This window comes from Micromonospora aridisoli, assembly GCF_056150025.1.
In genome coordinates this window covers 4,575-62,245 of the sequence record NZ_JAXCFK010000011.1, presented here as the reverse complement: position 1 = coordinate 62,245, position 57,671 = coordinate 4,575, and the positions used below count along the sequence as shown (strand labels likewise).

Below are 57,671 nucleotides of genomic sequence, written 5' to 3'. Positions count from 1 at the left end.
ATCACCGCCGGCACACCGCCCGCGTAGGCGAAGTCCTCCATCAGGTACGTCCCGGACGGCATCAGGTTGACGAGCATGGGCACGTCGGCGGCGAGCGTGTCGAAATCCTCCAGCGACAGGGGGACACCGACGCGTCCGGCAATCGCGAGCAGATGGACGACGGCATTGGTGGAGCCACCGATCGCGGCGTTGACCCGGATGGCGTTCTCGAACGCGTGGCGAGTCAGCACGGTGGACAGTCGCTGGTCCTGTTCGACCATGGCGACGATCCGGCGTCCGGCGGCGTGCGCGAGGGCGTACCGCCGCGAGTCGACCGCCGGCACGGCGGCGGCACCCGGCAGTTGGGCGCCCAACGCCTCGGTCACGCAGGCCATCGTGGAGGCGGTACCCATGGTCATGCAGTGACCCCTGCTGCGGGACATGCAGACTTCCGCCTCCGAGCAGTCCAGCGCGGTCATCCGGCCGGCGCGCAGTTCCTCGGTGAAGCGCCAGACGTCGGTGCCCGACCCGATGTCCCGGCCGCGGAACTTGCCGTTGAGCATCGGGCCGCCGGTGATCATCAGGGTCGGGAGGTCGACGCTGGCCGCACCCATCAGCAGGCCGGGGGTGGTCTTGTCGCAGCCGGAGAGCAGCACCACGCCGTCGAGCGGGTTGGCCCGGATCAGCTCCTCCGCCTCCATCGCCAGCAGGTTGCGGTAGAGCATGGTGGTCGGCCGCATGAGCGGTTCGCCGAGGCTCATCGCCGGGAACTCCAGGGGCAGGCCACCGCTCTCCCACACCCCCCGCTTCACCGACTCGGCAAGTTCGCTCAGGTGGGCGTTGCACGGGGTGAGTTCCGACCAGGTCGTGGCGATGCCGATCACCGGTCGCCCGTCGAAGACATCGTCGGCGAATCCCTGGTTGCGCATCCAGGACCGATGGATGAACCCGTTGCGCCCGTCGGCACCGAACCACTGCCCGCTGCGCAGCGGCCGATTCGTCATCGACATCAGCACACCCTCCTGTCAATCGTGGCTATCCGGCCCCCGGTGCCAGCCGCCCGTCGATGCGTCGGGGAATGGCGGTGTACCCGTCCCGCAGCTCCTCGGGGAGGAGCCATTCCGGGGCGTTCTGCCAGGCCAGCGGACGAAGGAACCGTCGGATCGAGGTGGCGCCCACCGAGGTGTGCAGGGCGTTCGTCGACGGCCAGGGGCCACCGTGGTGCTGGGCCCACGACACCCGGACACCGGTGGGATAGCCGTCGAAGACGATGCGACCCGAGCGGTTGGCGAGCACGTCGACCAGCTTGCGTACGACGTCGGTGTCGTCTCCCGGTGCGCTGTGGATGGACCCGGTCAGCGACGGCGGTACGGTCGCCAGCGCGGCGTCGAGGTCGGCGACGTCGCGGTACCGGACCACGACCATCAGCGGGCCGAAGCATTCGTCGGTGATCTCGGCGGTCAGGCCCGGCAGCTCGACTTCCAGCAGCGTCGGCGCGACCGTGAAGCCGGCACCCGCGTCGATCCGGGGGCGCGCCGAAAGACGGGCACCGGCCCGTTCGAACGCCTTGGCCTGGTTCTCGTACCCGTCGCGGATGCGCTGGTTCAGCAGGACCATGCCGCCGCCGGCGGCAACCTGTTCCCGGAGCGTGTCGACCAGCTGGTCGCCGCCGGGATCCGCCGGGACGAACGCCAGCCCGGGTTTGGTGCACAACTGACCACCCGAACCCGTGAAGGAGGCGAACAACCCTTCGGCGATCTGGTCTGGTCGGCCGGCCGCCGCCCCCGGTAGGACGACGATCGGGTTCACGCTGCTCAACTCGGCGTAGAGCGGAACGGGATCGGGTCGTTCATCGATGGCCGCCTGGATGGCGCGGGCGGCGCCGACGGAGCCCGTCAGGGCGACCGCCCGGATCGCCGGGTGGCGGACCAGCCAACGGCCGGCCTGCTCCCCGTAGACGGCCGCGATCACACCGTCGGGCCCGCCGAGGTCGCGGATGGCCGACTCGATCGCGTCGGCGGAGGCGCGCGACGTCAGCGGATGGGACGGGTGTGCCTTCACGACCGTGGGACAGCCGGCGGCGAGGGCCGAGGCGGTGTCGCCGCCGGCGACGGAGAAGGCGAACGGGAAGTTGCTGGCGCCGAAGACGGCCACCGGTCCGAGGGGTACGAGCATCCGCCGCAGGTCCGGGCCGCGCCCGAGCGGTGTGTCGGCGGCGTGGTCGATGGCCGCCTCCAGGTATCCACCGTCGCGCAGCACCTCCCCGAACAGCCGGAACTGGACCGCCGCGCGGGTGAGTTCGGTGTCGAGTCGGGCGTGGCCCAGTCCGGTCTCCGACTCCGCGACCGCGACGAGGTCCGCGCGACGGGACTCCAGCGAGGTGGCGATCGCGTCGAGCAGCTCCGCCCGGCCGAGCCTGCCCAGGTCCGACAGCCACTGTGCCGCCCGGGACGCCTGGCCGGCGACCGTCGCCACGCCGGACTCGTCGGTCTCGGTGAGATCCGTCGTACGGTGTCGGCCGTCGCGCGGATCGGTTGTGGTGACCTTCAAAGCAGTCCTCTCCTAGCCAGGTTGCCCATGAGCTCGCGGACGCCGAACTGCCAGGGCTCGCACCGCTCCGCGTGCCGCACCCGGTTGACCAGGGTGCCGAGCGCCGGACAGCTGATCCGCACCACGTCGTCGATCTTGTGGGTGAAGCCCTCACCGGGGTGATCCCGGTCCTCGGTGGGCGCGAACATGGTGCCGAGCATCAGGGCGGCACCGTCGGGATAGTGGTGGTGCGGGCCGATCAACTGCCGTACCAGCGTCTCCGGGTCGCGGGACATCCGGGCCATCTCCGAGGTCGCCTCCAGGCGGAAGCCGTCCACCCCGTCGACCCGCAGTCCCACCTCCAGTTCGCGCACCCGGGCGAGGGTGAACCGCTGGTCGAACAGCCGGATCAGCGGACCGAGGGCGCAGGAGGCGTTGTTGTCCTTCGCCAGGGGAAGCAGCAGCGCCGACCGACCTTCGACGTCCCGCAGGTTCACGTCGTTGCCCAGGGTGGCGCCGACGATCCGGCCGGTGGACTGGACGATGAGCGCGACCTCGGGCTCCGGGTTGTTCCATGTCGACGCGGCGAGCACGCCGACCGGGACGGCGGTGCCGACGGCGGAGAGGATCTGACCCTTGGTGAATATCTCGGCGTCCGGTCCGATCCCCACCTCCAGGTACTGACTCCAGATGCCCTCCGCGAGCAGCAGTGTCTTGAGCCGCTCCGCCTCCGCCGAACCGGGCACCAGGCAGTGCAGGTCGGCACCGATGTCGGCGAGCATCCGGCTACGGATGTCCGCCGCGAGCGTCTGGTCTCCCCGGGCCCGCTCCTCGATGACGCGCTCGATCATCGAGACGGGAAAGGTCACCCCGGCGGCCTTGAGGGCCTGCAGGTCGACCGGGGCGAGCAGCCAGGGCCGGGTCCGGTCACGGCTCGCGGTGCCCGTGTTGGCCAGGATCTCGCCGAAGTCGCCGACCCGCGGTCCGTCCAGCCCGGCCACCGTCGCGGCGGGTTCGGGCAACTCGCAGATGTCCCGGACGGTGGGGAACCGGTGGCTGACGTCGATGACGTCGCCGTCGCGGATGATCACGGGCGAGGGGCCGTCGACGGACGGGTCCCAGATCCGGCCGATGAGGACGCTGTGCTCGACGTCGTCCGGCAACGCCTCGGTGGCGGTGCCGAACCAGGGCTCCTTGCTCATCGTCGCTCCCTGAGGGGTAGGAGTCGTCGAGCCGGAATCTGCAACGATCGTAGCGCTATGTGCAACGGTGTCAAGCGGCGGTTGCACTTCGGGCGCAAGGCATTGCATATGATGCAATCGGCGACCGTCGGGGTTGCCGCGTAGAGGGAGACACCCGCCTTGTCGCAATCGATTCGTCGCGCGGTCGACCTGATCCGTCGTGCTGCCGAGCACCCGCTGTCACTCACCGAGGCGGCGGAGGTCCTGGGCGTCCACAAGTCCACCGCCCTGCGGATCCTCCAGACGCTCGAATCGGCCCGCTTCGTCCGCCGGACCGGTGCCGGAAGCTACGTGCTCGGCAGCGGCATCATCGAGCTGTCGGAACTGGCACTCGGCTCGATGGACCTGCGCCAGTTCGCCGCCGCGCCGCTGCGTTCGCTTCAGCGGGAGACCGGGCACACCGTCCACCTGGCGCAGTTGACCGGTGACGAGATCGTCTATATCGACAAGGTCGACAGCCCGGCCTTCGACGCCGTCAAGCTGCCGTCGCGGATCGGGCGGGCGGTCTCGATCCACGCGAGCGCCGTCGGCAAGGTCATTCTGGCGTACCTGCCCGCCGAGGAACGTGACCGTCTCCTCTCCCACGTCGTCTTCGAGCGGTTCACCCCCACCACGTACGCCGACCGGGAGTCCCTCGAAGCCGAACTCGACCGCATCCGGGCACAGGGCTGGGCGGTCGACAACGGCGAGCACGACACGTACGTGATGTGCGTGGCGGCGCCGATCAGGGACTCACGGGGGCGGGTCATCGCCGCCGTCTCGATCACGGCGATCGAGGTCATCGCAAGCCTCGACGAGCTGAAGGGCAGCCTGCCACTCCTGCTCGAAACCGCGAATCAGATCTCCCGCGAGCTCGGCCACACCGCCGACACCGGTTGACCGGACCCGCCGTACCCTCAGCCGGGCGGGAGCGGGTCGAGCCGGACGAAGACGGTCTCGGGGTGGCCGTACTTCTCCAGGAAGCGCTGCCGCACGGACGCCAGATCCGGGTCGCCGTCGGTGACCACCTCCACCCGGTGCACGGTCCCCGGGCACTGGCGGAGTTCCACCGTGACCGAGCCGTTCTGCGCGCGGGCAAGATGGGCGACCACCCGCGCGTCGGTCAGGTAGTGCCGGTCGCCCAGGTCGAGGAACCGGCAGGAGTACCGCCGTCGACCCTCGTCGTCGGTCACGGTGACACCGGTGTGCCAGTAATCGGCGAGCGGCGTACCCCCGTCCCACAGTTCGTCGGCGCGCTCGGTGACGAAGCTCCCGAGCGGCGACACCGTGGAAACCTCCAGTTGCGAGTGATCGCCGGAGAGCTTGCCCAACGGTAGGAACGACGCCAGCAACCTGTCGTCCCACTGGTACATCTGCACCGAGGCGGAAGCGGTGTAGAGCCGGATCTCGAAGCGTGCGCGGGAGGTCTCGTCCAGGCCCTGCCGGAAGGCTTCGAGGGTCTGGAGATTGCGGCGCGCCTCCTGGCTCACGTCACGGCGCCCGGCCAGCTCGGTGGTCCGCAGCGCCGCCGCCACCGAGTCGGGGTGCATCAGCAGGACCTCCACCCGGCCGCCACGGCGGATCAGGCCCGCCGCCGCCGTGAAGAAGCGCTGGCTGTACGGAGGGGAGAACAACCGGGAGAACGTGTGCAGGATGCGCGCCGACGCGGTGGCGGTCATCACCCGGTCGGTGTACCAGGAAAAATCGAGATGGCGGTGTTCGCGGACGCGGCCCTGCTGGGACCGCCGGACGATCGGCGTGAGCGCGAAGATCACGACCAATGCCCCGACGAACTCGGCGCCCAGCTCCATCGCCAAGGTCCGGCCGTACTCGGCGGCGCCGCGCGCCAGCAGGAGCATCACCCCCGACAGCGCGGCAAAGACCAGGATGACCGGCAGCGTCCGCGTCCGCATGCCATGCGCCAGGCGCACCCAGGCCGACCGCACCAGTCGCTCCATCGACGATCGCCGTGCCATGCCCGAAGCGTACGAGGCGGGGTCACCTATCGGGAGCGGGCCGGCACCCAGTCGGTGAACCGCCGGTGCAGGTCGGTGGGCGGCTGTCCGCCGTCCGGCCCGGCGAGCTGCTCGGCGGCCTCCTCACGCAAGGTCACGAGATAGACCATCAGGCCGGGCATGTTGTCGCGGTACTCGGCGAGCAGACGCAGCTTCGCCGGGGAACAGGGCCAGGCGACTCCGCAGGCCCGGCAGCGCCAGGTGGGACGGGACGCGACGTGCTCGACCGTCCCGCCGTTCACCCGGGCCCCCGCGCGGAGCAGGGTGGGCACCGCCGCGCGGCGTAGGGGACCGGTGCCACGTTCACCGGGCGTACGCCTCGCGGCATCACGAACAACTGCCGCTTCTCCGTCGCGTCGCCGTGCCGGTCGAGCTGATAACAGTCCACCCAGGTCCAGCCGCACGGCGGGTGCCGGTCGGTCAGCTCGCGGATCACCCGCACCAGGATCGGCCTGCGGAACTGCGGAGAGGCCTCCCGGTCCAGCAGGTACACGCCGGGGGAGAGCCGAGGCGTACCGTCCTGCCGCGTCATCGGACATGGGGACGGTCGCGCCGGGCCGACCAGCGGGACGCGGACACGGCGTTCGTGGGCTTCGCGTTAGTGGGCTTCGGAACAGGCACGGCGGGGCCTCCTCAGTCGACACGGAGTGTGGGAGGGCCGCCCGAGAGTGCTCGCCCGTCGGGCGGCCCGTGCTGGTCCCGCCGACGGGTCGTGCCACGCCCGCGGTTCCGCTGGTGACACTCTGCTATGGAGGTCGCTACTCTCGGAAGGTGCTTCCGGCGTCCGGGCTGAGCTGGCGAAACGGCCGCTGATTCGGCGGCGACGTGGGTAGTCGATCTTAGATTTGAGGAGCCCTGAATGCCTGACGTACCGAACGCGCTAGGCACGTTCATCGCTGGCGAGATCCGTCGAGCCCGTGGGGCGGCCGGCATGACGCAAGAGGCGTTCGGTCGCGGCGCCGGTTTCAGCGCGTCCCACGTCAGCGCAGTAGAGGGCGGCACCCGGGCGCTGACGTTGGACTTCATCCGCGGTGCTGACCGTGTGCTGAGTACCGGCGGGCTGTTCGAGCGCCTGGCCGTCGAGTTGGGTACGCCATCCTGGTTCCTGCCCTGGCTCGACGCTGAGCGCAATGCGACGCAGCTCAGATGCTTTCAGCCCTGCCTTGTACCCGGCTTGCTGCAGACGGAGGACTACGCTCGGGCCGTCATCCGGTGCGATGACACGCTCAGTGAAGATGAGGTCGACAAGCGGCTCGCCGGTCGGATCGAGCGGCAGACAGTCATCACCCAGGAGCACGCCCCGCAGTTCGTCGCAGTCGTCGCCGAGGCCGTGCTTCGTCGAGCGGCCGAGGAGTTTCGCGACGTCATGGCAGGGCAGGTGAAGCACCTGATCGCGCTTGCCGAGGTTCCCAATATCGGCGTGCACATCCTGCCGGACGAGATCAGCATGCATGTGGGGCTGACCGGGCCGTTCAGTCTCGCACGCTGTCCCGATCACCGGTGGGTGGGCGAGATGGAGAACCAGCTTGGCGGGGTAGTGGTCGACAGTGACGATGATGTGGATACTCTGCTTGAGAGGTGGGAGACGGTTCGTAGCGACGCGCTTCCCCGCCGCCAGTCGATCGCGCTAATGAAGGAAGTTGTGGACTCGTGGATCTGATGGGCGCCACGTGGCGCAAGTCAACCCGCAGCGGCTCCGGCGGCGGCAACTGCGTCGAGGTCGCGGACAACCTTCCTGGCGTTGTCGGCGTCCGCGACTCGAAGAACCCGACCGGCCCGGCGCTGACCTTCGCTCCGTCCGCGTGGCGTGCCTTCGTCGCCCGGGTCGCCGATCGGGCCTGACCCGCACACACGAAAGCGCCCGCCCAGCACTGAGCAGACGCTTTCTGTTGTCCTGGCCGTCCGGCGTACGCGTTTGCGATGCCGGAATCCGCAAGCTGTGCTCCGTAAATGGGTGAATTGGGCTATCCACCGTAGGGATAGATCAACTGCACTGACTGGCACAGTCATTGACTGACGCATAATGACAAGGACGGAGCGCAACGGCTGGTAGGCCAGGCGTGACGTATCCGCGGCGAAGCCCCGTCGCGGAAGAAGTCCCTGAAGCTGATCGGGAAGCGGCGAACCAATGGACCTGCACGACGCGCGGTGGCGCAAGGCCACCCGTAGTGGCACCAGCGGCGGAAACTGCGTCGAGGTCGCCGACAACCTTCCCGGCGTCGTCGGCGTCCGTGACAGCAAAGACCCGACCGGCGCGGTGCTGACCTTCGCCCCGTCCGCGTGGCGCGCGTTCGTCGCCCAGGTCGCCGATCGAGGCTAGAGCTGATCAAGGAAGTGGGGATGTCATGGACCTTAGTAACGCCCGGTGGCGCAGAAGCACCCACAGCGGCGCCAGCGGCGGTAACTGCGTCGAGGTCGCCGACAACATGCCCAGCGTTGTCGGCGTACGCGACTCGAAGAACCGGACCGGCCCGGCGCTGACCTTCGCTCCATCCGCGTGGCGTGCCTTCGTCGCCCACGTCGCCGATCGGGCCTGAGCCGCACAGACGAAAGCGCCCGCTCAGTACTGGGCAGGTGTCGGCGACGTGCCAGTAGCGGCCAGGCGCTATCTGCTGTCGGTGGCCGTCCGGCGCACAGCTTCTAGGATGCCGAATCCGCACATCGCGCTCGGTGAAAGGGCGTGTCTGCTCACTGTCCGGGCTTCATCACGAGCCTGAGCGGTCTCCCCGTCGCGGTGACCGGCCTTGTCGTCGCGCTGGGGATCAACGAGAGCGTCGGTCCAGCGTCAGTACGCGTACCCCGGAGTCCAGAACCGAGGTGTCAACGTGGGTGAACAGCGTGGGCTGGAACGGACCGGCGAACATCGGGATCCATGAGCCGATCACGGACGGGTGCTGCTTGATGATGAGCCCCGATCGATCTCGGGCAGCAGGCTGTGGGCCAACGTGCCGCCGCCCACCAGCCAGATGTCCAACTCGCTGCCGTCCTGCTTGAGCCTGCGGACCCGATTGAGGGCGTCGGTGCTGACCACTTCGACGGTGTTGTCCGGAGTCTCCCGCAGGGTGGTGGAGAAGACCAGGTGGCGAAGACGCGGGTAGGCGTCGTCCAGCCCGGCGTCCAGGCCGACCTGCTAGGACGCCCGACGCGCCCTTTCCTGCCGTGCACCACGGCGTTGCGATTCTTGCAAACCGACGGAACACGCCCCGATGAGCCGATTAGAACAGCCGACCTGCCCCACCCGATCAAGTCAACGTCCACGATACGAGGCGAGTGGCACATCGGTTCCCCGGGTTGATGCCTGGCGCCTGTAGTGAAGCAGGATCTTTCCGGCTTATCGCCGATATGCTGTCGGAGTGCCGTCCTCGCCTCCCGAGAAGGGGGTCATCTGGGAAGAACTCTTCTTCGACCTGGCCTTCGTGTTCGCGCTGATCCAGTTCTCCCACATGCTGCACGAGGACCACAGTTGGGCAGGAATTGGCCAGGTGATGCTCCTGTTCGTAATCACTTTCTGGGCCTGGGTTGGCACCACGATCTATACCGACCAACGTGATGTCGGCAACGCGCTGGACCGGGCTGGAGTCTTCGCCCTCGGGCTCGGCAGTCTGCTACTGGCCCTGACGGTGTCCGACGCCTTTGGGGACGAGGGCCTGCTGTTCGTCGGTGTCTACCTTGCGATGCGGGTACTGCTGGCGGCACTGGCCTTGCGCACCCCAGGCGGCTGGCGGTCCCCGGTCTTCCGCCCCTACGGGTCGGGTCTGGTGGCCGGTCCGCTGCAACTGGCGGGTGGCCTGCTGCACGGTACGGCGCGAATAGTGCTCTGGTCGATCGCAATTCTCGTCGATCTGATCGGCACCAGGCTCACCCGACGGACGCTCGACAAGGTCCGGGTCCGGCCGCTGCACTACACACACCGCTATGGACTGCTGATCATCCTCATGCTCGGCGAGTCGGTGATCCAGCTCGGAATGGTAGCCGTGGACGAGCCGCTGACCCTTGCCCGATTGGCCGCCATTTGCCTCTCCTACTCTCTGATCTGCGCACTCTGGTGGGCGTACTTCATCTACGGTGTCCGGGCCTTCCGGCAAGCGGTGGCCCGGAGCGCGCAGCAGGCAGACATCCGCCGCACCGTCATGATCTACGGGCACCTGCTGTTCAGCTTCGCGATCATCACGGTCGCGGTCGGCTTGTCCGAGGTAGTGACAGAGCCCCTCGATAGGCTTCCGGCCGCCGAGGGGACCGTGCTTTTCGGTGGCGCCGCGCTCTTCCTCGGCACCTTTGCCTACACCCACTGGCGGATCTATCGACAAATCGCGCGACGACGGATCAGCGCAAGCGTGCTCTGCCTGGCCCTGCTGCCGCTGGCGCCCCTGGTGCCGGCCCTGGCCGCCCTGGCGATGCTGTTCGCGGTGGTTGCCGGCGTGAGCGCGCTGGAAGGAATCATTTCCCACCGCCACCCGCTGATCGGCGAACGCGCGATGGAGGGCGAGATACGTGGCGACCCGGGTCACGCGGACGAGGGACCTGTGGTGCGCGAATGACGCCATCCGACCCAAACGACGCCGCAGCGGGACACGGAGTTTTCAAGGCTCAGTTCCAGGTCGGCGCAATTTAGGACCACCGCCAGGACGACATCGCTGCGTCCACCAAACCGAGCCGGCCCCACAGTCATTGCTGCAGGCGATGACAATCCACAGGTCCCAAGCGTTTCTCCCGGCTCAGGACGTCGATCAGCTCGGCCTCTCGGCCGGCGCTCAGGCCGGCGCGCCGGTCGCGGTGTAGTCCGGCCTCCCGCTCCCAGGCGAGGGTGTCCGCCAGCAGGTCCGCGCGTGGCCGGTGGCGCAGCCCGGCAGCGCCGGCCGCCGCGCCGCTGCGCGCCGACCAGCCCGCCCAGCCCGGCTCGACCAGCTACATCGGCAGCGACTCCGGACCCATGTACTGGATCACGCCCTGGGCCACCAGCCAGTCGGCGTCGGCGTGGACCACCGGACCGGTGTGGCCGGCGACGGCGCGGCACAGGTCGACCCATTCACCGAAGGGCACCACCGGCCCGACCGCGTTGAACGTGCCGACGGTTCCGGCCGCTGCGCTGTCCAGCAGCCAGGCCGCCAGGTCGCGTACGTCGACGACCTGCGTCGGCAGGTCGGGGGTACGGGGTACCAGCATCGGCGCCTCGGGGGCGCGGGCGGCGCGGGCGACCCAGTAGCCGGAGCGGTCGGTGTGGTCGCCGGGGCCGCCGATCAGTCCCGCGCGAGCCACCAGCAACCGGTCTCCCACCTCGGTCGTGGAGAGCTGCTCGCAGGCCGCCTTCGCCTCGCCGTACTCTTCGCGGTCGACCACGTCCCGGGTCGTCGCCGGCAGGGTGGCCGCCGACTCGTCGGCGCCGGGTGTGTCGTGCGTGGCATAGGCGCTGACCGAGGACACGTAGCTCCAGTGCCGGGTCCGTTCGCCCAGCGCGCGCAGCGCTTCCCGGACGAAGCCCGGCTGCCACGACACCTCGATGACGGCGTCCCAGTCGCGGTCGCGCAGCGCGTCGTACGCCGTGGGATCAGCGCGGTCGGCGGCGACGAGTGCCGCACCCCGTGGCACCGCGCCGCTCTTCCCACGGGCCAGGCAGGTGACGTTGTGCCCTCGATCGACGGCCTGCCGGGCCACTTCGCGCCCCAGCCACGCCGTCCCGCCCAGCACCAGTGTCTCCATGGCGCTCAGCCAAGCAGCCGGGACACGACGCCGCCAAGGATCTCTGCCGTGGGCAGAACGCCGGGCCGGACTACATCACCGTCTGGTGATCTTCGTGCCGGAGCGACCGCGGTGGCTCCGGCGGCCCGGCACCCGGCCCTGGTGATTGCCGGCGGCCGCGACTGCCCGGTGCCGTTGGCTCACGCCGAGGCCCTGGTCGCCGGAATCCACCGCGCCGAGCTGCCGATCGGGTGAACCGGCCCTCAGGGTCATGGCCTCAGGTCTGCCAGGTCACCCGGGGTGGCAGAGCGACGAAGTCGGCGTACCGGCCGAGGGCCTGCTCGACCTGTTCGCGGCGGGTGGCGTCGAGGTCGACCAGGGGGTGCACGGTGAGGGTGACCCGGGTCTTGGCCAGGCTGCGCTTCCAGGTGCCGACGACCCGGCCGCCGACGACGACGGTGGCCTGGAAGACGCCGTTGCCTCCGGGGATGATGGCCTGCTTGTGTTCCGGGTCGAGCATCAGCGCGCGGTCCTTGTAGCCGAGCAGGTACTCGTCGAAGCCGGGCAGGGTCAACACGTCGTCCACCGCGGCGCGGGGTGCGTCGAGCAGCGGGGTGTGCAGCACCGCCTCGGCACCGTCGACCAGGACGGTGGTCAGGTCGGCACCGGCGGCGGCGATGCCGCGTTTGGCGTCGGCGGCGGTCAGGCCCGTCCAGCCGGCGAAATCCTGCCGGGTGGTGGGGCCGTGGCTGCGGAAGTAGCGCAGCGCCAGGGTGGCCAGGGCCTCGTCGCGGTCGAGCTGGTGCTGACCCGGTGCCCACTCGTCGAGCAGTGCGAAGGTCTGCTCCGTGCCGATGTTGGGGGCAATGCAGGTGACGCCGCGCTGAGCCGCGTACCACAGCAGGTGGTAGCCGCGTTGGCCAGCGCCGTCGATGCCGGCCGCGACCAGCGCGGCCACGCACTCGGTGCGGGTCAGTCGGCCGCCGCCGGCCAGGGTGCTGCCCAGCACGTCGGCCGCGCGATCCGCCTCCGCCTCGGACAGCCCGAGGAATTCGCGTCGACGGGCGGCGTCGGCGAGCGTGCGTACGCCGGTCAACTCAAGCATCCAGCGGGCGTCGCGGGCCGGCACCAGGTGGATGGTGCCGCGCATCGGCCAGGTCCGGAGGGCCTCGCGGCGCTCCAACGCGGCGTGCACGTCGGCCTGGGTGGCACCGGGCAGCCGTACCCCCAGCGACCACACGCCGCTGGCCAGATCCTGGGCCTGCATGGCACCGAACCACTCCACCACGTCGGCCACGCCGGCCGGTGGGCCGGCGGTGGGGTGGGGGCGCAGCAGGAGACTGGTCATCCGCAGCGCGAGGGCCTCGGCACCGCTCAGCGCCGTCGTACCGGGAACTGCCACGACGTCCGCCGCCTTCCGTCGGTGAACCCGTTCTCCACCGCCTGTGCGGTCGGACCGCCGGGCCGACGGACGAGCGCCAAGGTCGAGCCGGGTTCAGTGGTCGGCAGCAGCATAGGTGCGGGGACCGACAACGTGACTGCGGTGGGGTTGACCCGCGGCACCCCCTGATCGCGCTACGCCAACGCCGTTGGTGGCGGAGCGCGATCCCCCGTTCAGGTCGACCGGTGCGGGGGCGGCGTCGGAATCGCCGGCACCGGTGTCATCAGGATGACGTTTTCCCACCTGGTCGAGAACGGTGATCGGAGCAACTTGCGGATATCTTGAGCAAGCTGGCCGGCGGGCGGCTGCCGGTGCTCAGCCCCGGCGGGGCGGCGGCACCCGAACGGCGGCCATGCCCGCCGCGGTCGCGGCCTGAATGCCCAGGTCCGCGTCCTCGAAGACCAGGCAGGTACTCGGCGGCACGCCGAGCAGCTCGGCGGCGCGCAGGAACGGCTCGGGGTCGGGCTTCGGTCGGGCGTAGTCGCCGGCGCAGACCAGCACGTCGAAGCGGTCGAGGATGCCGAGCGCGTTCAGCGAGGCGGTGACGGCCTCCCGGGTGCTGCCGGAAACCACGGCGAACGGGATGCGTCCGTGCGCGTCGTCGATGTGCAGCAGGACCCCGGGGATCCCGGCGGCGGTGGGCAGCAGCTCCTGGAAGCGCGACTCCCGGTGGGCGACGACGGCCTCCACCGGCATGTCCAGGCCGTGTTGTTCATTGAGGGCGACGACGATGTCGGCGGTAGGTCGCCCGGCCCAGGCGTAGAAGAGGTCCTCGGGGAAGGCGCAGCCCCACCGGTCGAGGGTGTCCCGCCATGCGGCGTAGTGCTGGGGCATCGAGTCGACGATGGTGCCGTCGCAGTCGAACAGGTACGCCTGGAACTCGCCGGTCGGCAGGGGCAGCATCACCGGCCAAGGCTATCCGGCGGCGCGGGACGGCCGGTTCGCCGGTTCAGAGCCGCCGGTACATCACGAGCAGGTCGACGTAGCCGTCGGCGGGATGCCGGAAGCCTTCGGGGATCCGGCCGACCACCTCGAAGCCGAGTGACCGCCACAGCGCCACCGCCCGCGTGTTCACCGCCACCACCGCGTTGAACTGCATCGCCCGGTAGCCGTCGGTGCGGGCCTGGTCCAGCACGAACTCGCCGAGAGCCCGCCCGATCCCGCGCCCGGCCGCCGCCGGGGCGACCATGAAACTGGCATTGGCGATGTGCGCTCCGGGGCCGAGCTGGTTGGGGGTCAGCTTCGCCGAGCCGAGCACCGTGCCGTCCGGGTCGACGGCGACGACCGTCCGCCCGGGCGGGGGCACCAGCCACATCCGCCGGGCCTGTGCCTCGTCGACGTCGCGGGGCCAGGTGTACGTCTCACCCGCCGCGACGATCTCGCGCAGGAAGGGCCAGATGCCGGGCCAGTCGTCGGCGGTCGCGATCCTGATCTCCATCACCGACCAGCCTGCCAGCCCACCGCCGGTACCGGCCACCGGAAATCCCGCCGGTCGGCCGGCTCACAACAGGCCGGCGGCCATCGCGGTGGTGACCGCGGCGGTGCGGTCGGAGACGTCGAGCTTGTTGAAGGTACGCAGCAGGTGCGTCTTCACGGTCGCTTCGCTGATGTGCAGTTCGCGGCCGATCTCGGCGTTGGACAGGCCCCGGCCCACCAGTCGCAGCACCTCCACCTCCCGGTGCGACAGCGAGGGTCGTGCCGGCTGGCGGACCTGATGCAGCAGTCGGGTTGCCACCGACGGCGCGAGCACGGTGCCGCCGCTCGCGGCGGTGCGCACCGCGGTGATCAGGTCGGTCCGCGCGACGTCCTTGAGCAGGTAGCCGGCGGCGCCGGCCTCGACGGCCCGCAGGATGTCGGTGTCGGTCTCGTAGGTGGTGAGCACCACCACCCGGGTGGTCGGCGACTCGGCGAGGATCCGCGTGGTGGCGCTGACTCCGTCCCCGCCCGGTAGTCGCAGGTCCATGAGGACGACGTCGGGACGGCGGGCCCGGGCGGCGGCCACCGCCTCGGCCGCGTCGCCGGCCTCACCGACGATGGTGATGTCATCCGCGCCCGCCAGCATGCCCGCCACGCCGGCCCGGACCACCGGATGGTCGTCCACCAGCAGCACAGTGATCATCGGTAGGGCACCTCCACCCGGATCGTGGTCCCCCCGGCAGGCGCGGAGCGTACGACCACCGAGCCGTCCACCTGCTCGACCCGGGCCCGCAGCCCCGCCAGACCGTAGCCGTCGGTGGCGGCGTCGACGTCGAACCCGGTTCCGTCGTCGGCGATCTCCAACGCGATCCGCCGGTCGTCCCGGCGCAGCAGCACGGCCACCGCGCGGGCGTCGGCGTGTCGCCGGACGTTGGCCAACGCCTCCTGCGCCGCGCGCAGCAGCACCACCTCCAGGTCGGTGCCGGGAGCCGGGCCGGTGCCGGTGGCGACACAGTTAGTCGGCACCCCCGTCTGCTGGGTGAACCGCTCCGCCAGCCGATGCAGTGCCTGCTCCAGTCCGGAGCCGGTGAGCTGCGCGGGCGTCAACGCGGCGACCAGCGTACGCACGTCGACCAGGTTCTCCCGGGCCGTCTGCCGGGCCAGCGCCAGGTGCCGACGGGCCCGGTCGGGATCGCCGTCCAGGTCGGCCTCGGCGGCTTGGACGAGCATCACCACGCTGGACAGGCCCTGCGCGACGGTGTCGTGGATGTCGGCGGCGAGCCGCTGGCGTTCGGCGGTGATCCCCGCCTGATGGGACAGCTCGGCCAGTTCCGCCCGGGTCCGCTCCAACTGGGCGATCAGCTCGGCGCGGCGGGCGCTCTCGGTCACGGTGCGTTGCGACCAGACGCCCAGTACGCAGACGACGAACACGACCATCACCGCCACCAGCAGGGGCGCGACGAGATCGTGCAGATCAGGTAGCCGGATGGCCAGGACGATGATGTGCACCGAGTTGAACAGCACCACCGCGAGCACCGCCGGTACGGCCGGCAGCACCATGAACACCTGCGGACACAGGACGAACAACAGGAAAGACGCGTTGCCGTTGAGCAACACCGCAGGCACGTAGCACAGCGCCACCCCGGCGAGGTAGAGGTAACCCCGCCAGTCCTCGATGGATTCCCGCATCAGCCGTCGACCGAAGCCGACGTACCAGCCGGCCACGGCGAGGAACAGCGCGAGGCAGCCGACGCGGGCCATCGGTGACCACCACGCGTCGGCGGCCACCACGAGAGCGACCCCGGCACCCGCCAGCGCGAAGTAGATGTCCCAGAGGCGGAAACGTCCGCTCCACGAGTCCGTGGCGGCGTCGGTGCCGGGAACCGGGTCGGCCCTCCCGGCGATCACCGGCGTGGTCACCGGGAGCGTCGTCCCCGCCAGCGGAAGGTGGTCAGACACAGCACCATCCCTCCGACACACCAGGCGGCCAGCACGAGCCCGATCCGGCCGTGTTCCCAGGAGGGTACGACCTCCTGCGCGAGGATGCTGTCGGGCAGGAACACCGATCGGAAGCCCTGCGCCATCCACTTGAGCGGGAACAGGGACCCGACCGTGACCAGTGGCTCGGGCAGGTGCCCCACAGGGGTGTAGAAGACCCCGGAGATGAAGGCCAGCACCAGGTAGGGCAGGTTCATCACGGCACCGGCGCTGCGGGCCGAGCCGGCGAGGCTGCTCGCGGCGATGCCGGCCAGCGCGCACGCGGTGGCACCGAGCAGGAACACCCAACCGAAGGTGAGCCAGCGGACCGGATCGGTGGGCAGGGCCAGGCCGAAGCCGACCACGGCGATGCCGAGCAGCAGAACCGTCTCGCCGACGGTCACCACCAACGCCATCAGGATCTTGCCGATGAAGTACGCCGACGGTGGCATCGGCGCGCCGCGCAGCCGGCGCAGGGTGCCGTCGTCGCGGTCGGCGGCGATGCCGGTGCCCAGGTTGATGAAGGTCGTCGAGGCGACCCCGGCGGCGATCATGCTGGGTGCCAGGTACTGGGCGGAGGTCACGTCGCTGCCGGGGTAGACGCCGTCGAAGATCGAGCCCAGCAGCGCGAGGATGACGGCCGGCATGGCGAACGTGAACGCCACGGCGTCGCGTTCGCGGAAGAAGCCCTTCAGCTCGACCGTCGCGCGGTGCAGCCCGAGCCGGACCGGCGACGGGCGGCGCGGCGTGCCGCGCAGGACGGTGCTGGTCATGACGCGTCTCCGATCAGGTCGAGGTAGACGTCCTCCAGGCTCGGACGGCTGACGGTCAGTCCCGGCACGGTGCCGCCGTACCGGTGGGTCAGCGTCGTGATGAGCGCCGCCGGGTCGTCGGTCTCCTGCCGGCCGTCGGCCCACCGCACGACGGTGCGTGCGGTGGCCCGCCCGCCGAGGGCGGCCGGGGTGGCGTCGGCGACGATCCGTCCGCCGGTGATGACGGCCACCCGGTCGGCCAGCGCCTCGGCCTCCTGCAGGTAGTGCGTGGTCAGCAGGATCGTGCAGGCCTCGTCGTCGGCCAGCCGCCGGATCAGGTCCCAGAACCGCCGGCGGGCCCGCGGGTCGAAGCCGGTCGTCGGCTCGTCGAGGAAGAGCAGCTCGGGGCGGCCAACGATGCCGAGGGCGACGTCGAGGCGACGGCGTTGGCCGCCGGAGAGAGTACGGACCCGGGCGGCGGCCTTCGCGGTGAGGCCGACCAGCTCGATGACCTGGTCCGGGTCGCGGGGCCGGGGGTAGTAGCGGGCGAAGTGGTGCACCGCCTCTCGGACGGTCAACTCGGTCAGGTCGCCGCCGTCCTGGGTGACGATGCCGATGCGAGCGCGCCAGTCGAGGTCGACGTGGGAGGGATCGTGCCCCAGCACGCTCACCTCACCGTCGTCGCGGCCACGATGGCCCTCCAGGATCTCGATCGTGGTGGTCTTGCCCGCCCCGTTGGGGCCGAGCAGGGCCACCACCTCACCGGCCGCGACGTCAAGGTCGAGGCCGGCGACGGCGACGGTGTCGCCGTACGTCTTGCGCAGTCCGCGGACGCGGATGGCGGGGGTGTCGGTCATGTTCCGATCGTCGGCCCGCCGGTGTGGAGGCGGGACGACCGGTGGACGGAACCGCGCTGTCCGCCGACCGGTGGACACCTCCCGATGTTTGTCGAGGCAAGCATCGGGTAGTCGCCGGAGCTGACCCCGAGAAGGAAGGACACGCGATGGCGGCACAGGTCAAGGTTGCGGTGATCTACTACAGCGCGACCGGCATCACGTACCAGATGGCGCTGGCGGCCAGCGAGGCCGCCGGCGAGGCGGGTGCGGAGGTGCGGCTGCGCAAGGTACGTGAGCTGGCGCCGGAGGAGGCCATCCGCTCCAACTCGGGATGGGAGGCGCACCGGCTGGAGACCCAAGACGTGGAGGAGGCGCAGCTGGACGATCTCAGCTGGGCCGATGTGGTGATCTTCGGCTCGCCGACCCGCTACGGCCTGGTCGCCGCCCAGCTCAAGCAGTTCATCGACACCAGTGGTCCGCTGTGGGCGCAGGGGGCGCTGGCGAACAAGGTCTACTCCGGCTTCACCTCCACCGCCACCGAGCACGGCGGGCAGGAGTCGACCCTGCTGTCGCTGTTCCACGTCTTCTACCACTGGGGCGGGATCGTGGTCACCCCCGGGTACACGGAACCGAGCCAGTTCACCGCCGGCAACCCGTACGGCGCCTCGCACACCAGCAACAACGGCGAGACCGCACCCGACCACGTGGCGTTGGGGGCCACCGCGTTGACCGCCAAGCGGGCGGTGCAGATCGGTGCCGCGCTCAAGCAGGGCCTGGCCGGCTGAGCCGACGAGCGACGGAACCGGCGGTCCGGGCGGGGGCTCTCAGACCCGCCCGGACCGCCGGCCGTCCACAGCGCTACCCCGGATCGGAGCGGCTATGCCTGAACCGCCGGGGACAACTCACCGGCCGGTGCCGGCAGCAGGTCGCGCAGCAGGTCGGTCAGCACCGCCACCCCGTCCGGGCTCAGCACCGACTCGGGGTGGAACTGCACCCCGGCGAAGCTGCGCCCACGCAGCGCGTGCACCGCGCCGTCGGCCTCGTCGCGGGCCAGCTCGACCGTCCCGTACGGGCCGTCGCGGCGGTCGGTGCCGGCGTGGGCGGTGAAGGTCGAATAGAAGCCGACCCGGCGGGGCGTGTCGAAGAGGGTGACCGTGCGCTGCAGGCCCTGGTAGGGCGCGTCCCGGCGGTGCACCGGCAGACCGAGCAGGCCGGCGAGGAGCTGGTGGCCGAGGCAGACGGCGAGCGTCGGCTGCCCGGTGTCCAGCAGCTCGGTGAGCAGGGCCCGCAGCCTGGTCATCTTCTCCGTGTCCGCGGTCGGGTCACCCGGGCCCGGGCCGACCACCACCAGGTCGTACGCCCGCACCGGCAGCTCGGCGTGCCAGGGCCGGACGGTGACCGACAGCCCGAGCGCGCCCAACTGGTGGGCCAGCATCCCGGTGAACGTGTCCTCGCCGTCGACGATGAGGGCCCGACGGCCGGTCAGCGCCGGCAGCGCCAGGGCACCCGACGGCCGCTGGTCAAGCCAGAACCGGGCCAGCGGGGCGTTGCGGGCGGCGAGGGCGGCGCGTACCTGCGGATCGTCGGCCAGCCGCCGCGCCGGGTGCGGCCCGGCCGGTGCCTGCGGCCCGAGACCCAGTGCGGCCAGCACACCGGCCGCCTTCGCGTGGGTCTCCGCGACCTCCGCGGCCGGGGTGGAGTGGCGGACCAACGTCGCGCCGACCGGTACCCGAAGCTCTCCGGCAGGGGAGATCTCGGCGGTACGGATCAGGATCGGCGCGTCGAGGGTCTGCCGGCCGGACTCGTCGTGACCGAGCAGGGCCAGCACCCCGGAGTAGTAGCGACGTCCGGTGCGTTCGTGCCGGGCGATCACCCGACAGGCGTTCTCCATCGGGCTGCCGGTCACGGTCGGCGCGAACATGGTCTCCCGCAGCACCTCGCGTACGTCCTTGGACCCCCGTCCGGCCAGCAGGTACTCGGTGTGCGCCAGGTGCGACATCTCCTTCAGGTACGGCCCGACCACCTGGCCACCCCGCTCGGCGACGGTGGCCATCATCTTCAGCTCCTCGTCGAGGACCATGTACAGCTCCTCGGTCTCCTTGGTGTCGGCGAGGAAGCGCAGCAGGGCGGCGCGGTCGGCGGTGGCACCGGTGTGCCGGAAGGTGCCGCTGATCGGGTTCATCATCACCAGGCCGTCGTCGACGCTGACGTGCCGCTCCGGGCTGGCGCCGACCAGGGTGCGCGCCCCGGTGTGCACCACGAACGTCCAGTACGCCCCCCGCTCCCGGGTCAACAGCGAGCGCAGCGCGGCCAGCGCGGCGGTCAGCGGGGCGCCCTGCACCTGGGCGCGCAGGGTGCGGTGGATGACGAAGTTGGCCCCCTCACCGTTGCCGATCTCGTCGGTCAGCACCCGGGCCACGGTGGCGGCGTACTCGTCGTCGCCGATGTCGAAGGCGGCGCCGGTGGTGCGTACCGGAGCGGACGGCAGGGCCTCCAGCACGCCGGCCAGTGGCAGCCGGTGGCGGCGGTCGATCCGTAAGCACTCCAGCGGCACTTCGTCGTCGACACAGGCGAAGCCCCGCTCGACGACCTGCCGGTACGGCACCAGGGCCAGGGTCACCGGGCCGGGCTCGGTGGCGGGCAGCGGAATGTCGGCGAGCCGGTCGACGGTCGACACCGTGCCGGTGAACAGGTCGAGGTGGTCGGCGCCGTCGCGGCGGAGCAGGGCGAACGGGCCGGGGTCGGTGCCGGCGGCGAGCGCGGCGAGCAGTTCGGTCAGCGGTTGCACGGTTCTCCTCGGGCCGGGTGCCGCCGTCGGGGGCGGCCCGGGAGCCGGGACGTGACCGGCGGCCGCCTCGTCGGGCGGCCGCGTGGGGTGGAGCTACGCGCGGGGGAGGGCCGCCGGGTCGGCGGGCCACCAGCAGGTCAGTCGCGCGAGCATGCGATCACCCTACGCGTCCGACGGTCGATGCGGAAGCCGATCGGCGGACCCGGTGCGCGGTGACGCTGCGGCGCTGGGCTCAGCGGGTACGTTGACCCGCGATGAAGATTCTCGCGCTGGACCTGGGCACCTCGTCGGTGCGTGGGCTCGTGCTGGACGGCGATGCCCAACCGCTGCCGGGGGCGCTGGCCCGTCGCCGCATCGTGCTCGGCGTCGACGACGAGGGTGCCGGCACCCTCGACGCCCACCACTACCTCGCCTGCCTGATCGAGTGCCTGGACGAGCTGCACGGGCAGGGCCGGCTGGACGGGGTGCAGTTGGTGGCGATCAGTGGCCAGTGGCACTCGGTGGTGCCGCTGGGCGCCGACGGTGACCCGCTCGGCCCGGTCCTCACCTGGCTGGACACCCGGCCCGAGCCGCCCGCCACGGCCACCGGCCCGGCCGACCCCGACGCCTTCCACCAGCGCACCGGCACCTGGTGGCATCGCTGCTACTGGTCGGTGCGGTTGCCCTGGCTGCGGGCCCGCGCCGGTGCCCGGCCGCCGCGTTTCACCGGCCTGATCGAGTACGTGCTCGGCCGGCTGCTCGCCGATGCGCCGATGTCGATGTCGCAGGCGTCCGGCACCGGCCTGCTGGACCTGCACACCCTGGACTGGGACCCGGAGGCGTGCGCCCTGGCCGGCAGCGACGGTCGGGACCTTCCCGAACTGGCCCCACGGGACTGGCGCGGTCGGCTGCGCGCCGACTACGCCCGACGGTGGCCGGCCCTGGCCCGCGCGCAGTGGACGCCACCGCTCGGTGACGGCGCGGCCTCCAACGTCGGCTCCGGCTGTGTCGACCCCACCCGGGCGGCGGTGACCGTCGGCACGTCCTCGGCGGTGCGGCTGCTGCAGCGGATGTCGACGAACTCGGAGCTGACCGTCCTGCCGCACCGGCTGTGGCGCTACCGCGTCGACCACGACCACGTGGTGACCGGTGCCGCGTACTCATCCGGTGGGAACCTGTTCGCCTGGGCCGACCGGGAACTGCGGCTGCCGACCGGCCCGGCCCTGGAGCAGGCGCTGGCGGTGCTGCCGCCCGACGGTGGCCGACCGGCCAACGTCCGCTTCGGCGGCGACCGCCCGCCGGGCCGCCTGCCGGCCGGGCAGGGGGAGCTGCGCGGGTTGGGCTTCGGCACCACCGCCGTGGAGATACTGGCCGGACTCATGTACGGGGTGTGCGAGCAGGTCGTCGACGACCTGGTGGTGCTGGAGTCCACGGTCGGCCGGTCGGTGGAGGTGGTTCTCGGCGGCGGCGCGATGGCGGCCTCAGCCTGGTGGCGGCAGGCGTTCGCGGCGGTGCTGGCCCCCCGACCGGTTCGTTTCGGGCGGCACCCGGAGATCGGGGCGACCGGCGCGGCATTGGTGGCCACCGGCCGGATCGCCGACGCCGTCGTGGTGGCCGACATCGGCCGGACGGATGATCAAGCCTCGGCGGCCTCGGCATAGGCTGGCGGCCAGCAGTACTCTTCCTGAACCATTCATAAGGGCAGGACGTTGACACTGCTCCGGGGCCTGGTTGGATGGACGGCGCTCCCCGGACCGCGGTGGACGCGTGGGGGAGGAGGAGCGGGTGGGTGTAGGACCGGAGCAGGCGCGCGGGGTGTCGCAGCACCGCCGGCGCCGGTTCGACGTCCGGGTGGTACCCCACCGGCGCCGCTCCCCCCTGCGCCTGCAGGACTGGCGGATGCGCACCAAGCTGGCCACGGTGCTCGTCATTCCCTCCGTCGCCTTCCTGGTCCTGGCGGGGGTGCAGACCCAGAGCCTGGTCAGCCGGGCCGACACCCTGAGCGACTTCGCCGCCCAGGTCGCCATCGGCCGCGAGATCACCGCGCTGGCCCACCGCCTGCAGGAGGAGCGCGACCGGACCGCCGGCGAGCTGCCCGCCCTGCGTAACGCCGCCGACGAGGAGGAGAGCGAGGAGCGGCTGGCCGTGTTGCAGCCCTACCGGGACGCCTCCGACCGGGCCGCGGCGGAGTTGCGCGCGGCGGCCGAACCGCTGGCCGAGTCGGACGCCTCGTGGCGGGACGTCTACGTGGTGGCCTCCCAGGCGTACCAGCAGATCGACTACATCCGCAACACGATGACCACCGTGCTGCTCAGCGACGACACCATCCTCGGCAACTACCACCGTGCGGTCGACGCGTTGCTGAACCTGCTCGCCCAGCCTTCGCCGGGTGCCGAACGGCCGGAGCTGTCCGAGGCGGTGCTGCGGTACGTGCAGTTCGCCCGGGCCAAGGAGCTCTCCTCGCGGGTGCGGGCGGAGCTGTACTCGGCGGCCCGGGCCGGCAGCTACGACACCGACGACGCGGCCCAGCTACCCGACCTGCGGGCGCGGCAGCTGACGGCCCTCGGCGCGTTCCGCATCGCGGCGACGAACGCGCAGGTGGCCCGCTATGACGAGATGAGCCTGGACCCGGCGTTCGTCGCCGCGGCCCGGATGGAGGAGCAGGCGCTGGCGCAGGGCACGTCCGGGACGGAGGTGCCGGACGCGGAGCAGTTCTGGGAGGCCAGCGAGGCGCGTCACGAGCTGTTGCAGCGTTACGAGGCGGAGGTGCTGGCCGCCTCGGCACGTCAGGCCGACAACGCGAGTGAGACCCAGCTGCGCGAGACGCTGCTGGTGGTCGGCGTGATCATCACGGTTCTCATGGTGGCCGTGCTGATCTCGTTCCTGATCGGTCGGTCGTTGGCCCGGTCGATCCGGCTGCTGCGCTCGCAGGCGCTGCGGATCGCCCAGATCGAGCTGCCCGAGGCGCTGGCCCGACTGCGGTCGGTCTCCGGTGGCGTGCCGCCGATCGACGTTTCACCGGCGGTCGTGCGTTCACTGGACGAGATCGGTGAGCTGGCCGAGGCGTTCGTCGCGGTGCACCGCAGCGCCGTCGGGGTGGCGGTGGAGCAGGCGAACATGCGGCGCAACGTCAACGCGATGTTCGTCAACCTCGCCCGACGCAGCCAGGTGCTGGTGGAGCGGCAGTTGGAGCTGCTCGACGACCTGGAGCGTGAGGAGGGCGACCCCGAGCAGTTGGAGAACCTGTTCAAGCTGGACCACCTGGCCGCCAGGATGCGCCGTAACGACGAGAGCCTGCTGGTGCTGGCCGGAACCGAGTCGACCCGCCGGTGGAACCGGCCGATCGGGCTGAGCGCGGTGCTGCTGGCGGCCAGCGCCGAGATCGAGCAGTACCAGCGGGTGCGGCACGAGGCCGTGGCGGACCTGCACGTCGTCGGGCACGCGGTGGGTGAGCTGGTGCACCTGCTGGCCGAGTTGCTGGAGAACGCCACCGCCTTCTCCCGGCCGGACACCATCGTGCAGGTGATGGCTCGGGTGGAGGGGCCCGGCGCGGTGATCGAGATCGCCGACCAGGGGCTGGGCATGAGCGCCTCGGCGCTGGCCGAGGCGAACGCGGTGCTGGCCACGCCGCCGGCCGCGGACGTGGCGGCGGTCGAGCGGATGGGCTTGTTCGTGGTCAGTCACCTCGCCGCCCGGCACGGCATCGAGGTGCGGCTGCACGGCGGCGCCGGTGGGCTGGTGGCCCGGGTACGGCTGCCGCATCCGTTGCTGGCCCCGGCCCCGGCGCCGAGCCTCGACCCCCCACCGTCGCCGCGCGGGCTGCCCGCCGCGACGCCCCGGCCGGTACCACCGGCCAATCCCGGACCGGTGGACCTGCCGGTGGCCGGGCGGCGTCCCACCACGGTGCCGCGTCAGGCCCACCCGGTGCCGGTACGAGCGGAGGACGTGCTCGCCCCGGCGCCGGCGACCGGTGGTGGCGGCTGGTGGTCGCGGGAGGGGCCCTCGTCGGTGGTGCCGGCGGTCGGCGCCGGCGCACCGGCACCGCCGGCCGTGCCGGTGACCGCCGGCACGAACGAGCGCGGTCTACCGGTTCGGGTGCCCATGGCGCAGCTCAGTGCGGTGACCCAGCCGGCCCGTCCGGAGCAGCAGCCGGTGGCCCGGCACGAGCCGGACCCGGATGCCGTCGGCGGAATGTTGTCCAGGTTGTACAGCGGTGTACGGCGGGCAGAGGCTGAGGAGACCACCGAGATACCCGTGCCGCCGCCCGGGGCGTGGAATGAAGGAGGACGGTAGTGACGACGTTGTCGCAGGAAGCTCGCGACCTGAGCTGGCTGGTCAGCGCGTTCGCGGAGCGGGTGCCCGGGGTGGCGCACGCCGTGGTGGTCTCCTCCGACGGGCTGCTGGTGGCGATATCCGACCATCTGCCGCGTGACCACGCCGACAAGCTCGCCGCGGTGACCTCGGGTCTGATGAGCATCACCGCCGGTGCCGCCCAGATGTTCGACGGCGACGTGGTCAAGCAGACCGTGGTCGAGATGGGCCGCGGCTACTTCCTGGTGATGCAGGTACGCGACGGCTCGATCCTGGCCACCCTGGCGGCGGCGGACGCCGACATCGGCGTGGTGGGCTACGAGATGGCCCGACTGGCCAAGCAGGCGGGGGAGATGCTCACCCCGGCGCTGCGCGCCGAGCTTCAGCAGGCGCTACCGCGCTGACGTGCCCGGCCCGAGGGGGCCGGGCGCGCCGCGGGATGCGGCCCACCAGGCCACCGTGGCGGTGACGGCGACGACGCCGCTGAACACGAACGGTGCCTCGATGCCCGCGCGGGCCGCCAGCGCACCACCGACCAGCGCGCCCGCGGCCGTGCAGCCGTAGGTGACCAGGCGGGAGGCGGCGATGACCCGGCCGAGCAGCCCGCCGGGCACGAGCCGCTGGCGTACGGACAGCGCGGCGACGTTGAGCACGGCGAACGCCGCGCTGGTGGTGACCACCACGACCACCGCGACGGCGCGGTGCCCGACCACGGCCAGCAGGACCGGTACGCCGGCGGTGACGGCCATCGACCAGGTAAGCACGGTCCGGTGGTGGAATCGGGCGACCAGGCGGTCGGCGGTGAACGAACCGATCAGGCCGCCGGCCGCGCCGGTGGCCAGCAGCAGGCCGAAGCCGAACGCGCCGAGGCCGAGGGCGTCCCGGGCGTAGAGCACGAAGATCGCGAACCAGGCGGTGTCGGCGGCGGCCACGGCGGCGGTGACGAGCACCAACGTGCGCAGCATCGGCTGCCGGACCAGCCAGCGCAGGCCGGCCAGGATCCCGCCACGGTCGGTGCCCGGCGTCTCGTCGCCGCTGGACGCGGTGGCGCGGTGGGCCAGGGTCAGGGGCAGCGAGAGTACGAGCATCACCGCCAGTGCCAGGGCGGCGCCGTTGACGGCGAACGGGATGGCGGCGCCGAGGACGAACAGCAGCGCACCGACCGGTGGTCCGACGAACTCGTTGCCGACGATCTCGCCGGCCACGAGCCGACCGTTGGCCTTCTCCAGTTGGGCGTCGGGCACGAGCCTGGGAACGGCGGTCTGGGCGGCGGTGTCCCGGATGGTCTCGCCGACGCCGAGCAGGAAGGCGGCGGCGACGACGAGGCTGATGGTGGCCGATCCGAGGGCGACCGCGGCGGCCAGCGCGGCCAGGACGACGACGCGGCCGGTGTCGGCGGCGGCGAGCAGCGTCCGGGCGCTGCGGCGGTCGGCGAGGGCGCCGGCGAGCAGGCCGGAGACGAGCCACGGCAGGAACTGGGCGGCGGCGACGGCACCGACCGCCAGCGGGTCGTCGGTGAGCGCGGCGGCCAGCAGCGGGAAGGCGGCCACCCGGATGCCGTCGCCGAGGTTGGCCAGCGCGGCGGCGCTCCAGAAGGTCCAGAACGGCCGGCCCAGGCGGTTGCGGTCACGCATGCGGGGATCCTACGGCCTCGGCGGCGGCCCGGGGTCGGGCCGCCGCCGAGGTGGCCGTCAGACCGCGTTGTCCGAGATGACCTGGCGGTACCAGTGGGCGCTGCGCTTGAACACCCGGCGCTGGGTCGGGTAGTCGACGTAGATCAGGCCCCAGCGCTGTTCGTAGCCCTCGGCCCATTCGAAGTTGTCGAGCAGGGACCAGACGTGGAAGCTCTCCAGCGGCACCCCGTCGGCGATGGCCCGGTGGGCGGCGGCCAGGTGGTCGCGCAGGAACGTGACCCGGCCGTGGTCCTCGACGGTCCCCTCGGCGCTGAGCTCGTCGGGAGTGGGCAGGCCGTTCTCGGTGACGGTGAGCGGGATGGGCCCGTAGTCGCGGGTGACCCGGGTCAGGATGTCGTACATCCCGTCCGGGTAGATCTGCTGCCACTCCGCCTCGGAGGTGGGCCAGCGGCGGACGGTGCCGCCGGACGCGGTGACGTAGATCGGGGTGTAGTACTGCACGGCGAGCAGGTCGACCGGGCTGGAGATGATCTCCAGGTCGCCGTCGCGGATGCCGCGGACCATCCGACTGTCGGGGCCGAGGTCGGCCAGGACGTCCGCCGGGTAGCTGCCCGTCAACGCGGAGTCGAGGTAGAGGCGGTTCTCGTAGCCGTCGTAGAGTCGGGTGGCCTCGGCGGCGGCGGGGGAGTCGTCGGCCGGGTAGCAGGGGTGCAGGTTGAAGGCGGGGCCGATCCGGCCGGTGTCGCCGGTGGCGCGTAGGGCGCCGACGGCGAGGCCGTGGGCGAGTTGCAGGTGGTGCGCGACCAGGTACGCCGCGTCGGGGTCCCGCCGGCCGGGGGCGTGGTGGCCGGAGAGGTAGCCGTTCTGCACCACCGTCTTCGGCTCGTTGATGGTCAGCCAGACCGGCACCCGGTCACCCAGGGCGTCGAAGACGATGGCGGCGTAGTCGGCGAAGCGGTGGGCGACGTCGCGGGACTCCCAGCCACCGGCGTCCTGCAACGTCTGCGGCAGGTCCCAGTGGAACAGCGTGGCCATCGGGGCGATGCCGCGCTCGTGCAGGCCGTCGACGAGGCGGCGGTAGAAGTCGAGGCCGCGTTGGTTGGCGGCGCCGGTTCCGTCGGGCTGGATGCGCGGCCAGGAGATGGAGAACCGGTAGCTGCGCAGCCCCAGGTCACGCATCAGATCGAGGTCTTCGGCATAACGTTGGTAGTGATCCGCCGCGACGTCGCCGGTGTCGCCGTTGCGGGTGCGGCCGGGTGCGCGGCTGAACGTGTCCCAGACCGATTCGCCCCGGCCGTCCTCCTTGGTGGCGCCCTCGATCTGGTACGCCGAGGTCGCGGCGCCCCAGCCGAAGTCGGGCGGGAAGGACAGTCGAGCGGCCGGGTCCGACGCCGTGGCCGGGTGCTCTCCCGGATCGCCGGGCTGGCAGGCGGCGAGGCCGGTGGCCGTGGCCGCGACGGCGGTGGTGCCGAGAACGGCGCTGACCGGGGTGGCGGCGGCCGAGAGCGCCGCGCGGCGCAGCAGGTGCCGCCTGGTGAGTATCGACATGGGTTCTCCTCGTGGATGGGGATGACCGCCTGAGCCCGGGAGCGCTCCCAACAAAGGGTAAGGGGTGGGCGGTCCCCGCCGGGTCCGAGTCGTCGCGGGGGGTGGGGCGGACAGCCTCGGTGGCGGGAGTGACGTGGGGTGGGGAAGGCGCGGTGCCGGTCGGGCATCGGGTGCGGCGGGACCGGGTGCGCCGAGTTCCGCGGGCGGACCGGGCGGTGCGCGCCCGGGCGGTCGGCGGGGCGTCGCGGATGGCGGTCGGCGGGCGGGTCGACTGCCGTGCGGGGCGCGCGGGTGGTGCGCGTCTGACCCGTCGGCCTCTTTTCCCATCGTGAACGGGGGTTTAGTGTGGGGACGGGGGAGGGCAACCCCCGTCCCCACCGTGTTGCGGTACACGCACATTCGGATTGGCGTCCCAGTAGTGCGTGTCGCGCGGGAGCCGGGCCACGCGAGTGGCTTGAGGATCCACCTCCCTCCACTGTGGTGGGGTGACGGCTGACGGCGGTGTCCGGGCTGGCCCGCCGTCGGCCTGTGGTCTGTTCCCCGGAGCCGTGGGCACGACACCGGGCGATATTCCGGGTGGAACTCTGTCGATGGAAGCGCTCCCATCGACGTTGCTGCGACTGTAACGCCCGTCACGGCTTTGTGAAAGCCCCAAAACGAGATCGAAACAACTCAGTGTTTCCGGAAGTTTCCTAGCTGGTGTTGGGAGCGCTTCCATGGCACACTGTCGATCGACCGCGCGGAGCCAAGGTACGCGTGAGCGCGGGTCGCCGAGGGCTTCCGGCGTGTCCGGTACGGCGTCCTGCCAGCAGCGGGAACAGCAGCCGTCCTCCACTGCGCCCCGCTGCGCCGGCCCGACCGGGCCGCAGCGACCACCATCCACTGGCACCTCGGCGGACCCGGCGTCCACGAGGCGTCATCGCCGGGGCGGCACCGCCACCGGCCTGGTCCGAGGAGACACCGCGCAGATGAGAAACCTGGCTAGACGTCGGCGCCTGGCGTGGCTTGCCGCCGCGGCGCTGGCGATCGGTGGGGCCACCGTGCCCGCCGCCGCCGCACAGGCCGCCCCGGCCTGTGACGTGGTCTATACGACCAACGACTGGAGCAACGGCTTCACCGCCAGCGTCACCATCCGAAACACCGGCGACGCCATCAACGGCTGGACCCTGCGGTTCGCCTTCCCCGGCAACCAGCGGGTCACCCAGGGCTGGTCGGCCCGGTGGAGCCAGAGCGGCAACGAGGTCACCGCCGTCAACGAGTCGTACAACGGCAACCTCGCCGCCGGCGCCAGCACCACCATCGGCTTCAACGGCTCGTACTCCGGCAGCAACCCGAAGCCGACCTCGTTCTCGGTCAACGGGGTCACCTGCGGCGGCACCCAGCAGCAACCCCCGACGGTGAGCCTCTCGGTCCCCGCCGGCCCGTTCACGGCCCCCGCCGACGTGCCGCTGACCGCCACCGCCAGCTCCCCGTCCGGAACGATCAGCCGGGTTGAGTTCTACCGCAACGGTCTGCTGGTCAACACCGACACCACCGCCCCGTACTCCTACACCCTGCAGGCGCTGCCGGCCGGTGACTACACCGTGCAGGCCCGGGCGTACGACAGCAACGGCCTGTCGGCCATCGCCGAACGGTCGTTCACCGTCGCCGCCTCCACCTCACCGGCGCTGGTCGCCACGCCGACCGCGCTGACCGTGCCCGAGGGCGGCAGCTCGACGTTCAACCTCAGGTTGAGCCGGGCGCCCACCTCGAACGTCGCGGTGAGCCTGGCGCGCACCGGCGACACGGACATCACCGTCTCGCCGACCTCGACGACGCTGACCACGTCGAACTGGAGCAACGGCGTCACCGTGACCGTCCGGGCGGCCGAGGACGCCGACACGGTCGGGGGCACCGCCACCATCACCGCCTCGGCCACCGGTCACACGCCGGCGACCGTCACCGTCACCGAGATCGACAACGACGTGCCCGGCGGTGACGGGGAGTACGTGCAGCGGTTCCTCACCCAGTACAACAAGATCAAGAACTCGGGCTACTTCAGCCCGGAGGGCGTGCCGTACCACTCCATCGAGACGCTCATCGTCGAGGCGCCGGACCACGGCCACCAGACCACCTCCGAGGCGTTCAGCTTCTGGCTGTGGCTGGAGGCCTACTACGGTCGGGTGACCCAGAACTGGACTCCGTTCAACAACGCCTGGACGGTGATGGAGCGGTACATCATCCCGTCCACCGCCGACCAGCCGACCGCCGGTTCCGCCGGTGACGCCACCTACGCCGCCGAGCACGACCTGCCCAACCAGTACCCGTCGCAGTTGGACTCCAACGTGCCGGTGGGCCGGGACCCGCTGCGCTCGGAACTGCAGTCGACCTACAACACCGGCTCGATCTACGGCATGCACTGGCTGCTGGACGTGGACAACGTCTACGGCTTCGGCCGCTGCGGCGACGGCACCACCCGGCCGGCGTACATCAACACCTTCCAGCGGGGCACCCAGGAGTCGGTGTGGGAGACCGTGCCGCACCCGTCCTGCGACACCTTCCGCCACGGCGGCCAGTACGGCTACCTCGACCTGTTCATCAAGGAGTCGCAGGCCCCCGCCCGGCAGTGGAAGTACACCAATGCCCCGGACGCCGACGCCCGCGCCGTGCAGGCCGCGTACTGGGCGCTGACCTGGGCCAAGGAGCAGGGCAAGGCGGCCGACGTGTCGGCCACCGTGACCAAGGCCGCCCGGATGGGTGACTACCTGCGGTACGCCCTGTTCGACAAGTACTTCAAGCGGGTCGGCAACTGTGTCGGTGCCACCGCCTGCCCGGCCGGCAACAACCGCGAGTCCGCGCACTACCTGCTGTCCTGGTACTACGCCTGGGGCGGCGCGACCGAGACCAGCCAGAACTGGTCCTGGCGGATCGGCTCCAGCCACAGCCACTTCGGCTACCAGAACCCGTTCGCGGCCTGGGCGCTGACCAACGTCGACGAGCTCAAGCCGCGCTCGCCGACCGCGGCGGCGGACTGGACCAACAGCCTCAACCGGCAGTTGGAGCTCTACACCTGGTTGCAGTCGGCCGAGGGCGGCATCGCCGGTGGCGCGACCAACAGCTGGGGCGGGCACTACGGCCAGCCGCCGGCCGGCACGGCCACCTTCTACGGCATGTTCTACGACGAGGACCCGGTCTACAACGACCCGCCGTCGAACCAGTGGTTCGGCATGCAGGCCTGGTCGATGCAGCGCATCGCCGAGCTGTACCTGGTCAGCGGCAACGCCCGGGCCAAGGCGCTGCTGGACAAGTGGGTGCCGTGGGCCATCGCCAACACCACGTTGGGCGAGAACTGGTCCATCCCGTCGGACCTGAAGTGGACCGGCCAGCCCGCCAACTGGAACCCGAGCAACCCGCAGCCGAACAACAACCTGCACGTCGAGGTGACGGTCAAGGGCCAGGACGTCGGCGTCGCCGCCGCCTACGCCCGCACCCTCATCGCGTACGCGGCGAAGTCGGGCGACACGGCGGCGAAGAACACCGCCAAGGGGCTGCTGGACGCGCTGCACTCGCACAGCGACGCCCAGGGCGTCTCGACGGTGGAGAAGCGTGGCGACTACCGGCGCTTCGACGACGTCTACGACGCCTCCACCGGGCAGGGCCTGTACATCCCGCCGGGCTGGACCGGCCGGATGCCCAACGGCGACCAGATCGCTGCGGGCAAGAGCTTCGTCGACATCCGGTCGTTCTACAAGAACGACCCGGCGTGGCCGAAGGTGCAGGCGTACCTCGACGGTGGGCCGGAGCCCGAGTTCCGTTACCACCGCTTCTGGGCCCAGGCGGACGTCGCCATGGCCTACGCCGACTACGGGAAGTTGTTCCCCAACGGCTGAACGAACTCCTCCGGGTGGGCGGTGACCCACCCGGAGGCGCCGGCCGGGCCTCGGGGGTAGAGGCAGGTCCGGCTGACGGCCTGACACCCACGGTCAGGCCGGGGTGGGTCGGCCCTCTGGCCGACGCAGCGGAGCGGTCGGCCCACCCCACCAGCCCGACTCGTCGGGCACGCTGCGCACATCGCGAAAAAAAGTGACCGCCCCGGGATCACAACCCGGCCCGGGACGGAGTAACGTACATCACCGGAGAGGCCGCTCCCCCCGTGGCGGCCTCTCCCTTATTGTCCCGGCCCCGGCCGGCCGGGTTCCGGGCCGGCGTCGTCACCGGCCGTCACGACCGGCCCGGCTCCCGGGGTCACCGGGTGCCGCAGCCCCGGGTGTCCGGCCGGCAGCGACCGGCGGACCACGGCCCAGCTGACCGCCAACGCCGCCGCGACCAGCGGCCAGGTCAGCGCCACCCGGGCGGCGGTCAGAGCGAGCACGTGACCGCCGAGATACAGCGGTACGAACACCGCCAGCCGCAGCAGGTAGGTCGCCGTCCACACCCAGCTGGCCCGGCCGTACGCCCGCAGCAGCGCCGGATCACGTCGCCAGCGTCCGCGCTGCCCCAGCACGGTGCCGACGACCACCCCGAGCAGCGGCCACCGCACGATGATGCTGACCGCCCACGCCAGCGCGCTGGCGGCGTTGGCCAGCAGCTGTACGAGGAAGAAGTCCTCGGCGCGCCCGGTACGCACCACGACCAGCGCGGCGACGCAGACCGCGAGCAGCCCGAGCAGCACCGACCGGGGCCGGTCGCCGCGACGCAGCCGCCAGCCGGCCACCACCGTCCCGGCGACCAGGGCCGCCACCACGCCGACCGTGACCGACCGGCCGGCCACCAGCCAGCCCACCGCGAACGCCACCGGCGGCACGGTCGCGTCGACGGCACCCCGACGCCCGCCGAGCAGGTCGGCCAGTGACTCGGGCCGCCCGACCTCGGCGGCGTCCCGCTCCGACGTATCGGTCACGTCCCCTCCTTCACCTGGACCCAACCTATCCCCGCGCCACCGGCGGGCCACCGGTCGACCGGTGGGGGCGTGCCGCTAAGTTGTGCGGGTGCGTGTGACGCCCAGGGGTGGTACTGCGGTCTGGCTGGTCGTGCTGGCCCTGGTCCAGACGGCGGCGTTCATCGCCGTCTGGCAGTTCGCCTTGCACACCGAGGTCGGTCAGTGGATCGACACGGTGGCGCTGACCGGTAACCGGATCGGTCGCGACCACATCGAGGAACCGGTCGACCGGATCCTCAACGCCATGTCCGTGGTGTCGCTGCTGGCGGTCACCGTGATGATCGGATTCATCGCGCTGATCCGGGGCCGGGTCGCCCTCGCCGTCGCGGCCACCCTGCTGATCGCGGGTGCCAACGTCACCACTCAACTGCTCAAGTACGGGCTGAGCCGTCCCGACTACGGCATCGACCTGGAGCGGGCGTACGTCGGCAACAGCCTGCCCAGCGGACACACCACGGTCGCCGCGTCGGTGGCGGTGGCCCTGGTGCTCGTGCTGCCACCGAAGGTCCGGGCCCCGGCGGCCGTGATCGGCGCCGGCTACGCCGCGATCGCCGGGGTGGCGACCCTGTCGGCGGGTTGGCACCGCCCCAGCGACGCGGTCGCCGCGTTCCTGGTGGTGGGGATCTGGGCCGCGCTGGCCGGTCTGCTGCTGCTGGTCACCCAGCGCGAACAGGCGAAGGTGGCCGCCGGGGACGCGCACCGGCTCACCGCCCTGCTGCTGGGGGCGGGCGGCCTGCTGGCGATCGCCGGCTGCGTGCTGGCCCTGTGGTGGCTGGTGGGTCTGCGGACCACCCCACCGATGGACCTGTGGCGTCGTCCGCTGTTCGTCGGCTACGCGGGCAGTGCGGCCGGCATCGTCGGCTCCATGGCAGCGGTGATGGCGCTGGTGCTCACCGCCGTGCATCGTCTGGTGCCCCGGCACCAGGGGTGACCTGATGATCGTCGTGCGGCAGGCGTTCCACGACGAATGCGACCGCCTCGGCGCGGTGCTGCGGACCCTCGACGCGGCGGACCTCGACCGCCCGACCCGCTGCCCGCCGTGGACCGTGGCCGAGCTGCTGGCCCACGTACGCACCGGAGCCGGCCGCCTGGCCGACATGCTGACCGCCCCGCCGCCCGGCCCCGCCCAGGTCGACGCCGCCGGCTACTTCGGCGCGACCAAGTTCACGCCCCAGGTGGACGCCGACCGGATCGAGTCCGCGCGGTCCGAGTCCGCCCGGTCCGAGGCCGCCCGGTCCGAGGTCGCCCGGTCCGAGTCCGCCCGGTCCGAGGTCGCCCGGTCCGAGTCCGCCCGGTCCGAGGTCGCCCGGTCCGAGGTCGCCCGGTCCGAGGTCGCCCGGGGCGGCGTCGGGTCGCAGCCGGACCGGCCCGGTGTCGTGCTCGCCGCCGACTTCGACCGGGCGTGGCGGGCCACCCTCGCCGCCGTGGACGCCCACCCCGCCGACCGGGTCGTCCGCACCCGCCACGGCGACGCGATGACGGTGCGCGAGTTCCTGCGTACCCGGGTGGTGGAGGTCGGTGTGCACGGCCTCGACCTGGCCGAGGCACTGGACCGGCCGCCGTGGCTGACCTCGACCGCCGCCCGGGTGATCGCCGATCTGCTCACCGGCGGGCAGGTGCTGCCGCCGCAGCTCGGCTGGGACCGGCTGACCCTGATCGGCAAGGCCACCGGCCGCAGCCCACGCAGCCGCGCCGAGCAGGACGCCCTCGACCACGCCGGCATCCGGCTGCTCGCCTTCGGCAGCTGACCGGCCGCCGACCTGACGCGGAGCGTGGCGACGGCCGTCGGGCGCGACCCTCGGCGCCGAGGGCCCGGGACCACCGGTTCGACGACCGGCGGCCGGCGTCGCCGACGGATCAGGCGGCGGTGCGCGGTGCCGGCACGTGCGGGGCGGCGGTGCGCAGATGAGCCAGGACCACCGGGTCGATGCGACCGGGCGCCAACCGCTCCTCCAGGTTCTCCATCCCGGCCCAGGCGACCAGCGCGTCCTCGGGCTCGACCGGGTCGGCCGGGAACCCGAGCGCGGTCAGCAGACCCGCGACCTCGGTCGCCAGCGCGCCGGTCAGGTCGAGCAGGGTGGCCGGGTCGGGGCGGCTGAACAGCAGCGTGTGCACCGCGAGCAGCCGGTCGAGTTCGGTGATCGGGTCGGGGTGGTCGTCGACCCGCAGGTCGATCATGACGTCGCCGGTGCCGCCGTACCCGCCGCCGCGGCGCACCACCAGCAGCCCCGCGCTCTGCCGACCGCGCCGGTCACCACCGGCGACCTCGCCGGCCCGCAGCGCCGCGAGCATCCGCTGCGCGAACGGCAGGTCGGTGCCGGCCAGCCAGGCGTCGCGCAGCCGGTCGACGACCTGCGGGCCGGTGAGGATGTTCCCCTGGGCCGCCCAGCCGTCGCCGGCCTGCCCACCGGCCCAGCCCCGGCAGTGGGCCCCGGTCCAGGTGGCGCCGGGCCCGGTGGCGGCGACCACACCGAGCTGACGGTGGTCACGTTCCGGGTCGGCGGCCACCAGGCCGGCGACCACACCGGCGGCGGAGACGCCGGTACGCAGCAGAGCCAGCCCCTGCGGCCGGTAGGCGAGGTTCACGTGCGCCTGGGTGGCGATCGCGCCGACGTCGGCCTCGGCGCCCGGTACCAGGGCCCCGGCGGCCAGAAAACGGCTGGCCACGACGATGCCGTGCAGCCGGCCGTCGTCGGATCGGGCAACGAGGGAGAAGGTCACGTCGGGAAGGTTAGCGCTGGTTACGGTCCGTTGGCCGCCGCCGGACGACCTTGCCCGGCGACGTCGGGGCGGGCACCATCGACCGATGACGACGCGATGGGCAATGACGGTGCCGTTGGGCGGGATCCCGCTCGCCGACCACGCCGCGGTGTACGCGGCCCTCGCCGACGCCGGCTACACCGACGTGTGGTCCTCGGAGGTCAACGGGGCCGACGCGTTCACCCCGCTGGCGTTGGCCGCCGCCTGGGAACCCCGGTTGCGGCTGGGCACCGCGATCACCCCGGCGTTCACCCGCGGACCCGGCCTGCTGGCGATGAGCGCCGCCGCGCTCGCCGACGTGGCCCCCGGACGATTCGCCCTTGGCATCGGCGCGTCGTCGCCGGTGGTGGTCGCCGACTGGAACGCGGTCGAGTTCACCGAACCGTTCCGGCGTACCCGTGACGTGCTGCGCTTCCTGCGGGCGGCGCTGCGCGGGGAGACCGTCGACGGTGCCTTCGACACGTTCGCCGTACGCCGGTTCACCCTGGAACGGCCGCCGGCGGTGCCGCCGCCGCTGCTGCTGGCCGCACTGCGACCCGGCATGCTGCGACTGGCCGCGGCCGAGGCCGACGGCGTCATCCTCAACTGGCTCGCCGCCACCGACGTGCCCCGAGCGGTGGCCGAACTGGGACAGCCACGTCCGCAGTTCGAGGTGGTCGCCCGGATCTTCGTCTGCCCGACCGAGGACGCCGGGTACGCCCGCACCCTCGGCCGACGGATGATCACCAGCTACCTGACCGTGCCCGCGTACGCGGCGTTCCACCGCTGGCTCGGCCGGCAGGAGTCGCTGGCCGACATGTGGGCGGCGTGGGAGGCCGGCGACCGACGGGGCGCCCTGGCCGCCGTGCCCGACGAGGTGGTCGACGCCTTGATCCTGCACGGCTCACCGGAGCAGTGCCGGGCCCAGGTGCGCCGCTACGTCGACGCCGGGGTGAACGTGCCCGTGCTGGCGCTGCTGCCCACCCCGGAGGTGGCCGCCGCGGACGCGGCAGCCCTGGCCACGCTGGTCGCCCGGCTCGGGCTCGACGCCAAGGAGGCGGCGTGAACCTCACCGACCGGATAGCGGTGATCACCGGCGGGGCCGGGGGGATCGGTGCGGCGCTGGCCCGCCGGTTCGCCGCGGAGGGAGCCGCCGCGCTCGTGCTGGCCGACCTGGACGGCACCGCCGTCGAAGCGGTCGCCGACGCCGTCGGGCCGCTGGCCCACGCCGTGACGGTCGACGTCACCGACGAGGACCAGGTACGCGCCCTGGTCACCGACACCGAACGCCGCTACGGCCGGATCGACGTGTTCTGCGCCAACGCCGGGGTGACCACCGGCGGGGGACTGGAGATCGACAACGGCGGCTGGGAACGCTCCTGGCGGGTCAACGTGCTCGCCCACGTGTACGCCGCCCGGGCGGCGCTGCCGGCGATGCTCACCCGGGGCAGCGGCTACCTGCTGCACACCTGCTCGGCGGCAGGGGTGCTGACCGCCGTCGGCGACGCCGCGTACACCACCACCAAGCACGCCGCGGTGGGGTTCGCCGAGTGGCTGTCGGTGACCTACCGCGACCAGGGCATCCGGGTCAGCGCGCTGTGTCCGCAGGGGGTCGACACCCCGATGCTGGCCGAGGGACTGGCCGCCGGGCACCTGGGCGCCCGGGTCGTCGCGGCCTCGGGCGCGGTGCTCAGCCCGGACGACGTGGCCGCCGCCGCGGTCGCCGGGATGGCGGAGGAACGTTTCCTGATCTTGCCGCACCCGGAGGTGGCCGACTACGCCCGCCGCCGCGCCGAGGACCCCGACGGCTGGCAGTCCGGCCTGCGCAAACTGGTCCGCCGCCTGCACACCACCTGACCGACCCTTCGCCGATCATGCAGTTGGGGCGCCCGAAAAGCCCCTGACTCCCCACTTGTCAGGTGCCACAACTGCATGATCGCGGCGGGTCAGCGGTGCCAGCGCAGCGGGCCCGGGTGCACCGACCAGAGGAGGCGACGCCAGCGGGAGCGGGCGGCGCGCAGCGTCCCGGCGTAGCGGGTGGCCGCCTCGGCGGCGGCCTCGGCCTGTTCGGTGGTGGCCGTGCCGGGTGCGAAGCCGACCTGGTTGATCAGCGTGGCCAGGTCGTCGACGGCACGGCTGGCGGCGTCGGGTGCGCTGCCGTCGGGTCTGCCGCTCTCGGGTGCGGGGCCGGGTGCGCGTCCGGCGGTGCCGGCAGCGGCGGTGGCCGGGACGGCGGCGCCGGGCTCGACCGCAACGGCGGCGGTGGCGTCCCGGCGGCGCGCTTCGGCCAGGGCGTGGCGGGCCACGACGGCGACCTCGGTGGCGGACAGGTCGGCGGCGACGGGCCGCCCGGCCAGCCGCAACGTGTCGGTCAGCTCCCGCCAGGCGCCGGCGATGCGGTGACCGGGGTCGCCCCGGGTCAACCGGGCCCGGGTCTGCGCCCGACGCAGGCCGGCGAGGATCGCCAGCAACGCCACCAGCACGAGCAGCAGGCCACCCCCGGTGCCACCGACCAGCACCACCGTCGGTACGCCCCCGGCGTCGGCGGGGCCGTCAGGAGCCGCCTGCGCGGGCGGTGCGGCGGTCGGCTCCAGGCTCGGTTCCGGCTGCTCCGACGGGGGCGGGTCCTCCGGCTGCGGGCGGAAGTCCTCCTCCACCGGCCGAGGCTCCTCGTCCGGCCGGGGCAGCGGGTCGAACGACACCCAGCCGAGACCGTCGAAGAGCACCTCCGGCCAGGCGTACGCGTCGGCGGCCCGGACCGGACCGGACGCGGGGGCGGCGAACCCGACCACCACCCGGGTGGGTAGCCCGGCCAGCCGGCCCAGCACCGCGAACGACGCCGCGAACTGTTCGGAGGTGCCGCGTTGCCCGCCGCCGTTGCGCGGCCCGAACAGGAAGAACGCCAGGTTCGGATAGGCGTGGCCGCTGGGTGCGTCGGCGACCAGCCGGTAGTGCTCGGCCAGCCACTGCTCGATCGCCGCCGCCCGCGCGTACGGGGCGCCGTTCTCCTCGGCCAGCTGGGCGGCGAGCCGACGCAACTGCTCGGGTACCCCGTCGGCGACGTGCAGGACCCGGGCCACCTCGTCGCCGGCCGGGGTGTTCGCGGTGGCCAACAGGTTCATGTCGGGCCGTTCCCGCGCCGAGGTCACCGTGTAGCGCAGTCCCGGTGCGAGCCCGTCGGGGCGGATCAGCGTGCCGGTGCCCGGGTCGTACGCCACCCGGGCACCGCTGACCTCGCGGGGAGTGGGTACGGCGGGCAGCAGCCGTCCACTCAGGTCACCCACCGTGATGTCCTGCCGGACGGTCTCCACCGTGGCGTACGGGGCCGGGTCCGTGGCCGGCAGGATCCGCCCGGCGTTGCGGTAGGTCGCGCCGACCCGCCAGGTGACCCCGTCGTAGTCGCTGAGCACGGCCAGCCGGATCCGCACCCCGCCGGCCGCCGCAGTGTCCGACGGATCGGCCGGATCTGCCGGTGTCGTCGGACCGGAGGCGCCGGGCCGGTCGGTCGCCACCTGGAACAGCTGCTGCTCCGGGTTCAGCGCCCACCCGGAGATCCGGATCAGCGGGTTCTCGTCCAGCGTCTCCACCTGCGGCGGCTCCACGTAACGCCGTGGATCGACCGGCCGGGTGTCCACCAGGGCGGCCACCGCCGGGCCGAGCAGCCCCGCCAGACCCACCACCACCGCCGTACCGGCGGCCGAGGCCACGGCCAGCCGGGCCCGCACCCCGGACCGTACCGCCGGAGCCAGCCCGTCGACCGGATCCGCCTCCGGTGCCCGGGACGACACCGCCAGACCCAGTGCCGCCACCGCCACCAACGCCACGGTCGCGCCCACCGCCGGCTCCGCGTTCGGCCCGACCACGTACACCGCGCCGGCGTAGAGCAGCACCGGCGGCAGGTAGCCCAGCAGCACCCGCCCGGCCCGCAGCGCCACCTCCGCGCCCGCCAGGCCGGCCAGCCAGGCGGCGACCACCGGCAGCAGGATCGTGTCCGGGGTCGGCTCCACCGGGATCATCGCGGTCAGCAGCCGGGGAATGGCGTTGCCGGCGGCGTCGCGGGCCACCTCGACAAACCCGCCCGGCACCTGCGCGCCGGCGGCGGCCACCCGCAGGCAGACCGCCGTCCACACCAGCATGGCCAGCACCGACACCGGCGCGACCAGCCAGGACGCCAGCCGCCGGGCCGCCACGCTGACCAGCACCGACCCGATCGCCGAGCCGGCCACCAGCACGGTCAGCAGCGATCCCGCGTACACCCGGCCGAGCACCGCACCGGCCAGCGTGACCATCGCGACCAACGCCGCCGGCACCGGCACCGCCCGCAGCAGCCTCACCACCGGCGCACCCCGTCCCACTCGGCGGCGAAGGCGGCCCCGTCGGCGGCGTCGACCACGACCAGCCCCGCCGCGCCCGGCGGCGTCGGCTCGGCCGCGCCGAAGACCCCGACCACCACCGACGGGTACGCGCCGCGCAGCGCACCCACGTGCCCCAGGTCCTCGCGCCCACCCGGCCCGGTCAACACGACCAGCGTGTCGCCGACCCGGTCGCGGCGCAGCCGCGCCGTCGCGGCCTCCAGCGTGCCCTCACCGGCCAGCGACACCTCCGCCAACCGGTCCAGCGGTCCACTCGCACCAGCACCCGACCCACCGCCAACCGGAACGCCGTCCGGCGTGGCACCCGACCCGCCGTCCGGCGGCGCACCGCCCGAACCGGCGGACGGTTCCCCGGCGGCGACGAAGAGCAGCACCACCGGCAGATCCTCCCGGAACGCCGCGGTGACCACCGACGCCGCCGCCTCACAGGCCGACTCGAACGACTCCGCCACCCCGTCGACCCGGTCGGGATGCGCCACCGACCGGTTGTCCAGCAGCACCACGATCCGGGGCAGGCTGGTGTCCACGTTCTCCCGCACCATCAGCTCACCCACCCGGGCGCTGGTGCGCCAGTGCACGCGGCGCAACTCGTCACCGACCACGTACTCACGCAGCGAGTCGAAGGTGATCGAACCGTGCGGCACCGCGTCGACCCGCCCGTCGAGACTGCGTCCCGCGCCGGTGGGCACCGCGCGCAGCGGGTGCACCCGCGGGTGCACCCACACCGGCACGCTGCCGCCGTAGGAGCGGGCCAGCACCACCAGGCCGAGCGGATCGCGGCGGGTCACCCGAAGCGGCCCGACCGGCACCACGCCGCGCCGGCTCGTCGGCACGTCGTAGGTGACCGCCGTGTCCGCGCCCGGCCGCAGCCGCAGCACCGGCACCGGCACCGCCCGGTCACCGCACCGGTCGACGGCCAGCAGACTCGCCGCCCGCATCCGCCCCGCGTTGCGCACCGTCAACGTCATCGTCGCCGGTTCGCCCCGGGCCACCCGGTCCGGGTCCGCCCGCCGCGCCACCGCCAGCCGGGGCCGCCGGGCCGCGACGACCAGCGCCACCGCCACGGCGGTGCCCGCCGCCGCACCGAGCAGCGTCAACTCCGGGTACCCGAAGCGGAAACCGGCCACCAGCAGCAGCACGGCCGCGACGAGCAGACCGATGCCCCGGGCGGTGATCCCCACGTCAGTCCTCGCCGGTCAGTGGTGCGCCGGGGCCGGCTGGCCCGACGGCAGCGGCACCGGCACCGAGGCCACCGCCTGCCGCAGCACGTCCGCCGCGGTCACCCCGCGCACCTGGGCGTCGGGGGTGAGCAGCAGCCGGTGGGCGAAGACCGGCTCGGTGAGAGTCTTCAGGTCCTCCGGCATGATCCAACCGCGACCGTCGATCAGCGCGTAGGCGCACGCCGCCCGGGTCAGCGCGATCACCCCACGTGGACTCACCCCGACACGGACCTGCGGATGGGTGCGGGTGGCGGCCGCCAGCCGCACCGCGTACGCGTACAGCGGCTCGGCGATGTGCACCCGCCGGGCCATCCGGACCATCTCGCCGACGGTGGCGGTGTCGGTCACCGCCGCGAGCGCCTCGGGGGAGCGGACCGTCGCCCCGCGCAGCACCTCCACCTCCACCGACTCGTCCGGATACCCCACCGACAGCTTCACCAGGAACCGGTCCAGCTGCGCCTCCGGCAGCCGGTACGTGCCGTCCATCTCCACCGGGTTCTGCGTGGCCACCACCAGGAACGGCTGCGGCACCGGGTGGCGCACCCCGTCGACGGTGACCGTCCGTTCCTCCATCACCTCCAGCAGCGCCGACTGCGTCTTCGGCGACGCCCGGTTGATCTCGTCGGCGATGACGATGTTGGCGAACACCGGACCCGGATGGAACTCGAAGCCACGGGTGGCCTGGTTGAAGATGGTCACTCCGGACACGTCCGAGGGCAGCAGGTCCGGTGTGAACTGGATGCGCCGCCACTGCCCCTTCACCGTCGCCGCGATCGCCCGGGCCAGGGTCGTCTTGCCCACCCCGGGCACGTCCTCCAGCAGCACGTGCCCCTGCGCGAACAGCGCGGTCAACGCCAGCCGCACCACCTGCGGCTTGCCGAGCACCACCGTGTTGACGTTCTCGGCCAGCCGGGCGGCCAGGGCGGCGAAGCCCTGCACCTCCTGCTGGGTGAGCGGTTCCTGGCTGTTCACGGTGGTGCTCCTCGCCTGGGTGGATCAGCAGGTGGGCAGGACGTTGATGTCGTCCCCGCCCTCCAGGTTGAGCCAGGCCCAGGGGATGTAGTTACGTCCGCTGTACTCGACCTGCACCCACCAGGTGCTCTGCTTGTTGTCGTTGTAGATCCAGGAGTCGATGTTCGTGCCCCGCACCTTGCAGTACGCCTTCAGTCGGGTGCCCGGCTTCGCCCAGCCGACCTGCCGGTCGTTGTCCTGCTGGGGCACCGAGAAGATCTCGTTGCCGTTGCGGCCGTCGCGGTCCCGGTCGCAGTAGGTGCGCTGGTCGCCGTCGGGACCGTTGTTGCAGGTGGCGACGCCGTACAGGGCGTCGGTCTGCTGGGCCCGGGTGGCGGTTCCGCTGCCCGCGGCGTTGGTCGCCGTCACCGTGAACGTGTAGCTGGTGCCCGGCGACAACCCGCTCATCGTGATGCTCGAACACGGGCCGCTCTTGGCCGGCTGACCCGACCGGGACAACGTGCAGGTCGCCTGACCACCACCGGCGTCCACGGTGAACGTCACCGTCGCCGCCGTCGCGGTCGCCGACGAGCCGGTCACCGTCACCCGGGGCGCCGCCACCGTACGCGCCGTCGTCGTCGCCTCCGCACCCTCACCGGCCTCGTTGACCGCCCGGACCCGAACCGTGACGTTCTGCCCGTCACCCAGGCCGTTCACCGTCGCCTGGGTGTCGGTGACCTCACTGCGTCGGCCCCCCACGTCCACCACGTAACCGGTCACCGGCCGACCGTTGGCCACCGCCGGCGACCACTGCACCGCCACCGTCCCCGGCTGGTCGGCCACCGTGCTCGCCCGCAGCTCCAGCGGCTCACCGGGCACCGTGAACGGCACCACCGTGTTGCTCACCGGCGACGCCTCCGACGCCGCGCCCTTGTCGTTGACCGACACGACCGTGAACGCGTACTGCGTGCCGTACTCCAGCTCACCGGCCTTCACGACCAGCTCGGTGCCGGTCGCCTCACCGACCGGGGCGTTCGTGCCGGCCGAGGTGGCCGACACCGCGTACCGGGCGATCTTGTTGCCCTGACCGTTCGCCGCCGGCCAGCTCACCACCACCGTGCCGTCGGCCCGCGCCTCGGCGGTCACCTCGGTCGGCGCGTCCGGCACGTCGGCCGTCGGCGTCACCGGGTTGCTGGTCCGTGCCGGCCCGGCGCCCTTGGCGTTCACCGCGTGCACCGAGAACCGGTAGGTCTCACCGTTGGTCAGCTCCGTGACCTCCACCGACCGCTGGTTCGCGCCCACCTCCAGCCGCTGTCCGGCACCCTCCACCACGTACCGGATGATCTCCGCACCGTTGGCCGCCGCCGGCCGCCAGCTCACCCTGGCCTGCGCGTCGCCGGCCGCCGCCGTCACGTTGCGCGGCGCACCCGGCTTGCTCACCTGAGGCTTCTTCGGCGGCGGGGGAGGTGGCGGCAGAGGCTCCGGCGGCGGGTCACCGCCGAGGATGTCGTTGGCGTACTTGTCGACCTCCCGAACCTGGTGCGAGTCGTCGACCACCCGCGCGGTCGCCGCGTCCGGAGCGTTGATGAACAGGTAGTTCTCCCGCACCTCCAGCTCCAGCGGACCACGCCACCTGCCGCGGATCGTGTCGGTCAGCTGACCCGTAGCGTCGAACGCGTACACCGTGCCCGCCGCCTCGTCCGCGCAGTAGAACCGCCCGGCCCAGGCCACCGCCGGACCGAGCCGGTCACCCTCGCCCGGCACCGTGAACGAACGCACCTCGCCGCCGTCGCCGATCGCGTGCACCTGCCGCTGCCCGGGAACCGTCACCGGCACCACCGGTCCGCTGGTCCGCACCGGCAGGATGCCCGGCCCGGTCAACGTGGAGGCCAACGCCGTACGTCGCGTCGTACCACCAACGACCGTCACCAGCGCCCCGGCCGTGCGATCCAGCACCGCCACACCGTCGTCCAGCGTGGAGACCACCAGCTCGTGGCTCGCCTCGGCGACGTCGTACGACTCCACCCGTGGCGAGCCCACCGGCCCTTCCGCGGCCTCCGACGGCAGCACCGCCGGAGTGATCGCCGAGACCGTGCCCTCCGCCGGCACGGCGACCCACAGGCGGCCCGCGCCGTCGAACGCGCCACCGGTGATCCCCGGCGGATACCGCACCGGCTCACCCACCGGGGCCAGCGACCGCGGATCCAACTGCCGCACCACACCCTGCACCGCGTCCACCACGAACGCCGCATCCTCGTGCAGCGCCACACTCACACCCAGCCCGGGAGTGGTCGGCGTCGTCGCGGTGATCTGCAATGTGGCCAGATCCAACGCGCTGATCTGACCGGTGTTCAGATCCCGCAGCACCAGCAACCGGTCCGTCTGCGTCACCTGCATGGGATGCCGACGCGCCGACGGCACCTCCATGCGGGTGTCCACCCGCGCGGTCACCCCGTTGACCCGCGCCAACTCGCTGCGCGCCGCGCTCCACAACCACGAACTCGCGTCGTAGCTGGCCACCGCATTGTCCGCCGAGCCCAGACCGAGCACGGTCAGCCCCATCGCGGCCAGCAGCGCCAGAACCGTACCGACGGTGACCAGACCACCGCGTACCCGGGACCGGGAACGTGCGGTGCGGGTCGGAACGGCCTCGTCGATGCTCGCCACAGCCGGCAGCCTCCCGTGTCGTCTCGGCAGGTGGCGCCCCCGTACGGCGACCCCTCCCCGGAGAGACTGTCGGGAAACCTCGCGGCGGCTGCGGCGCTCCCAGCCGACGACCGGCGGCGTTGGAGAGTGGTCCGGATACCGGTGTTGTATCCGGACCACTCGCCGCCTTGCCGGATCGCCGCCCGGACTCCGCCTCGCTCGCCCCGGGGCTTCCCGACAGTCTCAAAGCCGGGAGCCATCATATGGTCAGGCTGCTGACCCCGGGAACCCGCACCGTCCGCCTGTGGATACCCACCGTGGCGTGTCGCCGGCGTGTCCCGCCACGACCGTCCGATCGGGACCCACCGTCGACGGTCGTGCCGGCCTACCGCGACGTGCAGACCTGGTCGGAGGTGGCGAACCGGTCGGTGTCGTAGACGGCGAGGACCGCGAAACAGTAGTTCACCCGGGTGCTCAACCCGTTGACCGTGTAACTGGTCTTCCCCGGGTCCACCGTGGCCATCATCCCGAGCGTCTGACCGGTCCGCCCACCGGCCACCATGAACGGCACCAGACCGTCGGACGGGTCCGTCCAGGTCAACGTGATGGTCGTGGTGTCGTCGCGCATCGTCAGGTTCGCCGGAGGCGGTCCCACCGCCCCCGGGGTGGACGCCGGTGCCGACGGAGGCGCGGACCGCCGGTCGAGGATCAACAGTCCCACCCCGACCACCGCGGCCAGGGCGACCAGGACCGCCACCACCGCCACCACGATCGCCACCCGGCTGCGGCCCGGCGCGGGCTCCGCCGCCGGCATCGCCAGGGGCCCCTGGTACGCCGGGACGAGTCCCTGGGGCTTGGGCTGCCCCCAGGCCGGTGGTGCGGCCTGCGGCGGGGCCGACGGCGGCGGCGCGCCGTGACCGCCGGCATACGGGTGGACCGGTGAACCCTGCGGAGGCGGGTGCGACCCCGGCGGCCGGACACCCTCACCCGGATTCGGCAGTCGCGGGTCGCGCTGCTGCAACCCGCCGCCCGGCTGGTAGGGGGAGGGCCCGGCCGGCGAGCCGTAGGGGGCGGGCCCTTGACCGTGGTAGGACGCTCCGCTGGTCGGTGCGTAACTGGCGGGTCCGCTGGTGGGCGCTCCGCTGGTGGGCGGTGCGTAGGCGGGTGGCCCGCTGGCCGGACCGGGCTGGGGCAGCGGCGCGGTCAGGTCGTACGGACCAGCCGTCGGACTGGCCGGTGAGGTCGCCGACGGCGGTGCGTAGGCCCCCGGCGGCGCGCTGCTTGGTGGTGCGCTGACGGATGATGCGCTGCTTGGTGGTGCGCTGATGTGCGATGCGTAGAGCGGTGGTCCGCTGATGGGTGGTCCGCTGATGGGCGGGGCGCTGATGGGCGGGGCGCTGACCGGTGATCCGCTGACCGAGGGTGCGTTGGCCGGCTGGGCCGGGTTCGATGGTGCGCTGACCGGCGGTGAGCTGATGGGCGGAGCGCTGCTTGGTGGCGTCGTGCCGACGGGGGATGCGTTCATCGGTGGTGCGCTGCTTGATGGTGCGCTGCCGTGGAGTCCGCTGACCCGTGGTGCGCTGGTGGGCGGAGCGTTGACCGGTGGTGCGCTGACCGGTGGTGCGCTGACCGGGTGGTCCGGGGTCGGTGGGCCGTTGACCGGCTGGGCGGGGTTCGGCTGCCCCTCGGCCGACGGTCCGGCGACGGCCGCTGGCAGGGCTGAGGGTGCGGCCACCGGTGACGGCGTGCCGGCCGCCGATGCCGATGGTTGCGGCGGGCGGCCGGCCCGCGCCGCTTCCTCTTCCAGGAGGGGCCCGATCTGCTGGACCTGGATGGTCGGCCGGGCCCACTCGGGGTGCCCGGTCGGATCCGCCTCGGCACCCGTCGCCGCCGGCCCGTCCGCCGCCGGCCCGGCTTCCGCCGGCGCGTCCGTCGCCGCCGGCGGAAGCGACAGCACGCCGGTCTCCTCCTCGTGGATCCGCTGACGTGGAGCCCATCCGCTCGGCGGCGGACCGGGCGGCGTGGTCGATGGCGCGGCACGCGACGGAGCAGGCGAGGCGGGCGGCGACGAGACCGGAACGTCGCCGATGGGCCCGCTCGGCGGCGTGACCGAAGACGACAGCGGAGCGGACGGCACCGTCGGCGTGGCTGGCACCGGAGCAGCCGGCCGGGCGGGGCCGACCGGCGGCACGACCGGATACGCGACCTGATCATGAAAGGCCGCCCGCGCCTGCGGCACGGTGGGTGGCGGCGGGACCTGCCCTGGGAAGGGCGAACCGGTGGCGGGCGGTACCGGTACGGGCGGTGGCGGTACGGGTGGTACCGGTACGGGCGGTGGCGGAACCTGAGGTGCGCCCATGGGTATGGCTGGTGGAGGCGGGGCGGGCGGGGAGTTCTGTGGTGGGCCCGGCGAGACCGTAGTTGGCGGCAGGCTGGGGGGCGGCGGGATCTGCGGTGGTGCCGGCGCAAAGTCCTCTCCGCCGGAAGCGCCCGAGATCGGCGACACCGGACCGCGACCGCCCGGTGACATCGGCACGGCGGAACCGGGCGTCACGCCGAACGCCGGAGGGGTGATCCCCGCTGCCGGACCACCGGACGTCGGTAGCTCCCCGGACGGCGCGGGCGGTGGTGAGGAGGGCGAAGCCGGACGTACCTCCGTCGCGGTCGACGCGTCGTGGGGCTTCCACAGCGTGGAGAGCACGGCCAGCGACACCGTCGGCTCGTCCAACGCCCCGCGGGCCGGCTGGCTCGCGGGGCCGGGAGCAGGGGCAGGGGAGACCGCGGGCTGAGGAGCGGGAGCGGCGTCGCCAAGATAGTCCCGTGCCGTGCGTACCGCCGGATGGTCAGCACCGAGTACGGCGGGGCCGGCGGCGGCGACGCGGGTGTAGTTGCGGCGCGCCTCGTGGCGATTGCCCAGCTCGTCCGCGACGGACCCCAGCTCGAAGGCCAACGCCAACATCAACGGATCGGCATGTGGCCAGCGGCGCTCCCCGGCGGCGAACGCCTCCTCCAGCACCCGGCGCGCCGCACTCGGATCGTCCGCCTCCCGATGCAACCTGGCCAGCAGATGAGCGGTGCTGAGCACGTCCGGATGATCTTTACCGAACGGCGGCCGGGCGGACTCGACCGCGTCGGTGAGCAGGTCACGGGCGGCGGCGAGATTACCCGCACCGCGCAGCGCGAGAGCCCGCTGCTGGGCGACGGCCAGGGGAGAGGCGTGGGGCACGGGGCCCATGCTGCCGGGTACGGGCGCCTCGACGCTACCCGGCGCACACACCCGCCAAAGGCCCGCCGTGAACCCCCCTGCTAGGGAGGCCGAAGGTGCCCGGTACCGATGTGCATGATCCACCTGAGGCGTGTACAGTAACTCCCCGTGCGGTCCGCCGGGCGGCCTACCGGTGATGGGATCACCGAGGCCGGCACGGTAGGCTGAACAGGCAGGTCCGGGTGGCGGAATGGCAGACGCGCTAGCTTGAGGTGCTAGTGCCCGTATAGGGCGTGGGGGTTCAAGTCCCCCCTCGGACACAAAAACGCGGCGTTTGCGCCCAGCTCTACGTGTTGGTGGTCAAGCATGCTTGACCACGCGAGTCTCTTCTTTTCGTCAATGGTCCCCGCCCGTGTGGTTCCGGGTGGTGGTGGCCGTGGTTGATGTCTCGCCGGGGCTGGTGATCCCGCCGGTGGTGTTGTCTGACCCCGGGCAGCTAGTCGAGCGCGCGTCGGGTGGTGGGTTGCGTCGTGGCCCGTTGCCGTTGTCGTCGCTGCCGGAGCCTCGTCGGTGTAGCCGGGCGTACGGGGTTGTCGCCTTGGAGGGCAGCGGTCGCGTGCGGGATCGGGCGGTGGTTCGTGCTCTCGGCTGGAAGCCAGGTACCCGGTTGGACATTCGGGAAAGCGGCGGTGCCGTCGTCGTGCGGGCTGACGGTCAGGGTTGCTTCGGGCTGACCGGTCAGGGGTATCTGCGGCTTCCTGCCGCGGTGCGGCATTGGTGTGGGCTCGCTGTGGGCGAGCGTCTATTGCTGGTGGCGGATCCGGCGGTGGGACTGCTGGTGGTGTGCTCGGTAGCGGCGTTGGACGCGTTCGTCGACCGGGCCCACGCCACGGTCCTCGGTGGCGGTGTGTCGTGATTGGTGCGAGCCAGGCGGAGTTGGACGCGGCGCGGTTGTTGTTGGCGCGGATGGGTATCTCTGCGGCCGAGCTGGTCGACGCGCCAACGGATCGTCCCCCAGCGCCGACGTTCGCGGAGTATGTGCCGGTGGTATCGGCGGCGGTCGGCGCCGGCACTCGGCGGGCCTACGGTTCGTACTGGAAGCGGGTGGTGGAGCAGTGGGGGCAGCGGCGCCTCGACGAGCCGACGCCCTCGGAGATCGAACAGCTCGGCGAGTACGTTAAGGCGCGCGTGGTGGCCCGACGCAACGCGCGGGGTGGGCGTAGTGCGGTGGAGCATCTGATCGCGGCGTTGCGGTGCCTGTACAAGCGGGCGGTGGCCGACGGGTATCTTGCGGCGGCGGATGATCCGGCGGCGAAGGTGGCCAAGCCACGTCGCCTGCCGAGTACCCGGCGGGCGGTGGCGGACAGCCGGTTGGCGGAGATCAACGAGATCGCGGCGAGCACCGGGGATGACCCGGTGTTGGACAGTCTGCTGCTGCGTTTGCATACGGAGACGGCGTGTCGGCGGGGTGGGGCGTTGGCGTTGCGGCCGGTAGATCTGGATCCGGAGCAGTGCCTGATTCTGTTGCGGGAGAAAGGTGACACGGCGCGGTGGCAGCCGGTCTCACCGACGCTGATGCGGCACCTGCAACGACACGCCGACGACCGGCACGCCCCGCCTACCGGGCAGCTGCTGCGGTACCGCGATGGGCGGCCAATTACTCGACGGCGCTATGACCACCTGTGGGTGCGTCTCGGGGAGCATCTGCCGTGGGTGTATGTGCAGCAGATCAGCACGCACTGGCTGCGACACACCACGTTGACGTGGGTCGAGCGGAACTTCGGCTACGCGGTGGCCCGCGAGTACGCCGGACACGCGAACAGCGGCAGCAACGCCGGCACCACCGCCACGTACGTCCGTGCCACGCTGCAGGAGGTCGCACGGGCATTGGCGGCGTTGACCAACGAGCCACACCCACTCGCGTAACGGTTGCGCATGATGGTTCTTGTTGGCCCGGTCCAGTTCGGTCGGGTCAACTTGCGGCCAAGGCTCCTGGGCGCTCGGAGAGCCCCATCGCCGACTCGCGTTCGCGGCCTGCGGCACGACAACGAGCGGCATCGACCGGAGTTTCCAAGTTCACGAAGGATTAGTGTTCTGCAGGCAAATGTGAGGTCGGCATTGCCGCTGGATCAGCAGGCCCGGAGGCGACAGGTCGCCCCTGGCGACTCTGCTCCGGTGCCTTGCCGCAGCCGTTCAGGCGTGAAGCCCGGGAGAGCAGTTGTTGATCTAGGAACCTGGAGTGGCCGCGGATCCCTGGGAGGTTCCGAACCGCAGAATATGGACGAGGTGAGCAAATCGGACCGTTTGCGGTTGGAGGAAGCATCGTTGAATCGCTATCTTCACTGTTCACGAACTGCGCTGCGCCCGGCTACCGCGCCGGGCGAGGATCGCGACCACCGACGAGACAGGCACGGACATGAACCCATCCGGCGCTGCGCCCGGCTACCGCGCCGGGCGAGGATCGCGACCTCCGGCTCGACCGGAGAGCCCAAGGGGGTGGAGAGCGCTGCGCCCGGCTACCGCGCCGGGCGAGGATCGCGCGTTGAGGGTGTGCAGGAGAGTCTCGTCGTCGCGCTCGGCGCGCTGCGCCCGGCTACCGCGCCGGGCGAGGATCGCGCGGGCGGCGTGGGCTCGGGCGGCGTGGTCCATCTCGCGCTGCGCCCGGCTACCGCGCCGGGCGAGGATCGCCACTGATTCGCACGACCTGTCTGACCTTGACCGCCGTCGCGCTGCGCCCGGCTACCGCGCCGGGCGAGGATCGCCCCCGGGAAAGCGGCGGGGCCATCGTCGTGCGGGCTGACGGGCGCTGCGCCCGGCTACCGCGCCGGGCGAGGATCGCCTCGGTCAACGGGGTCACCTGCGGCGGCACCCAGCAGCGCGCTGCGCCCGGCTACCGCGCCGGGCGAGGATCGCTTTGCGAGCATGACGAACAACGACCGGTTGCTGATCAGGCGCTGCGCCCGGCTACCGCGCCGGGCGAGGATCGCAACAACCGGGTGGTAGCCAACGCCAGCAGCACGCAGGCGCGCTGCGCCCGGCTACCGCGCCGGGCGAGGATCGCAACCTAGCTCGCTCCGCGAGCACTCACGCGGGCAGGCCCCGCTGCGCCCGGCTATCGCGCCGGGCGAGGATCGCAACACGTTACGTGATCAAACTGCTACCCGGACAAGGTTGCCGCTGCGCCCGGCTACCGCGCCGGGCGAGGATCGCAACGATGCTATGCGCAAGAAGAACACTGCCAAGATGGAGGCTGCGCCCGGCTACCGCGCCGGGCGAGGATCGCAACACCGCCCGGCTCGTCATGACCGACGAGGACACATACGCTGCGCCCGGCTACCGCGCCGGGCGAGGATCGCAACGAGTGGCAGACCTACGACCTGCGGGACACGTCTCACCGCTGCGCCCGGCCACCGCGCCGGGAAAGGATCGCAATGGCATCCAGAGGCGAGCACCATCGACGGGTTCGCCGCGCTGTGCCCGGCCAGTGCGCCGGGCGCGGATCGCAGATCCGGCGTAATCAGGCGTCGAAGGCCCTCAGCTGACGCGTAGGCCGCTGAAATCCGACACTCTGATGACTTCCTGTCACTGTGACAGTAAGCCTATGGTCGATTCGTGTCTGACGATCGTTGGGTTCCGCCGACCGTTCTTGTTGCGGTGGATCTCGTCATCCTCACGTTGCGGAGCTCCCGCCTGCATGTGTTGTTGATCGAGCGCGGTATCGAGCCCTTTCAGGGTGCTTTGGCTCTGCCTGGCGGTTTCCTCGGCCACGAGAAGGAGGACCTGGTGGCAGCCGCCCATCGAGAGCTTGCCGAGGAGGCTGGTTTGGGGCCGGATCAATTGCACCTCGAACAGCTCGGTTTCTACGGAGCGCCGGATCGTGACCCCCGAGGTCGGGTTGTCTCCGCGGCGTACCTGGCCATCGCCCCTCGGCTACCTGAGCCGGTTGCCGGCACCGACGCCTCCGGGGCTTGTTGGATCCCGGTGGCGCAGGCGTTAGCCGGTGACGCGCAACTCGCCTTCGATCATGAGCAGATCCTGTCCGATGGTGTCGACCGGGCGCGGGAGAAGTTGGAGCGCTCGGCGCTCGCTACCGCCTTTTGTGGTCCGACTTTCACGATCGCGGAGCTTCAGGACGTCTACGAAGCGGTGTGGGGCATGCGGCTGGATCCGCGGAACTTCTACCGGAAAGTGCAGAGCGTGGAGGGGTTCATCGTCCCTGCTGGCCCGACTCGCAAGACCGAAGGGGGGCGTCCCGCTCGGTTGTTCCGCCCTGGGCCCCGCGCGACGTTGCACCCTCCGATGATCCGACCCCGCGGCCAGGCAGACAAGGAGACAGCGTGAGCATGAACAGTGGTCTCGTCGTGATCCTCACGGCGCTGAACCTTGAGTACGAGGCGGTTCACGAACACCTGACCGACGTTCGGGTGCGCCGGCACCCCGCCGGCACCCGGTTCGAGGTCGGCCGGCTCGGGCAGAGCCACTGCCGGGTCGCGCTGGGGCTGGTCGGCAAAGGCAACCATCCGGCTGCGGTACTCGCAGAGCGGGCCATGGCCGAGTTCTCTCCGGCCGCAGTGCTGTTCGTGGGAGTCGCCGGTGGCCTGTGGCCCAACATTCGCCTCGGCGATGTCGTCGTCGCCAGCAAGATCTACGCGTACCACGGTGGCACCAGCGAGGACGACGGCCTGAAGGCCCGGCCGAAAGCGTGGGAGATCCCGCACGATGCCGACCAGATCGCCCAGCACGTCGCCAGGTCCACTGCGTGGCGTCGCGGTCTTCCCGCAGATGTGGCGCCTTGCGTCCACTTCGGGCCGATTGCCGCGGGAGAGGTGGTCCAAGACTCGGGGGTCTCTGAACAAGCCCGCTGGATCCGTCAGCACTACAACGACGCCGTGGCGATCGAGATGGAAGCTGCCGGGGTAGCCCAGGCAGGCCATCTCAACCGTGCCCTGCCAGTGGTGGTCGTGCGGGGCATCAGCGACCACGCCGATGGCAGCAAGGCAACAACCGACGGACAGAGCTGGCAACCGAAGGCCGCACGTCATGCTGCGGCGTTCGCCGTCGCCTTGGCGCGAGAACTCATCATCGACGGGCCGGCCAGCCGAGACGGCGCGGTCCGGGACGGGAGCCGCACGATGCCGATGACCAACCGCAACATCGCCAGCGGGAACGCCCGCGTTGGGGTGCAGGCCGGGCAGATCTACGGCAACGTCACCGTCCGCGGTGACGTCGAGCAACCGGTCGACCTGGCAGCGAGCATCGCTGACCTGCGAACCCATCTCAAGCAGGCCCATCTCGACGGCAAGTTGGACGAAGAAACCTACGCCGCCGCGGAGTCGGAACTGGAGAAGGCAACGGACTATGTTGAGGCGGACGCACCCCCCAAGAACAGTGGCCTGATGGTCGCGCTCAAGCGGCTACGCGGTCTGGTTGCCGACGTGTCTGAGCTGGCGACGCGGATCGCGGCGATCATCGCCGTGGTGCGGGGCATGTCGTGACGACCTCGACAACGAACGTCGCCCAAGGAAACGCGCACGTTGACGTGCAGGCAGGCGTCGTACACGGTGACATCAACTTCTACCGGCTGCCGCCTGACCCGAGTCCACAGGAGCAGTTCGCCTTCGCGTTGAAGTATCTCGACGCGCGAGTTCGTGATCAGGCACGTACGCTCATCGAGAAGGCGGTCGCCGGCGGGTATGCCACCACCGAGGTCCAGTTCTACCGGCTCATTGCCCTGTTGAGTGGGCGTACCCTGCGTCAGCTCGCCCCCGAGGAACTGGATCGCCTCACCGCTATCTGCGCCAGCCTGCCCCACCTCGACGACCATGACCAGTGGGCGGCGGGGTTGAGGGTGATCCGCCGCCTGCTGGAGCCGGTCCGCGCCGCCGAGACGGATCTCGTGGTCAAGGAAATCGACGCGCTGAGCCGGCGTCAACGCGACACGATATACGGCCACCTTGAGGCGCTGCTCGAAGGAGCGATGCAAGAAGAGCTATGGCGGAAGTCCGTCGCCTTAGCTGCTTCGCGGCGTACGGAGGGCGACCGGTTCAACCGGATCTGGAAGTTCTTCCATCCCAAACCCGCGCAGCCTCGGACCCTGTCGGTCCAACCGGCTGCTGTTGCGCTACGCGACTGGCTGCGCGCCGGCGCTGGCGCTGCCGTGTTCGTCCTCGCCGTGGTGCAGCTGCTCATCCTGGTAGCGGCACGCGGCATGCTCGGCCCGCTGCTCGGTTTGCTCGTCGGTCTGATCGGGCTCGGCGCCTTCTGCGTCGGCGGTGCGGACCGCCACTATCGCCGGGCGCGGCTGCGCGCGAAGGAGGCGCAGATTCGGCCACCCCAGCAGCGGCGGAGAGAAGGGGCACCGAGGGGCTTCGCTCGTAAGGTCGACCGGCTTTTCGACCGCTACTTCAGCCGGTACGTCCCGCAGGACACCGACCGGGTCTACTGGCGGGCTCAGACCGCAGGGATCCAGCGGCACCTCCGCGACGAGGTGGTCGAGCTCTACCGCGAACAGCGCATCAGCGTCGACCGAGTCGCCTGGCTCGTCCGCTACCTGGTGGGCGACGTCCGGAGGCAGTGGGAAGAAGACACACTGACCGCATTCCGCCAGCGACTGCGAATCTCCACCAGAACCAGAATCCTCCACATTGGAGGGCTGGTCCTCCTCATCGCCGGGATCCTTTCGACCGCACCAGGCGTCATGGCCAGCGCCCCCTTGCCCGGCACCGGGTGGCTGCTGCTCGCCGCCGTATCCGCGGTGCCAGCTGTGCGCTCCTCGTTCCGGATCATCGCCGAGTGGCGCAGAGTCACCGACGATCAGGCGGAACGAGACGACGAGGACGCGGCCCGCTGGGAGGCGTACCACAGGTGGTGCCACAAGTTGTCCGACAAGCCGTCAGACACCGAGATGGCCGCCTGGCTGGAGAGCGACCGTAAAGTCCTGGTCGACCGGGCCATGCGACAGTACCGACTCCAACCCAGCCACGTTATCGCCCACGCCTTCATCGAGGCGCCAGCACCATCATGCAAGCGGGCCCGATATCCGCAGGGGCCATGGCGATACTCCCGCTACCGGCTCCTGCTGTTCCTGCTCACCGACGACGGCGTACGGCAAGCCAACATCGATCTCGACTTTCAGACCGCCACGAGTCACACCGCCCAGCGACTCAACTACCGCTTCGACGCCGTCGCCGCCGTCCGGATCGACGGCATCGCTACCGGACAGCCAACCTTCGAACTGACGCTCTTCAACGGCGACCCCATCTCCATCCGAGTAAGCGAACCCGACAACGAAGCGCTCCAGCACGACGAGAACGCCACCAAGATCGCAGAGCTGTCGCTCGACGCCGCCGGGCTCAATCACACCCTCCACGTGCTTGAAGGCGTCGCCGCCGAAGGCAAAGAATGGATCAAACACCGCCGCCGCCGAGCCGACGAGAGACTCGCCAGCCTTACGGGCTCCCTGCGCGGGTTACTCGATTAGGCGGCCGGGGACGAATTACCGTCCCCCTGCGTGGGGTACTCGAAGGGACTCTGCGGAGGACTCGTGTTCGTGGCCTGGGACAGGACCACGAGTGGCGTAGGCGCTGGTCCATGAAGGAGTTGGGTTCTGGCGCCTAGGTGGTCGGGGTGACCGCTGGAGCTGCGGTCCCCGGGTCGGTTTGCCCACGGAACTTTGCTCCAGTGCCTCGCCGAAGCCGCTCAACCGTAAGGTCCGCGAGAGCACTTGCTGATCTAGGAACCCAGAGTGACTGCGGAATCCCTGGGAGGTTCCGAACCACGAAATGCGGATTGAATTGGCAAATCGGACCATCTGCGGCTGGAGCAAGCATCATCAAATCGCTATCTTTGCTGCTCACGAGCTGCTGCGCTCGGCCACCGCGCCGGGCGAGGATCGCAACCCTCGCCGGCGAGCCACCGCCGCATCGTGCGTCGGGGCTGCGCTCGGCCACCGCGCCGGGCGAGGATCGCAACGGTCGCGGTGTCCGGCACGGTGATGCTGTCCCCTGCGGGCTGCGCTCGGCCACCGCGCCGGGCGAGGATCGCAACGCAGGCCAGTCCGGTGACGCCAACCTCGGATTTTGGCTGCGCTCGGCCACCGCGCCGGGCGAGGATCGCAACGTCCGGCTGATCACCCCGAAACAGCGCGTGCGCAAGGGGCTGCGCTCGGCCACCGCGCCGGGCGAGGATCGCAACTCGGTGACCGCCAGCACCGGCCGCCATTCGCTGGGGTGCTGCGCTCGGCCACCGCGCCGGGCGAGGATCGCAACCCACTCCGCCACGCCGGCCAGGAGCTGGCCGCCCTCACGCTGCGCTCGGCCACCGCGCCGGGCGAGGATCGCAACTGGTAGATCGACCACACAACCGCACCGGTCGCCAGGCCGCTGCGCTCGGCCACCGCGCCGGGCGAGGATCGCAACTCGCCGCTCACAGCGCCCAATCCCCCCCGATCGGAGCTGCGCTCGGCCACCGCGCCGGGCGAGGATCGCAACGTCCCATCCTCCGGCGCCGACGTACAGGTCGAGGTTGCTGCGCTCGGCCACCGCGCCGGGCGAGGATCGCAACAAGCCGAAGAGCCGCCCGGGGTTGCCCGGCGGGGGTAGGTGCTGCGCTCGGCCACCGCGCCGGGCGAGGATCGCAACTGGCTGTCTTCCCTGTTGCTGCTCATCGTTTGGTGCTCGCTGCGCTCGGCCACCGCGCCGGGCGAGGATCGCAACGGCGTCGGCCGCGCGGACGCTGTACGCGCCGGGGTAGCTGCGCTCGGCCACCGCGCCGGGCGAGGATCGCAACACCTGGCTGTACCGCAACATCGTCGAACCGATATGGCGGCTGCGCTCGGCCACCGCGCCGGGCGAGGATCGCAACACCAGCTCGGCCCGGATGTGCGCGGACAGGTTCGCGGCGCTGCGCTCGGCCACCGCGCCGGGCGAGGATCGCAACTGATCGGCGCCGCCGTCGGGTTTTTCGTCGTGCCCAGCTGCGCTCGGCCACCGCGCCGGGCGAGGATCGCAACAGCTACATGGTGCCCGGCTGGTATTGGGCGAAGCAGGCTGCGCTCGGCCACCGCGCCGGGCGAGGATCGCAACCGTCGTGTCCGGGGTCCGGTCCCGGGGTTTGGTCCGGGGCTGCTGCGCTCGGCCACCGCGCCGGGCGAGGATCGCAACCAGGTGGTCGAGCTGGCCACCGGCGCCACCCTGGTTGAGTTGCGCTCGGCCACCGCGCCGGGCGAGGATCGCAACCCGCCGTACCATCCGGCGCCGATCGCCAGCAGCCGCGCTGCGCTCGGCCACCGCGCCGGGCGAGGATCGCAACCACGGGCGGGTGCCCGATGGTGCGGTGTACGTCGGCAGGCTGCGCTCGGCCACCGCGCCGGGCGAGGATCGCAACAAATCCCTCTGCGGGTACTGGCCTTCGGGCCGCGAGCTGCGCTCGGCCACCGCGCCGGGCGAGGATCGCAACAAATCCCTCTGCGGGTACTGGCCTTCGGGCCGCGAGCTGCGCTCGGCCACCGCGCCGGGCGA

The 57,671-nt window shown here is 71.8% G+C and carries 46 protein-coding genes, 1 tRNA gene and 2 CRISPR repeat arrays (1 of these 49 only partly in view); of the genes, 22 read left to right on the top strand and 25 right to left on the bottom strand.

Features of this window, described 5'->3' with window-relative positions; genetic code table 11:
• The 3 genes in view from SM447_RS22340 to SM447_RS22330 are tightly spaced (at most 25 nt apart) and all read right to left on the bottom strand, a layout consistent with a single transcriptional unit that may run on beyond the window.
• On the bottom strand, positions 1–989 hold the 5' portion of the coding sequence (locus SM447_RS22340) for an IlvD/Edd family dehydratase (protein ID WP_474574793.1). 739 nt of this gene lie to the left of the window's left edge; 989 of the gene's 1,728 nt are visible here — the first part of the coding sequence; it begins with the start codon at positions 987–989; its stop codon lies off the left edge, out of view.
• A gap of 25 nt (positions 990–1,014) precedes the next feature.
• Positions 1,015–2,529, bottom strand: coding sequence for an aldehyde dehydrogenase (NADP(+)) (locus SM447_RS22335; protein WP_474574792.1), 1,515 nt, complete (start codon positions 2,527–2,529; stop codon positions 1,015–1,017).
• The gene (locus tag SM447_RS22330) at positions 2,526–3,710 is read right to left on the bottom strand and encodes a fumarylacetoacetate hydrolase family protein (RefSeq protein ID WP_474574791.1); all 1,185 of its coding nucleotides are present in this window, start codon (positions 3,708–3,710) and stop codon (positions 2,526–2,528) included. The genes SM447_RS22335 and SM447_RS22330 overlap by 4 nt, the downstream gene beginning before the upstream one ends.
• Before the next feature lie 159 nt (positions 3,711–3,869).
• On the opposite strand from SM447_RS22330, the gene SM447_RS22325 reads away from it, so the two are divergent.
• A complete protein-coding gene (locus tag SM447_RS22325; protein WP_474574790.1) occupies positions 3,870–4,628 on the top strand; it encodes an IclR family transcriptional regulator in 759 nt (252 codons plus the stop codon).
• 17 nt (positions 4,629–4,645) lie between these two features.
• Here the strand turns inward: SM447_RS22325 and SM447_RS22320 are convergent, their stop codons facing one another.
• Genes SM447_RS22320 through SM447_RS22310 form a run of 3 tightly spaced genes read right to left on the bottom strand, consistent with a single transcriptional unit; the run spans position 4,646 to position 6,275 of the window.
• A complete protein-coding gene (locus tag SM447_RS22320; protein ID WP_474574789.1) occupies positions 4,646–5,704 on the bottom strand; it encodes a hypothetical protein in 1,059 nt (352 codons plus the stop codon).
• A gap of 26 nt (positions 5,705–5,730) precedes the next feature.
• Positions 5,731–5,985: a flavin reductase gene (locus SM447_RS22315; protein WP_474574788.1), complete on the bottom strand. Its 255-nt coding sequence runs from the start codon at positions 5,983–5,985 to the stop codon at positions 5,731–5,733.
• The gene (locus tag SM447_RS22310) at positions 5,982–6,275 is read right to left on the bottom strand and encodes a hypothetical protein (RefSeq protein WP_474574787.1); all 294 of its coding nucleotides are present in this window, start codon (positions 6,273–6,275) and stop codon (positions 5,982–5,984) included. Before SM447_RS22310 ends, SM447_RS22315 begins: the two co-directional genes overlap by 4 nt.
• 327 nt (positions 6,276–6,602) lie before the next feature.
• Between SM447_RS22310 and SM447_RS22305 the strand changes: the two genes are divergently transcribed.
• The 4 genes from SM447_RS22305 (at position 6,603) to SM447_RS22290 (ending at position 8,280) form a co-directional block, all read left to right on the top strand.
• A complete protein-coding gene (locus SM447_RS22305; protein WP_474574786.1) occupies positions 6,603–7,403 on the top strand; it encodes a helix-turn-helix domain-containing protein in 801 nt (266 codons plus the stop codon).
• Positions 7,394–7,585, top strand: coding sequence for a DUF397 domain-containing protein (locus tag SM447_RS22300; RefSeq protein WP_474574785.1), 192 nt, complete (start codon positions 7,394–7,396; stop codon positions 7,583–7,585). Before SM447_RS22305 ends, SM447_RS22300 begins: the two co-directional genes overlap by 10 nt.
• A 286-nt stretch (positions 7,586–7,871) precedes the next feature.
• Positions 7,872–8,063 carry a DUF397 domain-containing protein gene (locus SM447_RS22295; protein WP_474574784.1) on the top strand — a complete coding sequence of 64 codons (192 nt, stop codon included), beginning with the start codon at positions 7,872–7,874 and terminating at the stop codon, positions 8,061–8,063.
• A 25-nt stretch (positions 8,064–8,088) separates the two neighbouring features.
• On the top strand, positions 8,089–8,280 hold the full coding sequence (locus SM447_RS22290) for a DUF397 domain-containing protein (RefSeq protein ID WP_474574783.1): 192 nt from the start codon (positions 8,089–8,091) through the stop codon (positions 8,278–8,280).
• Between the two features lie 344 nt (positions 8,281–8,624).
• Here the strand turns inward: SM447_RS22290 and SM447_RS22285 are convergent, their stop codons facing one another.
• On the bottom strand, positions 8,625–8,774 hold the full coding sequence (locus tag SM447_RS22285) for a hypothetical protein (RefSeq protein ID WP_474574782.1): 150 nt from the start codon (positions 8,772–8,774) through the stop codon (positions 8,625–8,627).
• A 322-nt stretch (positions 8,775–9,096) separates the two neighbouring features.
• Between SM447_RS22285 and SM447_RS22280 the strand changes: the two genes are divergently transcribed.
• The gene (locus tag SM447_RS22280; RefSeq protein WP_474574781.1) at positions 9,097–10,281 is read left to right on the top strand and encodes a low temperature requirement protein A; all 1,185 of its coding nucleotides are present in this window, start codon (positions 9,097–9,099) and stop codon (positions 10,279–10,281) included.
• A gap of 367 nt (positions 10,282–10,648) precedes the next feature.
• On the opposite strand, the gene SM447_RS22275 is transcribed toward SM447_RS22280, so the two are convergent.
• Positions 10,649–11,440 (bottom strand): NAD-dependent epimerase/dehydratase family protein, encoded by a 792-nt coding sequence (locus SM447_RS22275; protein ID WP_474574780.1) that lies wholly within the window; start codon positions 11,438–11,440, stop codon positions 10,649–10,651.
• A gap of 111 nt (positions 11,441–11,551) precedes the next feature.
• On the opposite strand from SM447_RS22275, the gene SM447_RS22270 reads away from it, so the two are divergent.
• Positions 11,552–11,674: a hypothetical protein gene (locus SM447_RS22270; protein WP_474574779.1), complete on the top strand. Its 123-nt coding sequence runs from the start codon at positions 11,552–11,554 to the stop codon at positions 11,672–11,674.
• 22 nt (positions 11,675–11,696) lie between these two features.
• Here SM447_RS22270 and SM447_RS22265 read toward each other — a convergent pair whose 3' ends face one another.
• The 7 genes from SM447_RS22265 to SM447_RS22235 all read right to left on the bottom strand — a co-directional run bounded on the left by SM447_RS22265 (position 11,697) and on the right by SM447_RS22235 (position 17,862).
• Positions 11,697–12,767, bottom strand: coding sequence for a winged helix DNA-binding domain-containing protein (locus SM447_RS22265; protein WP_474574932.1), 1,071 nt, complete (start codon positions 12,765–12,767; stop codon positions 11,697–11,699).
• Positions 12,768–13,175: 408 nt separating this feature from the next.
• Positions 13,176–13,763, bottom strand: a complete 588-nt coding sequence (locus tag SM447_RS22260) for an HAD family hydrolase (protein ID WP_474574931.1) — start codon at positions 13,761–13,763, stop codon at positions 13,176–13,178.
• Between the two features lie 46 nt (positions 13,764–13,809).
• The gene (locus tag SM447_RS22255; protein ID WP_474574930.1) at positions 13,810–14,298 is read right to left on the bottom strand and encodes an N-acetyltransferase family protein; all 489 of its coding nucleotides are present in this window, start codon (positions 14,296–14,298) and stop codon (positions 13,810–13,812) included.
• 63 nt (positions 14,299–14,361) lie between these two features.
• Entirely contained in the window at positions 14,362–14,979 is a 618-nt protein-coding gene (locus SM447_RS22250; RefSeq protein WP_474574778.1) for a response regulator, read from the bottom strand.
• Entirely contained in the window at positions 14,976–16,235 is a 1,260-nt protein-coding gene (locus SM447_RS22245) for a sensor histidine kinase (RefSeq protein ID WP_474574777.1), read from the bottom strand. Before SM447_RS22245 ends, SM447_RS22250 begins: the two co-directional genes overlap by 4 nt.
• Positions 16,193–17,026: an ABC transporter permease gene (locus SM447_RS22240; protein WP_474574776.1), complete on the bottom strand. Its 834-nt coding sequence runs from the start codon at positions 17,024–17,026 to the stop codon at positions 16,193–16,195. Before SM447_RS22240 ends, SM447_RS22245 begins: the two co-directional genes overlap by 43 nt.
• Positions 17,023–17,862, bottom strand: a complete 840-nt coding sequence (locus tag SM447_RS22235) for an ABC transporter ATP-binding protein (RefSeq protein ID WP_474574775.1) — start codon at positions 17,860–17,862, stop codon at positions 17,023–17,025. Before SM447_RS22235 ends, SM447_RS22240 begins: the two co-directional genes overlap by 4 nt.
• A gap of 146 nt (positions 17,863–18,008) precedes the next feature.
• Here SM447_RS22235 and wrbA point away from each other — a divergent pair, with 146 nt between their 5' ends.
• On the top strand, positions 18,009–18,626 hold the full coding sequence (gene wrbA, locus SM447_RS22230) for an NAD(P)H:quinone oxidoreductase (RefSeq protein WP_474574774.1): 618 nt from the start codon (positions 18,009–18,011) through the stop codon (positions 18,624–18,626).
• Positions 18,627–18,718: 92 nt separating this feature from the next.
• On the opposite strand, the gene SM447_RS22225 is transcribed toward wrbA, so the two are convergent.
• The gene (locus tag SM447_RS22225) at positions 18,719–20,629 is read right to left on the bottom strand and encodes an anthranilate synthase family protein (protein ID WP_474574773.1); all 1,911 of its coding nucleotides are present in this window, start codon (positions 20,627–20,629) and stop codon (positions 18,719–18,721) included.
• Positions 20,630–20,883: 254 nt separating this feature from the next.
• Here SM447_RS22225 and SM447_RS22220 point away from each other — a divergent pair, with 254 nt between their 5' ends.
• The 3 genes from SM447_RS22220 to SM447_RS22210 all read left to right on the top strand — a co-directional run bounded on the left by SM447_RS22220 (position 20,884) and on the right by SM447_RS22210 (position 25,323).
• Entirely contained in the window at positions 20,884–22,269 is a 1,386-nt protein-coding gene (locus tag SM447_RS22220) for an FGGY family carbohydrate kinase (protein ID WP_474574772.1), read from the top strand.
• Positions 22,270–22,393: 124 nt separating this feature from the next.
• Positions 22,394–24,901: a sensor histidine kinase gene (locus tag SM447_RS22215; RefSeq protein ID WP_474574771.1), complete on the top strand. Its 2,508-nt coding sequence runs from the start codon at positions 22,394–22,396 to the stop codon at positions 24,899–24,901.
• A complete protein-coding gene (locus SM447_RS22210; RefSeq protein WP_093408063.1) occupies positions 24,901–25,323 on the top strand; it encodes a roadblock/LC7 domain-containing protein in 423 nt (140 codons plus the stop codon). Before SM447_RS22215 ends, SM447_RS22210 begins: the two co-directional genes overlap by 1 nt.
• On the opposite strand, the gene SM447_RS22205 is transcribed toward SM447_RS22210, so the two are convergent.
• Together SM447_RS22205 and SM447_RS22200 are read right to left on the bottom strand one after the other, a co-directional pair.
• Entirely contained in the window at positions 25,312–26,553 is a 1,242-nt protein-coding gene (locus SM447_RS22205; RefSeq protein WP_474574770.1) for an MFS transporter, read from the bottom strand. The two genes, SM447_RS22210 and SM447_RS22205, sit on opposite strands and share 12 nt — an antisense overlap.
• Before the next feature lie 57 nt (positions 26,554–26,610).
• Positions 26,611–28,101: a GH1 family beta-glucosidase gene (locus tag SM447_RS22200; RefSeq protein WP_474574769.1), complete on the bottom strand. Its 1,491-nt coding sequence runs from the start codon at positions 28,099–28,101 to the stop codon at positions 26,611–26,613.
• A 977-nt stretch (positions 28,102–29,078) separates the two neighbouring features.
• On the opposite strand from SM447_RS22200, the gene SM447_RS22195 reads away from it, so the two are divergent.
• A complete protein-coding gene (locus tag SM447_RS22195) occupies positions 29,079–31,970 on the top strand; it encodes a glycoside hydrolase family 48 protein (RefSeq protein ID WP_474574929.1) in 2,892 nt (963 codons plus the stop codon).
• Between the two features lie 278 nt (positions 31,971–32,248).
• Here the strand turns inward: SM447_RS22195 and SM447_RS22190 are convergent, their stop codons facing one another.
• Complete coding sequence (locus SM447_RS22190) at positions 32,249–32,980, bottom strand: DUF3159 domain-containing protein (RefSeq protein ID WP_474574768.1); 732 nt, start codon at positions 32,978–32,980, stop codon at positions 32,249–32,251.
• Positions 32,981–33,062: 82 nt separating this feature from the next.
• On the opposite strand from SM447_RS22190, the gene SM447_RS22185 reads away from it, so the two are divergent.
• Complete coding sequence (locus tag SM447_RS22185; RefSeq protein WP_474574767.1) at positions 33,063–33,950, top strand: phosphatase PAP2 family protein; 888 nt, start codon at positions 33,063–33,065, stop codon at positions 33,948–33,950.
• Between the two features lie 4 nt (positions 33,951–33,954).
• On the top strand, positions 33,955–34,767 hold the full coding sequence (locus SM447_RS22180; protein ID WP_474574766.1) for a maleylpyruvate isomerase N-terminal domain-containing protein: 813 nt from the start codon (positions 33,955–33,957) through the stop codon (positions 34,765–34,767).
• A 109-nt stretch (positions 34,768–34,876) separates the two neighbouring features.
• On the opposite strand, the gene SM447_RS22175 is transcribed toward SM447_RS22180, so the two are convergent.
• Positions 34,877–35,740 carry a DUF1028 domain-containing protein gene (locus SM447_RS22175; RefSeq protein ID WP_474574765.1) on the bottom strand — a complete coding sequence of 288 codons (864 nt, stop codon included), beginning with the start codon at positions 35,738–35,740 and terminating at the stop codon, positions 34,877–34,879.
• 103 nt (positions 35,741–35,843) lie between these two features.
• Here SM447_RS22175 and SM447_RS22170 point away from each other — a divergent pair, with 103 nt between their 5' ends.
• On the top strand, positions 35,844–36,824 hold the full coding sequence (locus SM447_RS22170; RefSeq protein WP_474574928.1) for an LLM class F420-dependent oxidoreductase: 981 nt from the start codon (positions 35,844–35,846) through the stop codon (positions 36,822–36,824).
• Entirely contained in the window at positions 36,821–37,615 is a 795-nt protein-coding gene (locus SM447_RS22165) for an SDR family oxidoreductase (protein ID WP_474574764.1), read from the top strand. The genes SM447_RS22170 and SM447_RS22165 overlap by 4 nt, the downstream gene beginning before the upstream one ends.
• An 89-nt stretch (positions 37,616–37,704) precedes the next feature.
• On the opposite strand, the gene SM447_RS22160 is transcribed toward SM447_RS22165, so the two are convergent.
• The 5 genes from SM447_RS22160 to SM447_RS22140 all read right to left on the bottom strand — a co-directional run bounded on the left by SM447_RS22160 (position 37,705) and on the right by SM447_RS22140 (position 48,174).
• Complete coding sequence (locus SM447_RS22160; RefSeq protein WP_474574927.1) at positions 37,705–40,047, bottom strand: transglutaminase TgpA family protein; 2,343 nt, start codon at positions 40,045–40,047, stop codon at positions 37,705–37,707.
• Positions 40,048–40,088: 41 nt separating this feature from the next.
• Positions 40,089–41,312 carry a DUF58 domain-containing protein gene (locus SM447_RS22155; RefSeq protein ID WP_474574763.1) on the bottom strand — a complete coding sequence of 408 codons (1,224 nt, stop codon included), beginning with the start codon at positions 41,310–41,312 and terminating at the stop codon, positions 40,089–40,091.
• Positions 41,313–41,327: 15 nt separating this feature from the next.
• Entirely contained in the window at positions 41,328–42,323 is a 996-nt protein-coding gene (locus tag SM447_RS22150) for an AAA family ATPase (protein ID WP_204002867.1), read from the bottom strand.
• A gap of 24 nt (positions 42,324–42,347) precedes the next feature.
• Entirely contained in the window at positions 42,348–44,960 is a 2,613-nt protein-coding gene (locus SM447_RS22145; RefSeq protein WP_474574926.1) for a fibronectin type III domain-containing protein, read from the bottom strand.
• 373 nt (positions 44,961–45,333) lie between these two features.
• Positions 45,334–48,174: a tetratricopeptide repeat protein gene (locus SM447_RS22140; protein ID WP_474574762.1), complete on the bottom strand. Its 2,841-nt coding sequence runs from the start codon at positions 48,172–48,174 to the stop codon at positions 45,334–45,336.
• A gap of 215 nt (positions 48,175–48,389) precedes the next feature.
• Here SM447_RS22140 and SM447_RS22135 point away from each other — a divergent pair.
• The 6 genes from SM447_RS22135 to SM447_RS22110 all read left to right on the top strand — a co-directional run bounded on the left by SM447_RS22135 (position 48,390) and on the right by SM447_RS22110 (position 55,633).
• Positions 48,390–48,473: transfer RNA gene (locus tag SM447_RS22135), tRNA-Leu, on the top strand.
• A 470-nt stretch (positions 48,474–48,943) separates the two neighbouring features.
• A complete protein-coding gene (locus tag SM447_RS22130; RefSeq protein WP_474574761.1) occupies positions 48,944–49,069 on the top strand; it encodes a hypothetical protein in 126 nt (41 codons plus the stop codon).
• Complete coding sequence (locus SM447_RS22125; RefSeq protein WP_474574760.1) at positions 49,066–50,079, top strand: tyrosine-type recombinase/integrase; 1,014 nt, start codon at positions 49,066–49,068, stop codon at positions 50,077–50,079. The genes SM447_RS22130 and SM447_RS22125 overlap by 4 nt, the downstream gene beginning before the upstream one ends.
• A gap of 429 nt (positions 50,080–50,508) precedes the next feature.
• A CRISPR array of direct repeats spans positions 50,509–51,657; the repeat unit is 36 nt; unit sequence GCGCTGCGCCCGGCTACCGCGCCGGGCGAGGATCGC.
• 108 nt (positions 51,658–51,765) lie between these two features.
• Entirely contained in the window at positions 51,766–52,494 is a 729-nt protein-coding gene (locus SM447_RS22120; RefSeq protein WP_474574759.1) for an NUDIX hydrolase, read from the top strand.
• Positions 52,491–53,648 (top strand): 5'-methylthioadenosine/S-adenosylhomocysteine nucleosidase family protein, encoded by a 1,158-nt coding sequence (locus SM447_RS22115; RefSeq protein WP_474574758.1) that lies wholly within the window; start codon positions 52,491–52,493, stop codon positions 53,646–53,648. The genes SM447_RS22120 and SM447_RS22115 overlap by 4 nt, the downstream gene beginning before the upstream one ends.
• Positions 53,645–55,633, top strand: coding sequence for a hypothetical protein (locus SM447_RS22110; protein ID WP_474574757.1), 1,989 nt, complete (start codon positions 53,645–53,647; stop codon positions 55,631–55,633). Before SM447_RS22115 ends, SM447_RS22110 begins: the two co-directional genes overlap by 4 nt.
• A gap of 381 nt (positions 55,634–56,014) precedes the next feature.
• Positions 56,015–57,609: direct repeats of the CRISPR family, unit length 37 nt; unit sequence GCTGCGCTCGGCCACCGCGCCGGGCGAGGATCGCAAC.
• Positions 57,610–57,671: the final 62 nt, after the last annotated feature.

Coding starts and splice junctions, on each gene's coding strand:
- SM447_RS22330 (WP_474574791.1), bottom strand. CDS start 3,710: ATGAGCAAGGAGCCCTGGTTCGGCACCGCCACCGAGGCGTTGCCGGAC.
- SM447_RS22320 (WP_474574789.1), bottom strand. CDS start 5,704: ATGGCACGGCGATCGTCGATGGAGCGACTGGTGCGGTCGGCCTGGGTG.
- SM447_RS22310 (WP_474574787.1), bottom strand. CDS start 6,275: ATGACGCGGCAGGACGGTACGCCTCGGCTCTCCCCCGGCGTGTACCTG.
- SM447_RS22305 (WP_474574786.1), top strand. CDS start 6,603: ATGCCTGACGTACCGAACGCGCTAGGCACGTTCATCGCTGGCGAGATC.
- SM447_RS22295 (WP_474574784.1), top strand. CDS start 7,872: ATGGACCTGCACGACGCGCGGTGGCGCAAGGCCACCCGTAGTGGCACC.
- SM447_RS22290 (WP_474574783.1), top strand. CDS start 8,089: ATGGACCTTAGTAACGCCCGGTGGCGCAGAAGCACCCACAGCGGCGCC.
- SM447_RS22275 (WP_474574780.1), bottom strand. CDS start 11,440: ATGGAGACACTGGTGCTGGGCGGGACGGCGTGGCTGGGGCGCGAAGTG.
- SM447_RS22265 (WP_474574932.1), bottom strand. CDS start 12,767: ATGACCAGTCTCCTGCTGCGCCCCCACCCCACCGCCGGCCCACCGGCC.
- SM447_RS22260 (WP_474574931.1), bottom strand. CDS start 13,763: ATGCTGCCCCTGCCGACCGGCGAGTTCCAGGCGTACCTGTTCGACTGC.
- SM447_RS22255 (WP_474574930.1), bottom strand. CDS start 14,298: ATGGAGATCAGGATCGCGACCGCCGACGACTGGCCCGGCATCTGGCCC.
- SM447_RS22250 (WP_474574778.1), bottom strand. CDS start 14,979: ATGATCACTGTGCTGCTGGTGGACGACCATCCGGTGGTCCGGGCCGGC.
- SM447_RS22240 (WP_474574776.1), bottom strand. CDS start 17,026: ATGACCAGCACCGTCCTGCGCGGCACGCCGCGCCGCCCGTCGCCGGTC.
- SM447_RS22235 (WP_474574775.1), bottom strand. CDS start 17,862: ATGACCGACACCCCCGCCATCCGCGTCCGCGGACTGCGCAAGACGTAC.
- wrbA (WP_474574774.1), top strand. CDS start 18,009: ATGGCGGCACAGGTCAAGGTTGCGGTGATCTACTACAGCGCGACCGGC.
- SM447_RS22220 (WP_474574772.1), top strand. CDS start 20,884: ATGAAGATTCTCGCGCTGGACCTGGGCACCTCGTCGGTGCGTGGGCTC.
- SM447_RS22205 (WP_474574770.1), bottom strand. CDS start 26,553: ATGCGTGACCGCAACCGCCTGGGCCGGCCGTTCTGGACCTTCTGGAGC.
- SM447_RS22200 (WP_474574769.1), bottom strand. CDS start 28,101: ATGTCGATACTCACCAGGCGGCACCTGCTGCGCCGCGCGGCGCTCTCG.
- SM447_RS22180 (WP_474574766.1), top strand. CDS start 33,955: ATGATCGTCGTGCGGCAGGCGTTCCACGACGAATGCGACCGCCTCGGC.
- SM447_RS22170 (WP_474574928.1), top strand. CDS start 35,844: ATGACGGTGCCGTTGGGCGGGATCCCGCTCGCCGACCACGCCGCGGTG.
- SM447_RS22160 (WP_474574927.1), bottom strand. CDS start 40,047: ATGGTCACGCTGGCCGGTGCGGTGCTCGGCCGGGTGTACGCGGGATCG.